Genomic DNA, 57,671 nt, shown 5'->3' on the forward strand with positions numbered 1-57,671 from the left:
AAATTGCCCAAAGCAATTATAACTTCTTAAGGTGGTTATTGCGGCGGGGCTCACCTCTTCCCATCCCGAACAGAGTAGTTAAGCCCGCCTGCGCAGATGGTACTGCAGTTATGTGGGAGAGTATGTCGTCGCCTTTCTTTATGAAACTCCAACTTGAAAAAGTTGGAGTTTTTTTGTTTATAGGTACGACGTGTTCGCACTAAAGAGCTCGGTTCGTCGCCTTTGCTTTGCCTATTCGGCTAAAGCCTCGAGTCTTTTTAAAAACCCTGTTTCTAACGAAACGGGTTTTTTTTTGTTACCAATATACCATCCCTAACGGGATTTGACTTATTGAATCGCTACGCTATTAGTTGATTGTATATCTTTTTGATTAACTCCGTTAGGAGTTGCATTTTGGTAAAACCTATAGAATAGAAATAAAAGAAGTCCCGTAGGGACGATATTGTAGTTAGGAATTAATGAGTTGTGTCTAATTACCACGCGAAGGGATTCGCGCGGTAGCAGGGGAAGGGATTAGCTTCGCAGAATTTCATTTCGCGCGGTAGCAGGGGTTATCAATGATTAAAAAACGATCGTGGCTTTTTTCGAAATACCGTATTTCAAAATTTCCATATTGTTCATTTGCTTTCTTAACATCCAAGGAAGTTGTTTTGGAATTATTTTTTGTCAGCAATACTGCTTTCACTTTTTCATTCTTTTTACTCAAATGAGATAAGGTATCTTCATTGATGTAGTTGTCTATTAATACAATACTGCTGTTTGCTGAGCGAATAATTTTGGAAGTCAATTCATAAGCATCAAAGACTTGTCCTTCAAAAAAAATACCTTGGGTAGGGATAAGTTGCGTATTGAGCTGAAAATCTATTTGGTATAATTTTTTTTGTATGTTTTCTATGCTGTCTTCCATTCGGTTCATGCGGTTGTTGATGGCATAGCCTTTCAGTAAATAATCTCGTAAAACGTTGGTTGCCCAAATTCTAAACTGTGTGCCTTGTTTAGATTTAACTCTATAGCCCACGGAGATAATTACATCCAGGTTGTAGTTTTCTATCAGCCTTTCCACTTTTCTATTCCCTTCCATTTGAACTGTCGTAAAATTTGCGACAGTTGATTCTTTCAGAAGTTCTTCTTCAGTAAAAATAGTAGTGATGTGCTTGCCAATTGTTTTTATATCTCGTCCAAAAAGAGATGCAATTTGTTGGCGATTCAGCCAAACCGTATCTTTATCCAATCGGACTTCGATATGTTCTGATAATTCATCGGGGCGGTATACAATTATCTCGTTTTTCATCATACACTTATTTAATTCATCTCAGTGGCATTATTTTTTCTAATATTTGAAGAGTTTTTGATTTGGTTTTGTAATTGAAAACCAAACTTTAAATAAAGGACTAAACCCCCAATTTATCATTACGGCTGTTGTTGTGGTTATTGGTTCAGTAACTCTTGAATTTGTTTAAATGTTTTTCCATTTTCATTTACCCATTCTGTAAACCCATTTGAATTTCTTCCCAAAACCATATTTGATGCTGAACTTGGGCTATTAAAAATGGCGTCTTCAGCAAATATATATTTATCGCCTACTTCTTCTAAAATTTTAGTTTCAATAAGTTTTCTTCGCAAGTTTGTATATGTTTCGGTTGTGGAATCTGAAAGTGTTTTTTTTGCTTCGCTACCTTTTAATACAATATAACCTTTATCTGATTCCAACATTGTAGCATTAAAAGTTTTTGTTTTAATGTAATACAAAGTTTCATTTTTCGACGTTTCAATTATATCTTGATGTTCTGATTGTTTAATTGTTGATGAAATTAAAAATCTGAAACCCATTACAGGTAGCATTAATTTCATCTGATCGAGAAAATATTCCATATCAGATATATCTGCTTCGTGTAAAGTAGGCAAACTTGGAGAAGTTCCGTTGTCAATTTCAGCGGTTTTTGCTTCTATTGCTAGTTGAATTAATCGGGATTCTAAATATTTAATTTGAGTCTTAGTTAACAGCTCATCTTTACTAATAAAAAATATTAATTCTTTAAAATCTTTATTGGAGTCAGTTAAATGTTGTTTTAATCTGTTTCTTATATTTTCTGCTTCACCAATATAAATTTTTTCTTGGAAAGCTTCATCTAAAGGGTCACCTTTCAAACAATAAATACCTGGATTATCAAATTCTGGTCTGTTAATGATTTTCTGAATAGAAGATCTTGGACAATATACTGCTTTACCGACCCAATTTCCAATTTCGCTAAATCTTGGACCGTATTCAGTACCATCAATCATATAAACCGTTAATTTTTTTCCCATCGATTTGATTTACTATTATTTATATCGTTTTTTTTTTATAATTATTATCAACGTACTCAATACTTGACTTTGTTTTACACTTATATATCGAATTATTTTTTGAAAATTATATGTTTATAACTAAATGTTAATTTGGATTTATAACAAAATTTGCAATCTTGCCAAACTGCTGTTAGCAACAGTGCTTTATTTAATTAATTTTATTTGTGAAAAAGTTTTGCAAAAATCCAATTATTAAACTTAAAATTATAACAAAAATAAAGGTGTTGTGTATGAAATAAACTATATTGGAAATTTTGCTTTTAGGAACAAAGTTACTTGTGTAAAATATATTTATTGAATATGGTAGAATGTTTTTGTAAGACCAAAATTTATGAGTTTTTACCTGTTCAATTTCTTTCTTTTTCAAAGATTGTAATTTTCTAACATTGATGAGCTCATTTTTTAAAAGATTTTCAATGTTTAATATATTTTCATCTCTTATTTTTAAGTCTGTAATGTATTCACCTTTTTTATTATAGAAAAAAAAAGTTTCAAAAAATCTTGGATGTTTGCCTTTTGTTTCAAAACTGTAATTTAAAACAGCAATATTTTCTTTTAAAATGAGCATTTGATTTAGTTTAAGGGAATTTACTTTAACCTTTATAAAATCTTTCTCATTATGTAAAATATTGTTAATTAATTTTTCTTTTTCCAATAAAGTTCGCCCATAAATTTCATCTATATTATCGTAACTACTTATTATTTCTGAATCTAATACATCTTTCTCTATTTTTATATTGTTGGGATTTGTATTTAATAAATAAACATAAACAAAAGGGAAAAAGACAAAGTGAAAAAAAATAAATATTGAAAATAGCTTTAATAAAATTGTATGTTTTGTACTTTTTGATTTGATAAAAAGACCAACAGATAAACTTATAAATATTATTAAAATCATTATGTCATAAGTATATTTCTCTAAAGTTTGTTCTGAAAACAAGTAATACGGTATACTTAATAATAATGAAATAGCAGTTGTTGAATAAATTTCAAATTTTAATTCTTTATTCATGTTTTTAAATTATAGTTTCTGAACATTGTTGCTAACGTTCCGCCGCTTCTCATCAGTTGCGAACTTCGGAACCGATTATTTTCTGTTAAAAATAAAATTTCTTTCGAAATGTAAACGTGTATTTACCAAAAAATTCGCAATCTCGCCAAACGGCTGTTAGTGGCAGGTTATTTTTTCTTGTTTTTGTGAAAAGTGCTAATTCTGCCATCTTTCTCAATATGGAAAGTATAATAATCTCCCTCAAAATAGAGACTTTGATCTCCATATTTACTATATCTTCCGTTTGGATTCTTTTCAAAAAAAGATTGAATATCATCATTAGCGGATTGTATGACATGTTTTATGACTGTAAAAACATCTTCTTCTTTCCATTGAAAGTTATCTTTATCTTCAAATTGTTTAGTAACTTTCATTTCTTCAACATGACGCATATAAATATGCAAGTAGCCTTCTACGTTAATATAAATAGCTTTTTTACCTGAAGAATTAAGCTTTTTGTCTTTAAAGTGTATTATCTTTTCAAATATTTCAGCAGCCTTTTCCAAGTTCTTTTCATTCAACTTTTTTGCACTGCTACCTGCTTCAATTAGATATTTGTCTAGCAATAAAAACGATTTCCTTTTCTTTTTACTAAGTAATATTGAAAGTTTTTCTTCTTCTTCAGGTGAAATCTCTTTTCTCATGTATTTTATGTAAAGATAATGCCACTCAATTTCTTCTTTAAGTTGATTCTCATTCTCAAAAACTTCTTGTTTTTCTTCCTCAGTTATGTTGTTAGGTTCGTAATAATATTTTGCAGCTAGATAAGATGCTTTTTCATATGGTGAAAATCCAATATTGTCTTTTACTAATCTTTTTTGAAAACCATATATCCAGTCAAAATCTTTTCCGTTTTCTTGTAATGTAATAGGAATATTAATAGTTTTTATAGTTCTTTTTTCCTTAGAATGGAACGTGTTTTTTTCTGAATGAATGAAGTATAGAATTTCCGTGATGTCTTCTGAGTTTATTCCTTCTGTTAAAATTTTAGCTGTCAATTCTTCGGATAAATCGCGGCCTAAATACCTCGCTTTTACGTAACCATTTCTAATGAAATCCTCTTTCAAATCAAGTATTTTGTCTAGTTCTTCACGCTCTTTCTGAGTATAAACAAAAACTACAGTAACGTGTTGTCCATAAAGTTTATATGAATCACTATTGTATCTGAAAGAGACAGTTGCAGTTTTATCTTGCTTTCCAACCAAGGCATAAATTTCTTCAAGAGTGTATTTCATAGATAGGTTTCGTTAACTTGCCACTAACTTGTTTATATACGCATGTTGCCCATACAAATGGTTACAATCGCTTGTAATTGTTTAATTAATAAAATCTGTAAAGAGAAAACGATTTGGGGTCGAGTGCAGTTACAGGGTTTTCCAAATGTAGGAAAATTTGTTTGTAATCCAAATATATGTTTTGAAAAATAAATGGGTTTGCTAGCCCCGATAGTAGCAAGCTACCTTGTAGCGCGGATAGCGGGACAAGTCGTGTTCAGGAACTGCAATAGCTGCTACCAAAAAGTAAAGCACAAAAAAAAGTGTCTAAAAAGTTATTTATAGCTGCTGAAACAAGTTCAGCATGACCAATAAAAACTTTTTAGACACCCAGTATTTATAGAACAGTTAAACGATTAGTCGTTCACAATTACCCATTGACCTGAAGTGACTAAGCTTTCTGCTTTTTTGTACTTCATGGTTTCGGTTTTACCCGTTGCGACTTCCTGAATCGTTACGGTATCGTTACGATTGATTTTTGGCATGTCTCTCACGATGGTTTCGGTTACTTGACGTTGTTGAGTTTCGCCTGCCTCATGGTTTAGGTTTTCGCTGTTCGGAATTTCGTCTTTGCTCAATTTATAGTTTTCTTTTTGACGAATTTCTTTAGCTTCTTCAATCTTTGGTGCTTGTTGCGCTGGCAAATCGCCTTTGAATAAAAACGAAATCACGTCTTTGTTCACATTGTCAAGCATGGCTCTGAACAAGTTGAAGGCTTCTAATTTGTAAATTAGCAATGGATCTTTTTGTTCGTGAACGGCTAATTGAACCGATTGTTTCAATTCGTCCATTTTGCGCAAGTGTTTTTTCCAAGCTTCATCCACAATAGACAAGGTGATGTTCTTTTCAAAATCAGCCACTAATTGCGCTCCTTGTGTCTCGTAGGCTTTCTTCAAGTCAGTTACTACGTTCAAGGTTTTGATTCCGTCTGTAAAAGGCACTACGATGCGCTCAAACTGATTGTTTTTGTCTTCATAAACTCCTTTGATAATAGGGAAGGCTTCTCTAGCACTTCGTTCTGTTTTCTCGGTATAGAATTCTAAAGTGGCTTTGTAAATTTTAGCTGTTAATTCAACATCTGATAATTTAGCAAACTCCGCTTCGGTTACTGGTGACGTAATCGAGAAATAACGAATTAATTCGAATTCAAAGTTTTTGAAATCATTAACCACTTTGTTTTCAGATACAATTAGTTCACAAGTGTCATATAGCATGTTGGCAATGTCTAATTTAAGACGTTCTCCAAACAAAGCATGGCGACGACGTTTGTACACGACTTCACGTTGTGCGTTCATGACATCATCATATTCCAATAAACGTTTACGCACTCCAAAGTTGTTTTCTTCTACTTTTTTCTGCGCACGTTCAATGGATTTGGTCATCATCGAATGTTGAATTACTTCTCCTTCTTGTAATCCCATTCTATCCATTACTTTGGCTACTCTTTCAGAACCAAATAAACGCATCAAGTTGTCTTCTAACGAAACGTAGAATTGAGAACTTCCTGGATCTCCTTGACGTCCTGCACGACCTCGTAACTGACGGTCTACACGACGTGAATCGTGACGCTCTGTACCTACGATGGCTAAACCTCCGGCAGCTTTTACTTCGGGAGATAATTTAATATCGGTTCCACGACCTGCCATATTGGTAGCAATAGTTACAACTCCTGGTTTTCCTGCTTCTTCAACGATTTGTGCTTCTTGTTTGTGCATTTTAGCATTCAACACATTGTGTGTGATGCCTCTCATTTTCAACATTCGGCTTAGCAATTCGGAGATTTCAACAGAGGTAGTTCCAATCAATACGGGTCTTCCTGCTTTAGATAATTCCGTTACATCTTCAATTACAGCGTTGAATTTTTCACGTGTGGTTTTGTAGATGAAATCATCTTTATCAATTCTCGCTATTCCTCTATTGGTTGGAATTTCAACAACGTCTAATTTGTAGATTTGCCAAAGTTCTCCCGCTTCAGTCACCGCAGTTCCTGTCATACCCCCCAGTTTGTTGTACATTCTGAAGTAGTTTTGTAAGGTAACAGTAGCAAAGGTTTGTGTAGCCGCTTCAATTTTTACATTTTCTTTGGCTTCAATGGCTTGGTGTAATCCGTCAGAATAACGACGTCCATCCATAATACGACCTGTTTGCTCATCTACAATCAGGATTTTGTTGTCCATGATTACATATTCTACGTCTTTTTCGAATAAAGTGTAGGCTTTTAAAAGCTGAGTTAAAGTATGGATACGCTCGCTTTTTACACCAAAATCTTGGAACAAACGTTCTTTAGCTTCCGCTTCTGCATCGGCTTCCAATTTTTGTTTTTCGATAGCAGCAATCTCCGTTCCAATGTCTGGAAGGACAAAAAAGTCTGAATCTGTATCTCCAGATAAGAATTGGATTCCGTTATCGGTCAATTCTACTTGGTTGTTTTTTTCTTCAATCACAAAATACAAGGCTTCGTCAACCAAATGCATTTCGCGTTTGTTGTCTTGCATGTATTGATTTTCGGTTTTTTGAAGCAATTGTTTTACGCCTTCTTCAGAAAGGAATTTAATCAAAGCTTTGTTTTTTGGTAAACTTCTGTAGGCTCTCAATAATTGGAATCCTCCGTCTTTAGTGTTTCCTTCTTTGATTAATTTTTTGGCTTCTGCCAAAAATCCATTCGCTAATTGACGTTGTAAACTAACTAAGTTCTCAATTTTTGGTTTTAACTCATTAAATTCATGACGGTCTCCTTGCGGAACTGGCCCAGAAATAATCAATGGTGTTCTAGCATCATCAATCAAAACAGAATCCACCTCATCGACAATCGCATAGTTGTGTTTGCGTTGTACTAAATCTTCTGGCGAATGTGCCATATTATCTCTTAGGTAGTCAAAACCAAATTCGTTATTGGTTCCGTACGTGATATCAGCATCGTAGGCTCTTTTTCTTTCTTCAGAACTAGGTTGGTAATTGTCAATACATTCAACAGTCATTCCGTGGAATTCAAACAAAGGCGCTTTCCAAGTACTATCACGTTTTGCCAAGTAATCATTTACGGTTACCAAGTGCACACCGTTTCCAGTTAATGCATTCAAGTAAATAGGAAGCGTGGCAACTAATGTTTTTCCTTCTCCTGTTTGCATTTCGGCAACTTTTCCTTCATGCAACACCATTCCACCAATCAACTGCACGTCGTAGTGAATCATGTCCCAAGTAATTTGTTTACCGGCAGCATTCCATGAATTAGCCCAAATGGCTTTTTCTCCTTCTATTGTTACGTAGGTTTTAGTAGCAGAGAATTCTCTGTCTTTTGGCGTAGCAGTAACTTCAATTTGGGTATTGTCTTTGAAACGTCTTGCGGTTTCTTTTACCACAGCAAAAGCTTCCGGTAAAATTTCCATCAATGTTTTTTCAGAAATATCATAGGCTTCTTTTTCTAAAGCATCAATAGCCACATAGATATCTTCTCTTTTGTCGATGTCTTCAATGGTTTCTACTTCTTGTTGAAGAGCCGCTATTTTAGCATCTTTTTCAGCGCGAGCTTGTTTGATTCTTTCTTTAAAATAAGCGGTACGAGCTCTTAGTTCGTCATTGGACAATGCCATCAAACTACTTTCAAATCCTTTGATTTTGGTTAGATAAGGTTGTAAAGCCTTAACGTCATTTTGTGATTTGTCACCAACAAAGATTTTAATAATGCTATTTATGAAACTCATAATATTGTTTGTATTTCTGTATGTTTTGTAAATGTCTAATTTAACCAAAAAAAAAGCCTCTTTTGAGACTTTTTCTTTGGTTTATTTTTTAATATTCATCCTCATTCCAAAGGTAATCTTCGTCTGTAGGATAATCTGGCCAAATTTCTTCCATTGATTCATATATCTCACCTTCGTCTTCAATAGATTGAAGGTTTTCTACTACTTCTAATGGAGCTCCTGCTCTAATAGCGTAGTCAATAAGTTCGTCTTTGTTAGCAGGCCACGGCGCATCACTTAAATAAGATGCTAATTCTAATGTCCAATACATCTTTTGTCGATTTAGTTTAGTGCAAAAATAAATTTTTTACTGAAAAAGGCAAGTAAAAAATGATTTATTTTTATTAAAAGTTAAGAACGTTTTTTTGTTTGTTTTTTAGTTGCTAGGCTACTTAAAAATGAGAAGTACGAATAGTCAACTATTTTCTAGGAATCCATTGTATTTCCTCAGCGTTTAAATCTTTAGACAACTTTCGTGCCAAGACAAAAAGATAGTCAGAAAGTCGGTTCAAATATTGAATTGCAATTTCAGAAACCGCTTCGTTATGACTTAAATGCACCGCAAGACGTTCTGCTCTGCGGCAAACACATCGCGCAATATGACAATATGACACGGTAGTATGTCCGCCGGGTAAAACAAAATGAGTCATAGCTGGAAGTGTTTCTTCCATACGATCAATTTCGTTTTCTAAAAATTCAATGTCTGATGCTATGATTCCTAATTTTTGTAAGCGTGGTTCTCCGTTTTTTAGTAATTCTTTTTCAGGTGGAGTGGCGAGCATAGCGCCCACGGTAAACAATCGGTCTTGTACTTCGATAAGAATTGTTTTGTAATGAGAATCGATATCTTGGTCTCTGATTAATCCGATATAAGAGTTTAATTCATCAACAGTTCCATAGCTTTCAATTCTATCGTGATCTTTTGGAACTTTTTTTCCTCCAAACAGTGCTGTAATTCCTCCGTCTCCCGTTTTTGTGTAAATTTTCATATCAAACGGTTTATTTAGAGGTATCGCTTTCAATCAATCCATCACGTAAACGAATAATACGATTGGCATAAGCCGCAATTTCTTCTTCGTGAGTGACTAATATAACGGTATTTCCACTAGCGTGAATATCTCCAAATAATTTCATGATTTCAACCGACGTTTTACTGTCTAAGTTTCCTGTTGGCTCATCGGCCAAAATGATAGACGGTTTGTTTACCAAGGCTCTTGCCACGGCTACACGTTGTCTTTGACCTCCCGAAAGCTGGTTGGGTTGGTGGTCCATTCTGTCGGCAAGATTCACTTGTTTCAAAACTTCAGTTGCTCTTTCGTTTCGTTCCGATTTAGAATATCCTGCATAAATCATCGGTAAAGCCACGTTGTCCAAAGCAGTTGTTCTTGGCAAAAGGTTGAACGTTTGAAAAACAAAACCGATTTCTTTGTTGCGAATTTCGGCTAATTCATCATCTTTCATCTGACTCACATCTTTTCCGTTCAAAATATAGGTACCAGAAGTAGGCGTATCCAAACATCCTAAAAGATTCATTAAAGTGGATTTCCCAGAACCAGAAGGCCCCATTAAAGCTACATATTCTCCTTTATTGATTTGTAAATCAATACCTTTTAAAACATAAACAATTTCGTTACCAAGAACGAAATCACGTTTGATGTTAGTTATTTTGATTAATGGATTTGCCATTGTTGTAGTTGGAATTAAAATTCGTTGAATTCGGATTTAAAAGTACAAAACACTTTTGAATAAATCCATAAGTAGTAGTAAAATGAATTTTGTTACAGCAAATTAGAATTATGCGCGAATGATAAAATGTTCTTCGACTTGTTCTCTTCTGAAAAAGACCAAACCAAAATGATAAGTATCAATGGTAACAGTTACTTTCGGATTTTGTTTTAGGGTTTGCCAAAGCATTTCTGAGGCAGCATTGGCATGAATGTCTTCTAAAATCCAAAAACTATCATTTTCAATAGTCAATACAAGTTGTTCAATGGTTTCGGGAGTTATTGCTGAATAATTATTGGAACTGAAATAAATGCAGTTGTAAATAGCATTGTCAATGTCAATAACAATGTCAATATCAATAGTGGATTTTGGATTTGCTAACGCGATAACTTCTTTTTCGAAAGTGGTTGGTCCAATAATCAAAATGGATTTAGGACTGAAATACTGAATAATCGTATATAATAATCGACTTTTTTTGGAGTTGGCTCCTTTGTATTGCGACAAAGTGGCTGCGGGTAATTTTATTTTTTTGTTATAAAAACATTGGGTAAGCAAAAGAAATATAAAAGGCGAGTGTACTCCGTGTTCGTTTTTGGAGTGCCAAAGGAATTGTAAATACGATTTTATACGGAATATCATTTTTTGTGATTACTACGATTCTATTTTAGCCGAAAGTTCAAACCAACGTTCTTCTTTTGTTTCTATTTTTTGGATAATTTCTTCTAAGTCTTTCGCTTTTTTCTCAATGTCTGCATCGGCTACTTTTCCATCAGAGAACAATTGTTCAATAGCGACTTTTTGACTTTCTAAATCTTTGATTTCTTTCTCGATTTTTTGATATTCTTTTTGCTCATTAAAGCTCAAATTTCCTGTTGGGTTATTCTGTTTCCAATCTTTTTTCTCGGCTTTGTTTTCTTCTTTTTGGGCTACATCGGCACTGTCTTCATAGGCCCTGAAATCAGAATAGTTGCCAGGGAAATCTTCAATTTCCCCATCGCCTCTAAACACAAATAAATGGTCTACAATTTTGTCCATAAAATAGCGGTCGTGAGAAACAACCATCAAACAGCCTGGGTAATCTAAAAGAAAACTTTCTAATACATTTAAAGTAACAATATCCAAATCGTTAGTTGGCTCATCCAAAATCAAAAAGTTCGGATTTTGAATCAAAACGGTACATAAATACAAACGTTTTAATTCGCCACCACTTAATTTTTCAACATAATCGTGCTGCTTTTTTCTATCAAAAAGGAAACGTTCCAATAATTGTCCTGCCGAAATGATTTTTCCTTTCGCTAACGGAATGTATTCACCATATTCTTTGATGATGTCAATTACTTTTTGACCTGGTTTTGGATTGATGCCGCTTTGAGTGTAATACCCAATTTTAATAGTATCACCTTTAATCACTTTTCCACTATCCAAAGGTAATGTTCCTGTCAAAACATTGAGGAAAGTTGATTTTCCTGTTCCGTTTTTACCTATAATCCCGATACGTTCGCCACGTTGAAAATCAAAACTAAAATTATCCAAGATTACGTGGTCTTTGAATTTTTTAGAGATTTTGTGTAGCTCGATAATCTTACTACCCATGCGCTCCATGTTGATTTCGAGTTCTACTTTGTTTTCTCGACGTCGGTTTTGGGCTTTTTCTTTGATCACGTAAAAATCATCTTGACGCGATTTGGATTTGGTTGTTCTTGCTTTGGGTTGGCGACGCATCCATTCCAATTCTTTTACAAATAGGTTTTGGGCTTTGTCCACGCTCGCATTTTCAGAAGCAATTCGTTCTTCTTTTTTCTCTAAATAATACGAGTAATTTCCTTTGTATTGGTATAGTTTTCCGTTGTCTAATTCGATGATTTCATTGCAAACACGCTCTAAAAAGAAACGGTCGTGTGTTACCATAAACAAGGTGATATTTTCTTTAGCAAAATAACTTTCAAGCCATTCAATCATTTCTAAGTCCAAATGATTGGTAGGTTCATCAAGAATCAATAAATCAGGACGATTAATTAAAATGATGGCTAACGACAGACGTTTTTTCTGACCTCCAGAAAGGTTTTTTACTTTCAGTTTAAAATCTTCTAGTTTTAATTTGAACAGAATTTGTTTGTATTGGGTTTCAAAATCCCAAGCATTGAACTGATCCATTTTGTCGAACGCTTTTTGGTAGGCTTCCTCGTCTTCTGGATGTTCTAAGGCTTTTTCATATTGTTCAATTACTTTCAGAATTTCATTATCCGAAGCAAAAATGCTTTCTTCAATGGTTAATTCATCTTGTAAATTATGGTCTTGTGATAAAAACGCCATTTTGATGTCTTTTCGAACCACCACTTGCCCAGAATCGGGTTCGTCTTCACCGTTGATTATTTTCATAATACAAGTTTTTCCAGAACCATTTTTGGCAATAAAGGCTATTTTTTGGTCTTTGTTAATACCAAATGAAATGTTTTCAAAAAGGGTGCGTTCTCCAAAAGATTTAGAGATATTTTCGACAGATAAATAATTCACAGATGTAATTTTTTTGCAAAAGTAATCTTTTGAAGCGAAACAATGATTTTCTAATTGTTTTTAGTGCTAATAAAAAAGGTTTTTAGGATGGTGTTTATTTGATTTAATCGTATCTAAAACTAAAAATATTTCCTAATTTTGCAATCAGAAAATCAAAATCACCTTTTACGTTAAGATTATGGCAAGATTTGAATTGAAACTTCCAAAAATGGGAGAAAGTGTAGCGGAGGCAACCATCACGAATTGGTTGAAACAAGTTGGCGACAAAATTGAAGCCGATGATGCTGTACTTGAAATTGCTACAGACAAAGTCGATAGCGAAGTACCAAGCGAAGTTTCGGGGGTTTTGGTAGAACAATTATTTGCTAAAGATGATTTGGTTCAAGTAGGACAAACGATTGCTATTATTGAAACAGAAGCTACTTCAGAAAACAGTGCAACTCCTGTTGAAAAAATAGAAGTGCCTGCAGCGGTGGCTGAAATTGAAAAGGAAGTAGAAGTGGCTCACGCCATTGTTGCTTCTGCGGTTGATTTTAAAGGGACTGAAAAGTTCTATTCTCCTTTAGTGAAAAATATTGCCAAAGAAGAAGGTCTTTCTATAGCTGAATTAGAGAATATTCAAGGTTCAGGAAAAGAAGGTCGTGTGACCAAAGAAGATATTTTAGCGTTTGTAGCTGGAAGAACAAAATCACCAACAGTTAATCAATCTGCTCCAACACCAACTGTAGTTCCAAGTACACAAGCGGTACCGGTATCTGTTAATGGCGAAGATGAAATTGTTGAAATGGACAGAATGCGTAAGTTGATTTCAGGATATATGACGGCTTCGTTGCAAACATCGGCACACGTTCAATCCTTTATTGAAGTAGACGTAACTCATATTGTAAAATGGAGAGATAAAGTAAAATCTACTTTTGAAAAAAGAGAAGGTGAGAAGTTGACTTTTACTCCAATATTTATGCAAGCGGTGGCGAAAGCCTTGAAAGATTTTCCGGGAATGAATATTTCAGTTGATGGAAATTACATCATTAAAAAGAAAAATATCAATTTAGGAATGGCTGCGGCTTTGCCTAATGGAAATTTAATAGTTCCCGTTATTAAGAATGCAGATCAATTGAATTTGGTAGGCATGGCTAAAGCGGTAAACGATTTAGGGAATCGTGCTAAAAACGGTAAACTAAAACCAGACGACACTCAAGGTGGTACATATACGGTGACGAATATCGGCTCTTTTGGTAGTATTTTTGGTACGCCAATTATCAATCAACCTGAGGTAGGGATTTTAGCTTTGGGAGCTATTCGAAAAGTGCCTGCAGTAATTGAAACTCCTGAAGGGGATTTTATTGGGATTCGCCAAAAAATGTTCTTGACTCATAGCTATGATCACCGTGTGGTGGATGGCGCTTTAGGAGGAATGTTTGTAAAACGTGTTGCTGACTATTTAGAAGCTTTTGATATAGATACGGATATATAATCAGGTTATCTTACTATAATATAAACCCTTTCGGAGCAGGTCTTTGGAAGGGTTTTCTTTTTTAAATTACATTCATTACAAATTGATATATTTGTAATCTTATAAAATTAATAAATGGAACTTAAACTCAATAGACCAATTTGCTTTTTCGACCTTGAAACTACAGGTATTGATATTGGAAAAGACCGAATTGTAGAAATTTCAATTTTCAAAGTATTTCCCAATGGGAATAAGGAAAGCAAAACCTGGTTAGTGAATCCTACGATTCCGATTCCGCCACAATCTACAGCTGTACATAAAATTGATGATGCAAAAGTAGCGAACGAGCCTACCTTTGCGCAATTGGCTAGCCAAATTCAAAATATGATTAAGGATAGCGATTTGGCAGGATACAATTCAGATCGTTTTGATATTCCGTTGTTGGCAGAAGAGATGCTCCGTGCAGGAGTAGATTTTGATATGAAAAACAGGGTTTCAGTTGATGTGCAAACGGTTTTTCACAAAATGGAAGAGCGTACCTTAAGTGCAGCATTGAAATTTTATTGTGGAAAAAGTCTTGAAAACGCCCATTCTGCTGAAGCAGATACCATGGCAACTTATGAGATTTTAAAAGCACAATTGGATCGTTATCCTGAATTGGAAAATGACATGAAAACGCTTTCTGAGTTTACAACTCGAAAAAAGATTGCTGATTTTGCAGGAATGATTGCTTTTGATCAAGACGGAGAAGAAGTTTTTACCTTTGGAAAACACAAGGGAGCTAAAGTTGAAAAGGTATTGGAAACAGAACCCGGTTATTTTAGTTGGATTCAAAATGCAGATTTTCCTTTGTATACCAAAAAAGTATTGACGGCTATTAAGTTGAGAAAATTGAATACTAAATAAAACGAGTTGATTTTTAGAAATTAAATCCAAATTATGAAAATTATTTGTATCGGTAGAAATTATACCAATCATATAGCGGAATTACAAAATGAACGTCCAACAGAGCCTGTTGTTTTTATGAAACCGGATTCGGCTATTGTATTGAAACAACATCCTTTTGTACTTCCAGAATTTTCAGATGATGTACATCACGAAATTGAATTGATTGTAAAAATCAATAAAGTAGGGAAGTATATCGAACCTAAATTTGCTCATAAATATTATGATGAGATTAGTGTTGGAATCGATTTTACCGCTCGGGACTTACAAGCTAAATTGAAAGATAAAGGCTTGCCTTGGGAGAAAGCAAAAGCATTTGATGGTTCGGCAGTAATTGGTGAATTTGTTTCTAAAGAACAATTTGCTTCTTTAGAAAATGTCAATTTTGAATTAATCAAAAATGGGGCAGTGGCACAAAAAGGAAATTCCAGTTTGATGTTGTGGAAAATCGACGAATTGGTGGCGTATGTGTCTCAATTTTTTACCTTAAAAATAGGCGATATTATTTTTACAGGAACTCCAGAAGGAGTCGCAGCAGTGCAACCTGACGATGTTTTGGAAGGGTATTTAGAAGGACAACAACTATTTAGAATACAAGTAAAATAATGGCTTTACACTATAACCTTTCAAAAGTATATGCGCTTTCCGAAAATGATACTGAATTTGTGAATCAGATATTGGTTCTGTTCGTCAATGAAGTTCCGAAAGATTTATCGGAAATTAAGGCAGGAATCAAATCGGAATCACACAAACAAGTGTATGCTTATGCGCACAAAATAAAACCAACACTCGATTTAATGGGCATGCACATAGCCTTTGAAGAGTTGGTGTTAATTGAAGCTTGGGCAAAAGCCGAAGGGAAAACAAAGAACATCAAAGAAACCTACAAAAGTGTAAAATCACAAGTTAAAGACGCTATTAAAGAGATTAAGAAAGACTTTAATTTGTAAATCAATTCAAATATGAAAGCAGCTATAGTTACTATTGGAGACGAAATTTTGATAGGTCAAATTGTCGATACTAATTCGGGTTTTATAGCGAAGTCTTTGGATAAAATTGGGATTGAAACTCACGAAATGCTTTCTATTTCAGATAATAAGCAACATATTTTAGATACGTTTGCTTCGCTTCAAAATAAAGTCGAAGTTGTAATTATTACAGGAGGTTTAGGGCCTACAAAAGACGATATTACCAAGCACACCCTTTGTGAGTATTTTGAAGATACTTTAATTCGAGATACAGCTGTAGAAAATCATGTGATTGATTTGATTGAGCGCGCCTTAGGTCGTGTAGCTTCTCAAATCAATAAAGACCAAGCTTTGGTTCCTTCAAAATGTACCGTGTTGCACAATCAGGTGGGTACAGCTCCAGGCATGTGGATTAAAAAGGACAATACGGTGTTTGTTTCGCTTCCGGGAGTTCCTTATGAAATGAAGTATTTGATAGAAAATCAAGTGATTCCTAAATTGGTTCAAGAGTACAAACGACCTTATATAGTACACAAAACGATTTTGACTTATGGTCAAGGAGAAAGTCATGTAGCAGAACGCATTGAGGCTTGGGAAAACCAATTGCCGGAATGTATTAAATTAGCCTATTTGCCAAGTCCAGGTCGTGTTCGTTTACGATTGACAGCTAGAGGAACGAATAAGCAACAATTAGAGGAGGCTATTGCAGAAAATGTACAATCATTAGATGTTATTATTCACGATATTATAGTTGGTTTTGAAGAAGAAGATACTTTAGAGGTAGTTCTTGGGAGACTACTAAAAGAGAAAAATAAAACTATTGCTACGGCAGAGAGTTGTACAGGAGGCAAAATAGCGCAATTACTTACCTCTGTGTCTGGTGCTTCGGGGTATTTTAAAGGAAGTATAGTTTCGTATGCAACCGAAGTTAAAATGAATGTTTTAGGAATTTCGGAAGCGCTAATTACTGAACATTCAGTGGTAAGTAAGGAAGTGGCTTCGGCGATGGCTTTGAGTGTGCAAAAAATAATGCAAACCGATTACGCCATTGCAACGACAGGAAATGCCGGACCAACAAAAGGCGACGCAGATGTAGAAGTAGGTTCGGTTTGTATTGCTTTGGCAACACCAAAAGGTGTAATTGTGGAAGAATTTAATTTTGGTCAACCCCGTGAAAAAGTGATAGATAGAGCAGTGATTAAGAGTTTAGAAATGCTACAAAAAGAAATTTTAAAAAATGTGCCTTAATTTTTTTGTTTGATCCGTTTATTTTTCTTTTCTTTGCACCCTGATTTTGAATAACGATAAAAGATAAAGAATAATGTCAAGAGTTTGTGACCTTACAGGTAAAAGAGCGATGGTAGGAAATAACGTTTCTCACGCTATGAACAAAACTAAGAGAAAATTTTCTGTGAACTTAGTTAAAAAGCGTTTTTATCTTCCAGAAGAAGATAGATGGATTACTCTTAGAGTAGCAGCATCTACGATAAAAACAATTAATAAAAATGGAATTGCTGCTGTTTTGAAAAAAGCACAGTCAGAAGGATTTATTAAATAATCTTTTCCTAAATAAATAGATAGCAAGATGGCAAAGAAAGGTAACAGAATCCAAGTGATTTTAGAATGTACTGAGCACAAAACAACAGGTGTTGCAGGTACTTCAAGATATATTACAACTAAGAACAAAAAAAATACTCCAGATAGATTAGAGATTAAAAAATTTAATCCAATCTTGAAAAGAGTAACAGTTCACAAAGAAATTAAATAATAATTAGAGATTAGATACCATCTCAGGTGATTTCATTTGTAGGTAGTATTAAATTTCAAATAACATTGAATCATGGCAAAGAAAACCGTAGCATCGTTACAAACAGCTTCAAAGAGATTATCAAAAGCCATCAAAATGGTTAAATCTCCAAAAACTGGTGCATATACATTCGTTGAATCTATTATGGCTCCTGAAGCAGTTGATGAATTCTTGAAAAAGAAATAATTTACTTTCACAGTATATAGAAAAGCTACTTTCATTCGGAAGTAGCTTTTTTATTTTCTATATTTACCCTTCGAAAATTAAATCCATTTTCGAATCCCAAATCATTCTTATTAAAATACTGAAATATGAGTTTTTTCAAAAGAATATTCTCTTCTGATAAGAAGGAGGAGAGTCTTAACGAACAAGAGAAGGAATCCTTAGACAAAGGCCTTGAAAAGTCTAAAACCACTTTTTTTTCAAAGTTATCCAAAGCGGTAGCAGGAAAATCAAAAGTAGATGATGAAGTTTTAGATAATTTAGAAGATATCCTTATTTCTTCGGATGTGGGTGTGAATACCACATTGAAAGTAATACAACGTATTGAAGCACGCGTTGCTGCAGATAAATATCTAGGCGTGGGTGAATTGAATCAGATTCTTCGCGAAGAAATCGCAGGCTTGCTATCTGAAACCAATTCAGGTGAGGCAACTGAATTTGTTACTCCAATACAAACCAAACCGTATGTGTTAATGGTAGTGGGTGTAAATGGAGTAGGTAAAACTACTACTATTGGAAAATTGGCTTACCAATTCAAAAAAGCAGGACATAAAGTAGTCTTAGGTGCGGCAGATACTTTTCGCGCAGCAGCGATTGACCAATTGCAAATTTGGGCAGATCGTGTAGGTGTGCCAATTGTGAGACAAAATATGGGAAGTGATCCGGCTTCGGTAGCTTTTGATACCTTGCAATCTGCTGTAGCTCAAGATGCTGATATTGTTATCATTGATACCGCAGGACGTTTGCATAACAAAGTAAATTTGATGAACGAATTGACTAAGGTAAAACGGGTGATGCAAAAAGTAGTGGGTGATGCTCCGCACGATGTTTTATTAGTGTTGGATGGCTCGACAGGTCAGAATGCTTTTGAGCAAGCTAAACAATTTACCGCTGCCACAGAAGTAACTTCGTTAGCGGTTACTAAACTAGACGGTACTGCCAAAGGTGGTGTGGTTATAGGGATCTCAGACCAATTTCAAATTCCGGTGAAATACATTGGAGTGGGGGAAGGTATAGAAGATTTGCAAGTGTTCAATAAATTCGAGTTTGTAGATAGTTTTTTTAAATAATAGATTATGAGTTCTTTCGTAAAGTTAAGTCCTATCACTTTTTATTTCATTAGTATTATTTGTTTTGTTTTGGCGAATGTAATTCGTGAGCAAAGCGTTCCTGTCTATTATTTGTCATTGGTATTAGGATTGGTTTTTTTCTTCTTAGGCTTATATAAAAGAGTTAATTCTAAAAAATAACAGCATGAAGCATCTATTTAAAGTTCTATTGATATCCTTCGTTTTTGTAAGCTGTAAGCAAAAAATACAGTCTGCTGATATCCCTAAAATTAATGGGTATTGGGAAATTGAAAAAGTAGTTTTTGATAAAGGCGAAGACAAACAGTACGGAGCGAATCAAAACTATGATTATTTCCAGATAGATAAAAATAATCAAGGTATCCGAAAAAAAGTAACTCCCCAACTGGATGGCACCTTTTTAGTTGATGACACTTTTGAAAAAGTAAGTGTTCGTTTTCAAGAGGATAAAACCTATTTGGATTATGCTACGCCGTATATGAAATATACCGAAGAGATTATCGCTTTGACAGCAGACGAATTAGTACTGCTAAATGCTCAAAAAAAAGAATACCATTACAAGAAAGCAACGGCTATAAATATTTTGGGTGATGGCAAAAAGACTAAGTAATCAAAGTACCGTTGGTGACGTCTTAAAGCAAATTATTCAAGTGAATAAATTGCAGCCTGGAATGGATCAGATTGATGTAAAAGAAGCTTGGCAAAATCTAATGGGAAATGGGGTGAATAGTTACACTAAAAATGTAGCTTTAAGAGGAAATACGTTGTATGTAGAATTAACTTCTTCGGTTTTACGAGAGGAATTAAGTCACGGCAAATCGAAGATTATAACCATGATTAACGAAGAGCTACAACGAGAGGTGATTAAAGATGTAGTTTTGAGATAGATTACTTAGAAAATTAGATTTCTAGATAGTTAGAAAGTTAGATAAAAAGAGAAACCCACTTCATTGAAGTGGGTTTCTCTTTTATAATAATCTAAGAATTCTAAAATAATCTAAGAAATCTAACTTTCTAAATTAAAATTGCTCTCTTCCTGCAAAATGAAACGCACCTTCAATAGCTGCATTCTCGTCGCTATCTGAACCGTGTACTGCATTTTCTCCCATAGAAGTAGCATATAATTTACGAATAGTTCCTTCAGCTGCTTCTGCAGGATTGGTAGCGCCAATTAAAGTTCTGAAATCGCTTACAGCATTATCTTTTTCTAAAATTGCGGCAACAATTGGCCCACTTGACATGAACTCTACTAATTCGCCATAAAAAGGGCGTTCGCTATGTACGGCATAAAAAGCTTGAGCATCAGCTACGGTTAATTGTGTTAATTTTAAAGAAACAATTTTGAATCCCGCATTCGTAATCATTGCTAATATGTTTCCAATATGACCATTTTTAACCGCATCGGGTTTAATCATGGTGAAAGTTCTGTTTGTTGCCATTTTTTTGTGTAATTATAAATTTGGATTTCAAAAATACTACTTTTTTTGTTATTTCTGTAACAAAATCAATCTAAAAATAGAAATTATTAAATTAAGGGTTGGGTGATTTATTAAATTTTAAACCGCTATTATCTCAAAATGTTGTTCTAAAGGTTCAAGTTTTTCTACCAAAGCAGGAATTAAAGTCTCTCCATTTTCTAAATAGAATTCAGAAAAATTACTTTGACGTTCTTGTAAGCCTTGGTTGGGGAATAATTCGTTTTGCAATTGAGTAATACGTTCTAAAACGTCGGATAACTTTCGTTTTTGGGCTTTGAGTAATCGTTTTTCTAGCTGTTCTACTCCCTTAATTTGTTTGATTTCTTGTGCTTTTAAAGCTCCCATAAAGGAATTATCGGTTTGCTTCGCAATAGTATACAATGCATCAAATTGCTTTTTCAATTGTTCTTTAAGATCAGATAAATCCAAATTAATTTCAGAAAGCTTCTTCGTTTTTTTGTTGACTAAATCCTCTTGTTTACTGAACAAATCAGTCCAAGATAATTGTAATGCAGCTACTTTTTTTAGTTGCTTTTCAGTTGCTATTACTGCTGAATTACGAACCAAAAGCATTGGAAAACTAACTTTTGCAGCATTGAAAAAAGATTGCAGTTCTAACCAATACGCAATTTCACCGCCACCACCAATATAGCAAAGATTAGGAAGTAGTACTTCTTGGTATAAAGGTCGTAAGATAACGTTAGGACTAAATTTTTCAGGATGGTTTTCTACTAAATGAAATAGTTCTTCTTTTGAAAAAGATAAATCAGTATGGTTTACTTTATAATTGCCATTTTCAAGAATGATTCGTTCACGCAAGTCATTTTCAATGTAAAATAAATTGATTTCACGAGGGTTAACTTGAATAGTAAATTCGTTTAGTTTTTCAATAGTTGCAGTAACTTCTTTGAACGATGTTTGGTTATCTAGTTCGTCTTTGATGTACGGAATTAAAGTGCGTTTTAAATCGGCAGCATCAGCGTCTAATATCACTAAACCGTACTCACTAAAAAGTTCGTTAGCTAAAAACCGAGTAGCTTCAGCCAAATTGGAATGCTCTAAATAGGATTTTTGGAATAACTCTTTGATTTTTTGTGCATGGATACTCGCACCTAACTCTTGAGAAAAAACTTCAAAAACAGCATCTAATCCTTCAGTTGATAGTCGGCCAACAGGACCTGAACTGATTTTGTTCCAACGAAATTTTTTGCCTTTGAAATTGAAATAATTAATTTCTTCAAAGTCGTGGTCTTCCGTAGCCATCCAATAAATGGGAACGAAATTTGAATTTGGATATTTCGCTTTTAGTTCCGTAGCCAAATTGATAGTCGAAATGATTTTGTATAAAAAATACAAGGGACCACTAAATAAATTCAATTGATGCCCTGTAGTGATAGTGTACGTATTGGATTGTCCTAAAGCGGTAATATTATTTTGGGTTGCTTTAGAAGTAGTTGTGTTTTTATATTGCTTTTGTAATTCGGTAACCAATATTTTTCGGTTTCCCTGATTGTAGTTATTTCCCTTTTCAAGGATTTGTGCTTCAAAATTGGCAGCTGTTGGAAACCTGTTGTATAGCCTACTTAGATTCGGTTTTTGATCTAAATAATCTTTTATTAACGTGGAGAAATAGCCTGAATTTTGATAGGATATACAGTCAGTTGGCATATTGGGTTTTGTTTGGAGTAAAAATACTAAAAAAATATTGGAACTAAATAGTTGCGGCTTTCGAAAAATAGTAGCATTTTTATACTCTATTGAAAACTAATAATTACCAAATTAAATGAATGCTACATCAAAACCAGAGAATTCCTTACAACATGTACTTTTTGGAAGCTTAATTGGAACTACGATTGAGTTTTTTGATTTTTATATTTATGCTAATGCTGCGGTATTAGTTTTTCCACAATTGTTTTTTCCAGGAACAGACAGTACTACTTCGGTTTTGCAATCCTTGGCTACATTTTCGATAGCCTTTTTTGCGCGACCAATTGGTTCGGCAGTTTTTGGGCATTATGGAGATAAAATTGGACGAAAAACAACCTTGGTGGTGGCTTTATTAACCATGGGAATTTCGACAGTGAGTATTGGTTTTTTGCCAAGTTATGCTAGTGTAGGCATTGTTGCTCCTATTTTATTAATGTTGTGTCGCTTTGGGCAAGGTGTTGGTCTAGGTGGAGAATGGGGAGGAGCTGTTTTATTAGCTATTGAAAATGCACCACCTCATAAACGCGCTTGGTACGGAATGTTTCCACAGTTAGGGGCACCAATAGGCTTACTACTTTCAGGAGGTACTTTTTTATTGTTGACCAATACAATGAGTTCTGAAGATTTCTTGGATTATGGTTGGAGAATTCCTTTTTTAGCTAGTTCATTATTAGTTTTGGTTGGATTTTACATCCGTCTGAAAATAACTGAAACAGTAGCATTTGAAAACGCAAAACAAGAGCAAGAAGAAGTTAAAATTCCATTTTTAGCACTTTTAAAATCCTACCGAAAAGAATTGTTTTTTGGGACTTTTGCAGCGGTGACTACGTTTGTGGTTTTCTATTTAATGACGGTTTTTATGTTGAATTGGAATACTAAAGAATTGCATTTTTCAAATAAAGAAGCACTTTTAATGCAATTGTTTTCGGTTCTGTTTTTTGCAGCATTTATTCCTATTTCAGCAGTAATTGCTGATAAAATAGGGCGTCGTAAGATGTTAATTTATGCTTCGGCAGCTATTGCTGTTTTTGGCTTGTTCTTTTCTTTGTTTTTAAATTCAGGAAGCACAATTTTAGTTGCTCTCTTTTTGTGTTTAGGCATGTCTTTGATGGGATTTACGTATGGACCCATTGGAACTTTTCTTTCGGAATTGTTCCCAACAACAGTTCGCTATTCAGGTGCTTCTTTAACATTTAACTTAGCTGGAATTATAGGTGCTGCTTTTGCTCCCATGATTGCCATTTGGATTGCGACAAATTATGGTTTGGACTTTGTGGGGTATTATCTTTCTGCCGCTGCCGTTATTTCTGTGATTTCATTGTTGGTCATTAGTAAAAAAGAGCATCAGTTTTAGTATAATCGTATTTTATTGAACGATATTTGTTCTCCAAAACAATCCCCTTGAAAACAAAACTATTTCTTGTTACGCCACCGTTTACACAACTGAATACGCCGTATCCAGCAACGGCTTATATCAAAGGTTTTTTGAATACCAAAAATATAGCATCGGTTCAAGCTGATTTAGGAATAGAAGTCATCTTAGCTTTGTTTTCGAAAAAAGGACTACAAGATTTGTTTCAGGTTTCCAATTCTAAATTTCAAAAACAAGAGCTTTCGGAAAACGCCAAACGTATTTTTGCCTTACAAGACGAATACGTAAAAACTATAGATTCGGTTGTTGCATTTCTACAGGGAAAGAACCCTACTTTGGCACTGCAAATTTGTCAAGAAGATTTTCTGCCAGAAGCGTCTCGTTTTGCGCAATTAGAAGAATTGGATTGGGCTTTTGGTACTATGGGAACCCAAGATAAGGCCAAGCATTTAGCTACCTTGTACCTTGAAGATATTTCCGATTTTATTGTAGAATGTGTGGATCCTAATTTTGGATTCAGTCGCTATGCTGAACGTTTGGGGCGATCTGCCAATTCGTTTGATGAATTGTACCAAGCTTTACAACAAGAGCCTACATATATTGATACTGTTTTGCTTTCGATTTTGGCAGCAAAAATAGAAACGATTCAACCTACCGCATTTTTAATTTCAGTTCCCTTTCCGGGTAATTTATATGCTGCTTTTCGCTCCGCGCAATGGATTAAAAAAAATTATCCTGAAATCAAAATTTTGATGGGTGGTGGATTTGCCAATACCGAATTACGCTCGTTATCTGACCCTCGGGTTTTTGATTTTTTCGATTTTATTTCTTTAGACGATGGCGAATTGCCGATTGAATTGATTATTGAGAATATAGAATCAGGACTAAATACCGAATTCAAACGCACTTTTTTGTTGGAAAACGGACAAGTGGTGTATAAAAATAATTCCTCTCGACCGGATTACAAACAATCCCAAGTGGGAACACCTGATTATTCTGATTTACTTTTGGATAAATACATTTCAGTAATTGAAATTGTGAATCCGATGCACCGAATGTGGAGCGATGGGCGTTGGAATAAACTCACCATGGCGCACGGCTGTTATTGGGGCAAATGTACTTTTTGTGATATTTCGTTAGACTATATTAAAATCTATGAACCCATTGCTGCAGGTGTTTTGTGCGACCGAATGGAAGAAATGATGGCTCAAACTGGTGAAACTGGTTTCCATTTTGTGGACGAAGCCGCTCCTCCTGCTTTGATGCGAGAATTAGCTTTAGAGATTCTTCGCAGAAAATTAGCGGTAACTTGGTGGACGAACATTCGTTTTGAAAAAAGCTTTACCAAAGACCTGTGTTTGTTACTAAAAGCGTCGGGTTGTATTGCTGTTTCGGGAGGTTTAGAAGTTGCTTCCGATCGATTATTACGTTTAATTGATAAAGGTGTAACGGTTGAGCAAGTTGCCAAAGTAACCCGCAATTTTACCGAAGCAGGAGTGATGGTTCACGCCTATTTAATGTATGGTTATCCAACACAGACCATTCAGGAAACCGTCGATAGTTTAGAAATGGTACGTCAATTGTTTGAAGTGGGCGTGTTGCAATCCGGATTTTGGCACCAATTTGCAATGACAGAACATAGTCCAGTGGGAATGTATCCTGAAAAATTTGGTGTAACCAAAGCAACCGATGCCGTAGGAACTTTTGCAAACAATGACCTTAATTATACCGATTCTACTGGAATAGATCACGAACAATTTAGTTTTGGTTTGAAGAAATCACTATTCAACTTCATGCACGGCATTTGTTTGGATTACGATTTACAAGATTGGTTTGATTTTAAAATCCCTAAGACTACTATACATCCTGATTTCATTTATGATGCATTGGACGAAAAATCCGATTTTAGTAGTAAACCCAATGCTAAAGTAGTTTGGTTGGGCGGAAAGCCCGTCGTTGAATCCTTTATCAAAACAAAAAAAGGCAACTCTTGGGAAATGATGAGCTTGACTTTTTACCACAAAAAAGAAACATTTACTATCCAAACCTCACAGAAAGAAGGAGAGTGGCTTGTACGAACGCTCCAAAATTGTTCGGTTGCTAATGCAAAAGTAGCGCAACTTCAAGAACTAAAAGTTGATTTTGAAAGTGAATTAGAAGACTTTGAATTGTTTTGGTATTCAAAACCAATTCTTACTTTAAAAGAGTTTGGCTTAGTAGTTTTGTAGTATTTCTACTTTTTTTACCAAAAGTATATCAATTTAGCAAAGATACATGTTGAAATCTAAATAAAATTTAGATAAATAGATACATTTACAACCAATAAAAAAATACACCTATGAGTATTGGTTATAAAATAAATGTAAACGACACTTTCCATTTTGATATGGACCAAGAAAGTGTTTCGCAACTCGATGCGGTAAGCGTGGGATTGAATCAATTTCACATTTTACAAGAAAATACCTCTTTCAAAGCAGCTATTACTGAGGCTGATTTTAATCAAAAAAAGTATACTGTTGTAGTCAACGGGAATAGTTATACTGTAGCTATTGCAAATCCTTTGGACATTTTGATTAAAGAAATGGGATTTGAAACAGGATTGGCTAAACAAGTCAATGCTATCAAAGCACCTATGCCAGGATTGATTTTAGAAATTAGTGTGGTGGTTGGACAAGAAGTGAAAGAAAATGACAATTTAATTATCCTTGGTGCTATGAAGATGGAAAATAGTTTCCTGTCACCACGTGATGGTGTAATTAAGTCTATTTCGGTAGCAGTTGGAGATGCCGTAGATAAAGGACAATTATTAATTGAATTCGAGTAAATTATGAAGAAGATAGTAGTTGCCAATAGAGGCGAAATAGCAATTCGAGTAATGAAAACAGCTCGAAAAATGGGTATAAAAACGGTTGCAGTTTATTCAACAATCGATAGAAATGCACCACATGTAAAATATGCTGATGAAGCGGTTTGTATTGGTGAAGCACCATCCAATCAATCGTATTTATTAGGAAATAAAATAATAGAAGTTGCTAAGGCATTGAATGCTGATGCAATTCATCCAGGATATGGTTTTTTGAGTGAAAATGCTGATTTTGCAGAAGAAGCTGAAAGAAATAATATCATTTTTATTGGACCAAAATCCAAAGCAATCCGAATTATGGGAAGTAAGTTAGCTGCTAAAGATGCGGTTAAAGATTACAATATTCCAATGGTTCCTGGTTACGATCAAGCGATTACAGATGTTGAAAAAGCAAAAGGAGTAGCTACTTCGATAGGATTCCCTATTTTAATTAAAGCCTCTGCTGGAGGTGGCGGAAAAGGAATGCGTGTGGTGGAAAAAGAAGCTGACTTTGAATCTCAAATGGACAGAGCGATTAGTGAAGCAATTTCGGCTTTTGGAGACGGTTCTGTTTTTATCGAAAAATATGTGGCTTCGCCGCGTCATATCGAAATTCAAGTAATGGCGGACAGTCACGGAAATATACTCTATCTTTTTGAAAGAGAATGTAGTGTTCAACGTCGCCATCAAAAAGTAATTGAAGAAGCTCCTTCATCAGTATTAACGCCTGAATTGCGCAAACAAATGGGAGAAGCGGCTGTTTTAGTAGCTAAATCATGCGATTATTTAGGAGCGGGAACAGTAGAATTTTTATTGGACGAAAACAATAATTTCTATTTCCTTGAAATGAATACGCGTTTGCAGGTTGAGCATCCAGTAACCGAGATTATTTCGGGAGTGGACTTGGTCGAAATGCAAATTCAAGTAGCTCGAGGGGAAGCATTGTCTATCAAGCAAGAAGACTTAAAAATCAAAGGGCATGCAGTAGAATTGCGTGTCTATGCCGAAGATCCATTGAATGATTTCTTACCAAGTGTAGGTCATTTGGATGTGTATCAATTGCCTACCGGCGAGGGAGTTCGTGTTGATAATGGATTTGAACAAGGAATGGATATTCCTATTTATTACGACCCCATGTTGTCCAAGTTAATTGCTTATGGGGCGACTCGTGAAGAAGCAATCCAAACGATGATTCAAGCTATTGATAATTATAAAGTAGAAGGAGTTTCAACTACTTTGCCTTTTGGAAAATTTGTTTTTGAACACGAAGCATTTCGTTCAGGAAACTTTGACACTCATTTTGTAAAGAAATATTATAGTGTTGAAAAACTGAAAGCTCAATCCGAAAAAGAAGCTCAAATCGCTGCTATGGTAGCATTACAACAATATTTTGAGGATCAAAAAATCGTACGCTTACCAATTCAATAAAGTATGGAATCTAAAATAAAAATCTTAAACGATAAAATTGCCGAAGCTCATTTGGGCGGAGGAAAGAATAGAATTGCAAAACAGCATTCAAATAAAAAATTAACGGCTAGAGAACGTATTGATTATTTGATGGACGAAGGTTCGTTTGAAGAAATCGGAATGTTGGTCACACACCGTACGACTGATTTTGGTATAGAAAAAGAAGTGTATTTAGGAGATGGTGTTATCACGGGGTATGGAAATATTAATGGACGTTTAGTCTATGTTTTTGCTCAGGATTTTACTGTTTTTGGAGGTTCATTGTCTGAAACACATGCTGAGAAAATTTGCAAAGTGATGGATATGGCACTAAAAGTAGGTGCGCCTATGATTGGATTGAATGATTCAGGTGGAGCTCGAATTCAGGAGGGTGTTCGATCGCTTGGAGGCTATGCTGATATTTTTTATAGAAATGTACAATCTTCAGGAGTAATTCCGCAAATATCAGCTATTATGGGGCCTTGTGCAGGAGGTGCAGTTTATTCGCCAGCGATGACTGATTTTACCATGATGGTAGAAGATACTAGTTATATGTTTGTAACTGGACCCAACGTAGTTAAAACCGTAACTAATGAAACCGTAACCTCGGAAGAATTGGGAGGGGCTAGTACTCATTCAACTAAATCAGGGGTGGCGCATTGTACTTCGGCTAATGATGTAGAGTGTTTAGAAGATGTTAAGCGTTTGTTGAGTTATTTGCCTCAAAGTAATAAAGAGACGCCAAAGAATTTAGCGTACGAACTCAAAGATGAATTGAGAGAAAAATTAGGTGCTATTATTCCAGACAATCCTAATAAACCATACGATATGCACGAAGTGATTTCAGGTATTATCGATGAAGACTCTTTTTTTGAAATTCATAAAAACTTTGCAGAGAATATTATTGTGGGATTTTCAAGGATTGGTGGACGCAGTGTAGGAATTATTGCGAATCAACCTATGATTTTGGCGGGTGTTTTGGATGTGAATTCTTCTATTAAAGCGGCTCGATTCACTCGTTTTTGCGATTGTTTTAATATTCCTTTATTAGTATTGGTTGATGTTCCGGGATTTTTACCAGGAACGGATCAAGAGTGGAATGGAATTATAGTACATGGTGCTAAATTATTGTATGCCTTAAGTGAAGCGACTGTGCCGAGGGTAACTGTAATCACTCGTAAAGCATATGGTGGTGCTTATGATGTGATGAACTCTAAGCATATTGGCGCCGATATGAACTTTGCTTGGCCAACAGCCGAAATTGCAGTAATGGGAGCTAAGGGAGCTAGTGAGATTATCTTTAAGAAAGAGATTAGCGAAGCTTTAGATCCCGCGGCTAAATTATTAGAAAAAGAAGCAGAGTATGCTGATTTGTTTGCTAACCCTTATACAGCTGCGCAAAGAGGATTTGTAGACGAAGTAATCTTACCGCAAGATACTCGCAAAAAATTGATAAAGGCGTTTAGTATGTTAGAGAATAAAGTGAGTGTAACACCAAAAAGAAAACATGGCAATATTCCTTTATAGGATTCAAGATTGTGAATATTTAAACCACCTTATAAGGTGGTTTTTTTATGTGTTAAAATCACTATGTTGTTTAAAAGTTAAAATTTAATTTTTAATTTAAACTATATAATAAATGGGGGTTTATGTTTTTATTGCATTCAAAAAAGACCAAAAAACATATTTTTAAGATATATTTTATTTAAATACCCTAAAATTAATAGGGGTGTTTGATTTTTTGTGTTATTAATATCATAATTTAAACTGGTTTTGAATTGTGTATTTCTATTTTTTGCGAATTTTATTTTCAATATGGTAAAAATGCTTTTTTTGTTGAATAAAATTTATCATTTTGTCATTTATGCTGATAAAAGTCGATAGTTTTGCTTCAGGAAAAAGAAATAATTTATTCTTTGTTGATAGAGTTAAATAGAACTATTTTACAAAGTTGTTTTTACTTCTAATTCTTAATAAATTAAATATTAAATTAAAATCGATTAAACATGAAAAAAGTAATTGCCATTTTAGCCTTAGTACTAACAAGTACATTTGCATTTGCACAAGACACGCCATTAGAAATTTCAGGATCTGCTGATGCATACTGGAAATATGATTTTGCAAAAACTGCTAATATCCCAACAAGTTTTGCTACAGATCAGAACTCACTTTCTTTAGGTATGATTGATATTGCATTAAAGAAAAAAACAGGAAAGACTTCTTTTGTAGGTGAAGTATCTTTTGGACCTAGAGGAGCAGGACAATCTATTCCTGACGTAAATGGTCAATCATTCCATATTCAAAATTTGTATGCTACATATGCTGCGTCAGATAAATTAAGTTTAACAGCAGGATATATGGGAACTTTTATTGGATATGAAGTGATCTCTCCTTTAGGAAATTATAACTATTCTACTTCTTATTTGTTCACTAACGGACCTTTTCAAAATGCTGGAATTAAAGCGAATTATGCGGTGTCAAGTAAAGTTGGTTTGATGGTTGGTTTGTTTAATGACCAATGGAATACCTACCAAGCAACACCTAAATTTGGTTTAAATGCTTTTGGAGCACAATTGTCAGTTACTCCAGCGGAAGGCTTTACGGCTTATTTCAACTTGTTGACTGGATCTGAAAGTGGTACTATTGTTGATTTGACTGCTGCTTACCAAATGTCGCCAAAATTCAAGTTAGGTTTAAATGCTGCTGATTTTTCTGGAACTGTAAGTGGTACTGGTTATACAGGTTTAGCATTGTATCCATCGTATGCGATTACTAGTTCATTTGGATTAGGTTTACGTGCGGAGTCATTTAAAGCAAAAAAATCAAGTGATTATAGTGGAGTTGGTAATGGTTCAGTTACTGCACTTACTTTATCAGCTAACTTGAAATCTGGTAGTTTGACTTTGATTCCAGAAATCAGATTGGATAGTGCGTCTCAACAAAAATTCTTCCAATCTAATGGAGCGGTTACCAAGTCAGCTTCTCAGTTTGCAGTAGCAATGGTATATGGTTTTTAAATAGAAAATAAAGTTGTGTGTTTATTGTTTCCTAGAAACAATGTGTTTTAAATAGTAAGAAACTGCTCAGATACTTTTAGTGTTTGGGCAGTTTTTTTGGTGTAAATTGTAAACGGATTTTACTGTTTTTTGTAAATAGAATAAATAGTATTGATGGTTTTTTCATCTAATACATCATCAACTTCAGTTTGGATATAATGTAATTTGAAGGCTTTAATTGCCGAAGAAAGATTACGGGTATCGTAACCAATTATTCGCAACCCTTGTTCAATGTTGAAATTTTCAGGAGCTTGTTCCATATTGGTATCAGGCCAAAGCCCAAATCCTAAATCAGCTAAGGTTTTCCAGGGAAAGAAAGCGCTAGGGTCTGATTTTCGTGTAGGTGCAATATCAGAATGAGCAATTATATTTTGAGCAGGAATGTTATAATCTTTTTTTAATCTTGATAATAAATCCAATAAACTGCTTATTTGAGCTTCTGAAAAAGGTTCGCTGCCGTTGTTATCTAATTCAATTCCAATAGAGGCAGAATTAATATCAGTATTTTTCCCCCAAACGGCATTTCCACCATGCCAAGCTCTTAAATAATCGTTTAGCATTTGAACTATTTTCCCATCATCACTAATTACATAATGGGAGCTAACTTGTGTTCTGGTTAACGTGAATGTTTTTAATGTTTGCTGAAGAGAATCTTGAGCGGTATGATGAATTATAATGAAATTGGGTTTGCGAAGGTTAAAGTTAACTGTGCTAATCCATTCGGGACTAGTGCCGTTTTGTAAAGGACTAGACTGAGTGTTCGCAAGTGTTTTTTGAAATTTCTTGAGTTGTTTTTTATACGATTTATCACTTAATCGATACGGATTAGAGCTGCAGGAATAAATTGTTGCAATTGCTGCAAGGTAAATCCAGTATTTTTTCATCTAGTCTTCGTTTGATAAATAGATTATTCCTCTTTTGCTTCTTCTTTTACTTCTTTGTCTTTCTTTCTTCTTTTGGATTGATTTGGATTTTTAGCCTCTTCTTGCATTGCTTTGTACTTTTCTTTTTGTTGTGTATTTAGCAATTGCATAATTTTAGCATCGTTTAATTCAGAAAGAGTTTTAATCTCTTTTAGTTTGTCATCTTGATTCGTTTCTTGCTTAATAATAGCAGCTTGAGATTTCAAACTTTCGGTTAAAATATTAGCGACTGCAATTTCTTGTAGTGCATCTAGTTTTAATTCGGGTTTAATTTTCTCCATTATTTTGCTCACAGTCACTTCAACGGGTATTTCTTTTGGTTTAGAAGGCTCGTGATTCATACCTCTCATACCTCCCATGCCTCCCATTTGGTTCATTCTTCCACCATAACCTCCGCCATATCCACCGTAGCCACCACCATAACCTCCATATTGAGCTAGGACTGAATTACATGAAAATAATACAAAAAGAATGACAAGTAAGTTGATTTTATTTTTCATAACAAATTAATTTAGAATCAAATATAATAAAAGATAATTATAATTTAAACCGGTTCTCCGTACAAATCGAATTCAGTTGCTTCAATAATTTTAATGGTGGCAAATTCGCCTGTTTTTAGATAATGCTTAGTAGCGTCAATCAATACTTCGTTATCTACGTCGGGACTATCAAACTCGGTTCTTCCCACAAAGTGGCCGCCTTCTTTTCTATCAATGATACATTTGAAAGTTTGTCCTACTTTTTCTTGGTTCAAATCCCAAGAAATTTGCGATTGCAATTCCATAATTTCGTTGGCACGTTCTTGTTTTATAGCATCTGGAACATCATCTTCTAGCAAATAAGCTGAGGTGTTTTCTTCATGCGAATAAGCAAAGCAACCCATTCTGTCAAACTTCATTTCTTGAACAAAATCTCTCAAAATTTCAAAGTCCTCTTGGGTTTCACCAGGATAACCTACAATTAAAGTCGTTCTAATAGCCATTCCAGGCACGGCGGCTCTAAAATCTTTCAATAATTGAGTGGTCTTAGCTTGTGTTGTTCCGCGTTTCATCGATTTTAAGATGGAATCTGAAATATGTTGCAAAGGGATGTCAATATAGTTACAAATCTTTGGCTCACGTTTCATGATTTCCAAAACGTCCATTGGGAAACCAGTAGGGAAGGCATAATGCAAACGAATCCACTCAATTCCTTCTACTTTTACTAAAGCTTCTAACAATTCGGCTAAATTCCTTTTTTTGTAAATATCAAGTCCGTAATAGGTTAAGTCCTGTGCAATCAAAATCAATTCTTTAACACCATCTCGAGCTAAACCTTCGGCTTCTTTAACCAATTTTTCAATAGGTTGCGAAACGTGTTTCCCTCTCATTAACGGAATAGCACAAAAACTACAGGGTCTATCGCAACCTTCAGCAATTTTTAAATAAGCGTAATTTTTTGGTGTTGTAGTTAAACGTTCGCCTAGTAATTCATGTTTATAATCAGCGCCTAAAGCTTTCAAAAGTTGAGGCAATTCAGTTGTTCCAAAAAACTGATCCACATTTGGAATTTCTTTTTCTAAATCGGGTCTATAACGTTCCGATAAACATCCGGTCACAAAAACTTTATCTACTAATCCACGCTCTTTTTTATCGGCATATTCTAAAATCATATTGACTGATTCTGCTTTCGCATTATCAATAAAACCACAGGTGTTGATTACAATTATATTGCCTTCCTCGGCTTCCGGTGCTTCGTGTTCAACCTCTTTGCCGCTAGCACGAAGTTGCCCCATTAAAACTTCACTATCGTAGATGTTTTTAGAACATCCAAGGGTGATTACATTGATTTTATTTTTCTTTAAAGATTTCGTTCTCATAGTAGTAGGCTTTCAATAGTTTGAAAGGTGGGCAAAATTACGTTTTTTATTTTTAGGAGCATAAATCTTTCGGCTTTTTATGGCGTTTACTCCTGCTGTACGCTGTATCTTTTTAGTTCGAACTAAGGCCCTCACTAAAAAGGATGCCGCTTCCATCAGGGCTAAAAAAAACATCTTGTTTTTCAGTACAAGATGTTTCTATATTTCAATTAGGAATTAAATTTTATAACTCAAACAAAAGTGTCAGCGTAACGGTGTTGTTTTTTGTATTGATAGCAGCTCCATCGGTCAGGCCTTGATCAAAAAATCCTTGCTTAGTATCTCTTTTGAAAGTAGCATAAGATAAATCCAGTTTAGTTCCTCCAAAATTATAGCCTATACCGGTAGAATAACCTGTTAAGTCTCCAATGGTTGTTTTGTTTTTATAAGGACTTTGTTCGTAACGGTAACCGCCTCTTAAACTCCAAGCTTCAATTTTGTATTCAGCTCCAATATGTAATTCATTCGTGCTGCTTAGTAAAGAATTGATGTTGCTATTTAAGCCTCTAAAATAAGTATCGTTCTCAGGTTTAAATTTAGTGTTGCTATAATCTTTTAATGCGTAATCAATACTTATCAATCCTTTTTTACCAAATACGTATGCCATACTTCCAGTCCATTTGCTTGGTGTTTGTAGTTTATATGGATCGTAATAATTAGTTACATTCGGATTTACTACATCAGGAGCTAATTCGCCCGAAGTGTTCGCACTCACTCCTATAAGTTTCTGAGTAAATTCATCACTTAGTCTATACCAAGTAGGCGATTCATAAGCTAATCCTAATCGTAATTCATTGGTTACTTTGGCAATGGCTCCTAATTGAAAAGAAAAGCCTGTCCCATAAGTGTACAATTCATTGTCAAATTGTAATCTTGAAATGGTATAACTTGGAGTCAATGAAGCATTATTGTCTTCGTAAAATCGAGATAATTGTCTGAAATCGGTAAAATGCGAATTCAGGTTAATTCCTATGTATAGTTTGTCTTTATACGAAGTAGCGGCATTGAAAGATAATTTACCATTATATCCTTTTGTAGTAATAGCGTTCTCGTGATAGTAATTTCCTCCTGATGGTACGTTTGAGCTGTAAATAGTATTAGTAGAATTTGTACTTGCAGGATTAATTACGTAGGCTTGATAGCCTAAAAAAGCTTGTTGCGCACCATGTCCTAATTCGTCATAATTTGAATTTTCTAAAACACTTAACGGAATCCCATTGGCATACGATAAAAAGTAAGAATCAATAGAATGTGTTGGATTGGTGCCTGCAGAAAAAATGGAATTATTTAAATTACTAGTGTTTTCAAAGTTGATAGCTATGGAGAATTTTTTCCAATTACTAGAACTGTATTGGTTTTGGAAAACAAAAACTCCCCCTGCTTGATTTAAATCGAATGAATTATCAGTTTGTTTTGTTTTTTCTCCAAAATAGTTGGAGTTATTGCTTATTGAATTATTACTTAAGCTAAGCCCAACTTGATTGTTAGAAAAAATAGCCGAACCCGCAGGATTTACATTGATGGCAGATAAATCACCTCCTAATGCTCCAAAAGCACCACTCATGGCTCTAAAACGAGCCGTTCCTGTAATATTGTCTTGTGCATATCGTAAAGCGTCTCTTATTTCTTGAGCTTGAAGTTGGCTAGCGCAAAATCCAACTAATATAAGGAATATGTATTTTTTCATGATAACGAGTTTTGAGATTATATTAATTTAATTCAGGAAGGGGGTAAAGCTTATCTTCCACCTCTTCTTCCGCCACCGCCACCTCCATAGGATCCACCTCCACCGTATGAACCTCCACCGCTTGAACGACTATAGTTGGAATCTGAAGATCGAGAAGGAGAATAGCTGTCGTTACTTCTGTTTGGGGTGTATGATCTTGCAGGAGTATAACTATCGTTGCTGCGATTTGGGTTATAACTTCTGGTTGGGTTATAATTTTGACTAGTATTGTCGGTGTTATAATTTCTTGTTCTTACACTATTATTGTACAAGAAATTCGATGTGCTATTTCTACTAAAAGTTGGAGTAGTACTCATTCGGTTGTAATTATTTCTATTACTATCAGAATAGCTATTTGTAGCTGAATAACGAGATGGATATTGTGTAGAAGTTCTTCCTATATAATTTCCTGAAGGATTCAGGTTATTATTGTAATAAGAGCCTCTTCGGCTAGAATTATAAGAATAATTTGCACCTCTATAGGAGTGTCCGTAACTATATCCGTATCCATAACTTGGGTAACCCCATCCGTATATTGGGTAATAATTATATCCATAATACCCTGGATATCCCCATCCATAATAGGAATTACCCCAATAGCTGTAAGGAGAGTTCCATCCGTAGTATGAATTCCCCCATCCGTAGTTGTAATGAGGATAACCAAATCCAAAAGACAATCCCCAATTACTTGGGTAATAATTGATTTTTATATCTTGTGAGTTGCTTCCCCAACTAGCGTAATTTGAGTTGTTTTGTTGGTCAGCAGGATTGTTGTAATTACTATAGCTAGACACATCTGTAAAAATAGCGGTACTATCATTAGCATCTTGTAATGAACTAAAGTAATTTTGGTAAGCTGTACCTGATTCACTTGGAGTTACTCTTCTCTGGATTTTAGAATCACTATTTCCGTAAATACCATCAGTATCGTAATACGAACTGTTTTGGTATGAACCGCAAGAAGCGATCGTGAAAATGCTTAAAAAACCAATTATGGAATTAAGAGAGGGCATTGGGAAAGAAATAAAATTAGTTTTCATATCTGTAGGTTTTTTTATTGTTGCACATTACAAAAATAGTTAGTTTTGCCAAACTATTTAGTTAATAAAGAAGAAAACAAAATTTGTGCCAAACTATATAATATGAGTAAGAACCTTACTACGCGATCAGAAGATTATTCAAAATGGTATAATGAGCTAGTTGTTAAAGCTGATTTAGCCGAAAATTCAGGGGTTAGAGGCTGTATGGTAATAAAACCCTACGGATATGCTATTTGGGAAAAAATGCAAGCAGAGTTAGATAGAATGTTTAAGGAAACGGGACATCAAAATGCTTACTTTCCCTTATTTGTTCCTAAAAGCATGTTTGAGGCTGAGGAGACAAATGCTGAAGGATTTGCTAAAGAGTGTGCTATTGTTACTCATTACAGATTAAAAACTGATGAAGATCGTCCAGGAAAATTAATGGTAGATCCTAATGCTAAATTGGAAGAAGAATTAATTGTTCGTCCAACAAGTGAGGCTATTATTTGGTCAACTTACAAAGGTTGGGTACAATCGTATCGTGATTTACCTTTGTTGATTAATCAATGGGCTAATGTGGTGCGTTGGGAAATGAGAACGCGTTTGTTTTTAAGAACTGCCGAATTTTTGTGGCAAGAAGGACATACGGCTCACGCGACACGTCAAGAGGCTATTGAAGAATCAGAAAAAATGATGAATGTGTATGCTGATTTCGTTCAAGATTTCATGGCTATTCCAGTTGTAAAAGGATTGAAAACGCCAACAGAGCGTTTTGCAGGTGCCGATGAAACGTATTGTATTGAAGCTTTAATGCAAGATGGTAAAGCCTTGCAAGCGGGTACTTCTCACTTTTTAGGACAAAATTTTGCCAAAGCATTTGATGTTAAGTTTGCTAATGCAGAAGGAAAACAAGAATATGTTTGGGGAACTTCTTGGGGAGTTTCTACTCGATTGATGGGAGCGTTGGTAATGACGCACTCTGATGATAATGGATTAGTATTGCCACCTAACTTAGCACCAATACAAGTGGTAATTGTTCCTATATATAAGTCAGATGAAGAGTTAGAGAAAATCACTGCAGTAGTAAATGATTTGATGGCGCAATTCAAAAAATTAAAAATCTCGGTTAAGTTTGACAATCGAACTACACAAAAACCAGGATTCAAATTTGCTGAATGGGAATTAAAAGGAGTGCCTGTTCGTATTGCAGTAGGTCCTAAAGATTTGGAAAACGGAACTTTTGAAGTCGCTAGAAGAGATACATTAAGTAAAGAAGTAGTGGCTAAAGACGGAATTGTTAATTACATTAATGATTTATTAGAAACTATTCAAAATGACTTGTTCCAACGCGCGATTGATTACAGACAAAATCATATTACTGAAGTGAATTCTTTTGAAGAGTTTAAGGATGTATTAGAAAATAAGGGTGGATTTATATCTGCACATTGGGATGGTACTGCTGCAACAGAAGAAAAAATCAAAGATTTAACCAAAGCAACTATTCGTTGTATCCCTTTAGATAGAGTAGAAGAGCAGGGAAAATGTGTTTTAACAGGTATGGAATCTGCTGGTAGAGTGTTGTTTGCAAAAGCCTATTAAAAAAAAGTATTTTTTTTCGCATCTACTCTTGTGCGTCTAAAAAATAGTTGTATTTTTGCATCCGCATTACAGAATTGAGGTCCGTTCGTCTATCGGTTAGGACGCCAGGTTTTCATCCTGGTAAGGGGGGTTCGATTCCCCCACGGACTACAAAAACTGTTTAATGCTAAAGCATTCCTGAGCTTAGAAGGAAATTGGTCCGTTCGTCTATCGGTTAGGACGCCAGGTTTTCATCCTGGTAAGGGGGGTTCGATTCCCCCACGGACTACAAATTAGTTTTGAAATGGTTTTATAAAACAAGTTTTGGTGTCTCCTCTATTTGTTTTGTTAGTTAAAACTGAAGTGATTGATTGAAAAATTAATTGTGGGAGGTTTTTCTGATTTTATTTCTAATATATTAATTAGTTATTTACATTTTAAAATATACAACAAATGGCAAATCATAAGTCAGCTTTAAAAAGAATTAGAAGTAACGAAAAGAAAAGAGTATTAAACAGATACCAACATAAAACTACTCGTAATGCAATTAAAGCGTTGCGTTTAGCTACTGATAAAGCAGATGCTTCATCTAAATTATCTGCTGTAATCTCTATGATTGACAAGTTAGCTAAGAAAAATATCATTCATGATAACAAAGCATCTAACTTGAAATCTAAGTTAACTAAACACGTTGCTAAATTGTAATTAAATACAATTGAAGATAGTAAAAGCCTCCTTTTTAGGAGGCTTTTTTTATGGATTAGTTTCTGGATTTTAAGTAATAAACAGAAACAATTTTTTATCTCAAAATAAAGTGTACCTTTGCACCCATTAAAAATCACAGATGGAATCTATTAGAAACATTGCAATTATTGCCCACGTTGACCACGGTAAAACGACTTTGGTTGATAAAATTATGTATCACTGTCAATTATTTCGTGACAACGAAAATACAGGTGACTTAATCCTTGATAACAACGACTTAGAACGTGAAAGAGGAATCACAATTACTTCAAAAAACGTTTCTGTTGTATATAAAGGAACAAAAATCAACATTATTGACACTCCTGGTCACGCCGATTTTGGTGGTGAGGTAGAGCGTGTATTAAATATGGCTGATGGAGTTTGTCTATTGGTAGATGCTTTTGAAGGACCAATGCCACAAACACGTTTCGTATTGCAAAAAGCAATTGATCTTGGATTAAAACCATGTGTGGTTATTAATAAAGTAGATAAAGAAAACTGTACTCCAGAAGAGGTTCACGAAAAAGTATTCGACTTAATGTTTGAATTAGGAGCTTCTGAAGAGCAATTGGATTTCCCAACTGTGTATGGTTCAGCTAAAAATAACTGGATGTCTGATGATTTTAAAAATCAAACAGAAAACATCGAACCATTATTAGATATGGTAATTGCTAATGTGCCTGCTCCTAAAGTTTCTGAAGGAACTCCACAAATGCTTATTACTTCATTAGATTTTTCTTCTTTCACAGGACGTATCGCAATCGGTCGTTTAGAAAGAGGTATATTAAATGAAGGTATGCCAATCTCTTTAGTAAAAAGAGACGGAACTATTTTAAAATCAAGAATTAAAGAATTACATACTTTTGAAGGACTAGGTCGTAAAAAAGTACAACAAGTAATTGCGGGAGATATTTGTGCTATTATTGGTGTTGAAGGTTTTGAAATTGGTGATACTATCGCTGATTTTGAAAATCCAGAAGCATTACAAACAATTGCCATTGATGAGCCAACAATGAGTATGTTGTTTACTATTAACGATTCACCTTTCTTTGGTAAAGAAGGTAAATTTGTTACTTCTCGTCATATCCGTGAAAGATTAACAAAAGAACTAGAGAAGAACTTAGCGATGAAGTTGGGTGAAACGGATTCGGCTGATAAGTTTATGGTTTTTGGTCGAGGTGTATTGCACTTGTCTGTTCTTATTGAAACCATGAGAAGAGAAGGGTATGAACTACAAATTGGTCAACCACAAGTTATCATTAAAGAAATTGATGGTAAAAAATGTGAGCCAATCGAAGAATTAACTATTGACTTACCTGAGAATCTTTCTGGACGTGCAGTAGAATTTGTTACTATTCGTAAAGGAGAAATGCTTTCAATGGAAGCTAAAGGCGATCGTATGATTATTAAATTCAATATTCCATCTCGTGGAATCATCGGATTGCGTAATCAATTGCTTACTGCTACTGCAGGTGAGGCGATTATGTCACACCGTTATATTGGATATGAGCCTTTTAAAGGTGAAATTCCTGGAAGAAACAATGGTTCGTTAATCTCTATGGAAAACGGAAAAGCGATTCCTTATTCTATTGATAAATTACAAGATCGTGGTAAATTCTTCGTTAATCCAAATGATGAAATTTACGAAGGACAAGTAATTGGAGAAAACTCTCGTAGCGATGATATGTGTATCAACGTAACGAAAGCAAAAAAACAATCGAATGTTCGTTCTTCTGGAAATGATGAAAAAGCAAGAATTATTCCACCAATTATTTTCTCATTAGAAGAAGCTTTGGAATACATTCAAAAAGATGAATACGTTGAGGTAACTCCAAAAAGTATTCGTTTGAGAAAAATTTATTTGACAGAAACAGATAGAAAAAGATTTAAAATCTAAAGATATTAGAATCTCATTTATAGAAAAACCACCAATGAAAATTGGTGGTTTTCTTTTTGAAATCAATACACGATTTAGTTATCGTTTCAAACTAAAATGTCCCTTGGCTTCTCGGTTATCTTCTAGTTTTACTGTGAACCAATAATCATCTGCTGGCATAGGTTCCCCATTTAGGGTTCCGTCCCAACCTTGATTAGAGGTATTTATTTCTTTGATTAGTTTGCCATAACGATCGTATATGTGAATTGTAGATTGTATCGCATAGGTTCCATTTGTACCCTTTAAATTCCAAAAATCATTATATCCATCTGCATTGGGGGTAAAAAATAAGGGTGCTTCTAAAATTACTAATTCAGAATTTATTTCTCCACATCCATCTTTGTTGTCAATAATTAATTGATGTAGACCTCCAGGTACCTTGTCAAATATTGGTTCATCTTGGAAGGTAGTCTCTGTTCCGTTTTCAAAAATAATTTTAAATCGATAGGAAGTGGGGTTGTCAAGAATAATAAAAACCTGATTTTCTTTTTGTAGGTCTTTTATTTTTAGCGAATTAATTCTAGCTAGTTTTGAAAGAATAACTGTAACATTTCGAGTTGCAGTACAATTAAAATTATTTTTAACCACAAGATTATAGTTTCCTTCTCGATTGACTCTAATAGTAGCAGAGGTTTCATTAGTATTCCATAAATAGGAATAATCATTTTCAATTGCTGGAGGAATAATTCCAGCATCTAAAATCACAGAATTATTTACTCCTTCGCAAAGTATTTTAGAGCTTTTTAATTGAATAGATGGACTTTGATCTACAATAATATCAAATTGGCCCGTCCCAAAGCACCCGTCTTCATTTTCGGCTCTAATATAAAGTGTCTTCGAATTTGAAATATATTTTATTGCTAAGGGATTAGTCCCCAATTCAGCATCATTTTTACTAGCAAAATATGTAAATATTACATTTTGTGGGAGATTCAATTCACTACGGATTTGAATTGTTTTTTTTTCCAAATCGAATTCAGCTTTACCATCAGAATTAGCACATTCGTGTATAGAAACAGGTAAAATAGATATATTTCTATTTGCTTGAAGAATTATAGTTTGAATACTATAACACGATCCAGACGGTAATACTATTTTGGCATACACTACTTCGTTTGGAATCGTATTGCGATAAATTAAGTTTAATGAATTTAGATTATTTGTATCTTCATTTGCTTCTAATATAGATTTGTAGTAATATATCTGAACCTCTTTTTGTCCAATACTTAGAGCGTTACTCGAGAGGGCTAAGTTAAAAGTTGCCAATCCATCGGTTGGATTAGAGTCTTGTGTGTCACATTGAATCAGTTTATACGGAGTAATCGTTGTTTTAGGAATTTCATATATGGTAATTGTTTTTTCAATAGGTTCTCTATTTTCTCCATTTACTGTTTTTATAAGAGATACTTTGTAATCTCCAGGAGTGAGATAAGTGTGAAATGCATTTCTATCGGTTGATGTAGTTCCATCTCCAAAATCCCAAAGTACGCTATCAGTTGTTTCTGATGAACTGATATAAAAATGTGTAGCTTGCCCTACACAATTGAATTCATAATTAAATGAATAAAGAAATAATGAAGTTATAAAAGGAGGTAATCCTAGATAGGTTTTACGTCCTTTTAAATCAACTTGATTTTGGATATAATTACAATCTGTTCCGTCTGATTCTGGATTGTTGATTACAGAAAGCTTGTCATAGCCATCTTGAGAAACAGAATAGCCTGATCGGTATATTTTTTCATCAATTGCGAGTTGTAAGGCACCTGCTACGTGGTATGAGTTTGTAATTTCAATTTTCGAACTAATAATGTTGTCACTTTTTAAATTGTATTGAAATACCGAACTACCTTGACTAATTCCTTCTGAATTAAATAGATTTGTGGTTACATATAATTTTTTTGATTTTGCAGAAAATTCTACCCCATATGGGTTTGCACCACTTAAAATAGCAATACCATTACTAATTGTACCCGTTGAAGTATTAAAATTAAATAGCCAAACAGCACCTGTATTTCTCCTCACTTCTCCTTTTGGACCTAACTCATTATTGGTTTTTAAAGAAGAATTTACGATAGCTAATTTTGTTCCGTTTGGGGAAGTTTTTAGGTAGCCAATAGCATTGGAATGATATCCACCAAGAGGTACATTCATTGGAGTGTTTGTTTTTACAGGTGTTTTATTTACCCCAGTAGTACTTACTTTAAATGCATAAAAATTATCTAAAAAATGGGTAATAACCCAAAACGAGATTCCGTCACCATGTTGTACTGCAGTTATTTTTTCAGAACATTTAAATTTTACTTCTTCGGTGTTTTGTGGATCATAAGTAATTAAATGAATATTTTTTTCAGTAGTAACAATATCTCCTAATCCATTATTCAATCTTAAATCGACTTGTGAATAATTTAAACCATTATTTGGAGGATCTTCATCATTTAGTAGGTCTTCATCAACATTTTCTGCTAGAGGTTGGTCTACTGTAAAGATATAATAGATGTAAGGATTTTTAGGTTTTGGTACAATAATAGCAGACTGTGTGCTTGATACATGCCCAAGTAAACCAGACCCATTAGGCATTACTTGATGTAATTTATTGTATACTTTTGACCCGTCAGTATAAAAAAGAATATTACCATCTTTATCAGAAATACTAGCACAACCTTCTCGTGTAATTAATTGACCATTTAATAGCGCAACTGGAGATCCAGAATTGAATGTTAAACCAGCCATATCACCAAAGTACCAATTAGCAGCTTCTTTCTGAGCAAAAGAAGTACTAGATATAAGAATTACAACTAAAAGTAAAAACTTTGGTTTCATGTATTTAAGCAAATTCAAATTTAGACAAATAGTTGTAGTATAACTAATTAATAGTATTATCGTTTCAAACTAAAATGTCCCTTTGCTTCTCGGTCATCTTCTAGTTTTACTGTGAACCAATAATCATCAGCTGGCATAGGTTCTCCATTTATCGTTCCGTCCCAACCTTGACTTGAAGGAAGAATTTGTTTTAATAATTTTCCATATCGATCAAAAATGTAAATAATTGATTTAGAATTAAAGATGTTATTTACTCCTTTGACATTCCAGAAATCATTAAATCCATCTCCATTAGGGGTGAAAAACTTTGGTACACCAATTACAGCTACGGTTTCTGTAATCGTTCCGCAACCATTGGTGTCAATAACATATAAATCATGAATACCAGCAGCCACATTTTCAAATAAGTTGGATGTTTGAAACGGACCAACTGGAGCGTCTAGACTGTATTCATAAATTCCTTTTCCCGAAGCATTTATTGTGACGGAATTATTATCTGTTAAATCAACAATAGTAACACTATTTATAGTAGCAATATCTGAAGCTGTAACCTGAATAGTTCTTGTTCTAGAACATCCTGATGGTGTTGATACGGTAATTAAATAAGTTCCATTTGAATTTACATTTAATGTTGAATTAGTTTCTGAATTTAATATTACTCCGTCTTTTTTCCATTCATAAGAATAATTCGTAGTAGGAGTACCATCGGTAATTCCAGCATTAAGCTCTACAAAGAAAGAAGGTAAGTTAGAGCATACTAACTTATTGTCGTGTCCATCTTCATTAGTATCAATATTTGGTTTTGGATTTACAATTAATTTAATATGCGGTCCTAAACCAAAGCACGAATTATCTAAAATACTTTCTACTCTTATCCATATCTCTTGTTCATTTGGATATCCGATATTTCTGTAATTTGTGGTATTGATGATTTCATTGGTTTCCGCTAATGCATCGGCCTCATTGCGGTAATATTTTATAGCATAATTAGTTAAAGGAGGAATTAGAAATTGCTGAACATCAGCTGTAGCACTACTAAAATCAAATTTAGAAATTCCGTCTGTATCGGTACTTATTGAACTGATTGCATCATCGCAGGTTTTAAATTCTCTTTTAAAAGTAGATGGAATTTGTGTGGATGAAACGGTTAAATTCATTTCTGAAGTACTAAAGCACCCATTTGCATTTTCAACTCTTACCCAAATTCTATTAGAATTACTAGTATAAGCAATTGGGTTAGCAATTAATGTAGCATTGTCTTTAGTTTGAGCTCCAATTGGAGAAGTATAATACGTAAATGTTTCATTTACCGCATTAGTAGAAATAAAATTATTTTTTTCTGTCAGGTTAAAGTTAGATATTCCATCTGCATTATCGTCACATTGTTTTAAATCTATGGTTGGTGATAATGATGGTAAAGGATATACAGTTAAAGTAGCTACATTCGATAGTAATCCACAACTATTACCAACTTTACTTAGTTGAACACGATAGTGATAACCATTCATTGAGTTACTTACTCGATTAATGTTTAATGTGTTGGACCGTACTCCAGAATAAGTAGTATTATCTGAAAGGTTATTCCAATTGATACCATCAGAAGATTGTTCCCATTGATATGTATTTCCTCCATTATCTACAATCGAAATAGAAGTGTTTTGCAATTCACAAGTAGGATTAATTTGAGGCTGTGTATTTATACTAATTGGAGCAGCTGTGATGTAATTCGTGTTAGGATTTAAGTAACCCGTACCGCTTGTTACAACTCCATTAGTATTAATGGTCGCAGGAGATGTGTTTCCTAAAACTCCATCACCATTAGGATCTAAAAAGCCTGCTTCGATTACATCAAAACAGCCATCATTGTCACTGTCTAATTCTCTGTAATTTTTAATCCCATCATTGTCTATATCTTGATTAATAGAATTGGTTCCTGATTCGTCTTTATCATAAATACCATCATTATCGCTATCCAAATCCAAATAATCAAAAACAGTATCATTATCTGTATCTAAAGGGGCTGTGCCTGAACCAAAAACATCATAAAGTCCATCTTTGTTAGTGTCTAAATTAGATGAGTTAACAGCTGTGTTGGGTTGTGATTCAATTATATCTGTAATACCATCATTGTCACTGTCTAAATCCAATTGGTCAGCAGTTCCATCTAAATCAGAATCTCTAGGGATACAAGTAGCTTTTATTGAGAAAGTAGCTTTGTTGTTATTCGTATCTGATAAGTTGGAATGGATAAAAGTAAGGGAAGAGGTTAAATACGATTGAAAACTAAACTTTCCTGTTCCAGCGGCAAGGGGTGTACTACTATTGAGTCTAAAACGTATTTCAAAAGAAGAATATTGAGTAACACCACTCTCATAAATCCCATCATAATTAGTATCGATCAATAACTGATTGTTTGGATTCAATACTGTTACCGTTTTGTTTATATCTGATTTGATAATAAATTCGCTGTCTGAGTTAATTAAGTCAGCACTATTAGCTGTATTTACATATTCTAAAGCTAAAGAAATAGGATTAGCAAAATTGATTTTATATTCTAAACTATTCCCTTTTCCTGCAGGAACTTCGCTTATAAAATCTCCATTTGGTCTACCAATAAAAGGGGTAATAACAGCGGAGTTGTTTAATGATGATGTTGCAATATTAGTTGAAAATGTATTTGAATAGGTTTGTTTTGTAATATTAGCTGCACTAAGGTCTATACCTAAATTTCCAAATGATTCTGTGCAATTTGAAATTCCATCATTATCATTATCTACATCAATGTTATCGGCAACTGAATCATTATCGAGGTCAGTTGGACAATTGCTGATTGGGATTTTGTCAGATACATTGTTGGTATTACAATTAGGAATACTCCTTTTAACTTGATAATAACCAGGGGTAGATGGAATATACGAGTTTGAGGTTTGGCCTAAAATATTAGTGTCGTTTTGTAACCATTGAAAAGTATAATCTGGATCAGGAGTAGTTGTTAAGGTGATATTAGGTAAACAACTTCCTGAAATTGTTGTAGTATTTTGAATAGTAAGTTCTGGTTTGATATCAAAACCAGAATAATAGCCACCATAAGTTGCAGCGCTTCTTGTTCCATAATATGAAACATACACTTGTTTTGTTGATTTAATAGCAATATCATCATAAAGACCATTAACGGTATAACAAACAAAATCAGGATTTCCTGTAATAGTGATAGGATTTACACCAATTGGTAAATTATTTATTAATACAGATGCTCCATTTTCAGTAACTACATTGACAACGCCATCATAATTTACATTTCCAATCCTATTGATTTGCGGTATATTGTCAACAATTTTTGGTGTAGAGCAATTCAAAGGTGGAACAAAAAATAAATTTTGATTTGCATTTGAAGCTGTCCCTCCAATACTTTGATAGGCAAAGACTTTTTTAGTAGTGTTTACATATAAATTATTGTTTACAAATGCATTACCATCAAAAATATAATTTTGACCTGCTTGAATTATTGTGATAGGAGTAGTGCTTCCGTTGGCATAAATTTCGGTATTATCTTCATCGGCAATTATTAAAACACGTTCTAATACAGTAGTCCCTTGTCCTCTAATGAATATGTATTCTTTACCAATCTTATCCGACCCGACAATTTGATCAAAACCGACATCTCTTCCAGCTCCAGAAGCTGTCGAGGGATCGTTAGTACCACCAAAAGAACCGCTGTTTACAACAACATCCTTATTAGATTCTATTAAAGCGCCTATAATATTACCTCCTATATTTCCATTTATACCTAGAATATAACTTTCGTTTTTGTTTAAATTTATTGTGAAAGGACCATTAAAAGTGGTTCCATTGGCTAATAACGTTCCATTAGGTATATTAGAAATAGTAATGCTAGTATTATTTTCTGTAGCTAAAACCGAAAAAAAGTTTAATAACCCAACTATATTTGAAGAGTTTAACATGGCACCGGCTCTAAATCTTTTACCAAAGGCACTAACACCCTTAGTAACTAATCCTCCAGCTTGATTTCCACTACCAGCATTAGTTCTAATACTCGAGTAGATTAACCCTTCACTTTCAATAATAAAACCTTTGTTAATTACTAAACCAGTACTAGAACTGGGTACAAATAATTGTGTGTTTTCGCCAGATCCAATTGAATAAATGTATGGAGTACTTTTACTTACAGTACCTGTTATTGTTGTACCTCCAATCTGAATTATTTTAAAATTAATATTTGAAATACTTGGAGTAGAAATGTAAATATAATGATCCTGAGGAGTTACCCCAGCATTACTATTTGTTGTTAATGGTGGTATATAATGTGTTTTACTAAATTGAGCAAGACAATTTAGCGATAACAATAATATGAAAAGTAGTGGTATTTTTTTCATTTGCTAAAAATAGCAAAAATACTTTTATCTTTTTAAGCTAAAATGTCCATTAACAACTTGATTGTCATTTAATATTAATCGAAACCAATAATCAGTAGCTGGAAGAGGGTAGCCATTAAAAGTTCCATTCCAACCTACAGAATTGGCATCCATTTGCTTGAGGAGTTTACCATATCGATCAAAAATATAAATTGTAGCAAGGGGGTATGAATCTAAACCATCTACTTTCCATACATCATTGGCACCATCTCCGTTTGGTGTGAAAAAGTTGGGGTAGTCTAAAATGGTAAATGGGTAAGTGGCATAGTCACAATTCGATCGGTTTCTTATGTAAGCGATATAATTTCCTCTGCTTATATCCAAAAAAAGAGGGCTGGATTGGTAATTGATTCCGTCTATTGAAAATTCAAATGTGGTATTTGTTGAAGGAGTAATTAGTTCAATAGAATTTTTTCCTCCTGCAAATTCGTTAATGACAGGTGAGGGTAGATTTCCTAGGACAGGATTGCTCGTGAGTGTTTTTAGTGTAATTTGAGCCGTTTCTGTGCAACTAAATTTTGAATTAACCCCTTTGGCATATACTGTTTGGTCACCTGAATTGGTTTTTTCGAATGCGGTTGGAGTTGTGATTTCAATGGTTTGATTACTGTCTTCGTAGTAATTGGAAATAGTAGTATCAGGGTTATTATTAGTAATTATTGTATTCAATGAAGTCAAGTCAAAGAATGCCGACCCAGTACCATTATCATCGCATTTAGCAAGAGCTACGTCTTTTAAACCCATTCCTGTTGTATATTCAATTTTGATTTCACCAATAAAATTACATCCACTTGAATCGGTAGCTTCAACTTTATAAGTGCCTGCTTGGGTTGTCATGAGTGAAGGATTTGTTTCTCCAGTTAAAGGAGTAGTCAAGCCGTCTTTGTACCATTTAAAAGTATATCCAGTACTTGACATATTGGTTTTAATTTCAAAAGTTTCTCCATTACAAATAGCCGTATTATCAGCGATTAATCGGTCTTTTCCTAAATCTATTTTAGAAGTAAAACTACCTGCTTCAACAAACACAGCCGAGTTATTGTCATTATCTCGATCATTTGCTATCACTAATTTAATGTGGTAAGTATGACCAATGATTAAAATTGTTTTAGCAGTTAATTTGGAAGTTTGACCAGCATAATTTAAAGGACTTAAACTTGGGTTAGTAGTATTGAATAATCCAAAAAAAGATTCATTTTTCGCATCACATTTTGTGTTAGTAAAAGTGTCCGAATAATTTATTGCAGGATGAATGTTATTGGAAGAAACGGCTGTTCCGTCAGGTAGGACAGCTAAATTATTATAAGAGCCTGAAGTTGTTAAGTCTTTAATTAGCAAAGCAAGCCCATCTGAATATTTACAGGGATTATCTTTTATGTATTCATTGGACGCAAAAATATAATTAAAGCTTAAATAATTGGTTTGAGCAATAAAGTCGAATTCTAGTGAACTTGCATTTCTTGAATTGATGTCTAAAACGGAATTAATGTCCGAGTCTCCCAACCAATTAGTGCCTCCTCCAAGGTTAGTGTAAGGTCCTTCAGAATTTTTACTAGACCAAGTGCTTAAAACAATTCCTGAAGGTAAAGAAAAAGTACTGCCATTAGAGTCAAAAGTGCCATAGCTGTTTTTCGAGTTACTATTCGGTTCTCCCTTTGCAATTTCACCTGATACTCCAATACAAGAACTATTATTGGTTAACTTTTGTACTAAGGAATTAGCCGTTTGGTTATCATTTACAATTATTGATTGTGCCGAAACCCAGGTTGGGAAGCAGCAAAATACTATAATAATAAATACGATTTTTATCCTACTCATAACAAAACAAAGATACTATAAATCTCTTTTTGGATGTACTAACGGAAAAGGAAACCAAAAATTATTTTTCAGCAAAAATTTCAGTAAATTTGTTATAAATATACTCCCAATGAGCGAAGAACCTTTGATGATTTTTAAAAAGCCGTCTTATCCAATTAATGAGGCACTATTAGATTATCTCGAACGATTTGATCGAATTTCTAAATTCCCTATATCCTATGATGATTTATTGCGTTTTTCAGGCTCTATTAATGTCTATGACAAAGAGGATAGGGACACATTGTGGATTCGAGTATATTACAATGAATTTGAGCGAGAAGAAATTGATTTAACGCTCAAAAAAATCTATTCTTTGTTGCACTCTGATGGAAATCTAGAGATTATTAAATTTTTAAATGTTGATTCCATTGACTATTGTACGTTTGGGAATTCAAAGCCTTTCCGAATTAAAGTAAGAAACGTACTTAATGATAACTATACCCATTTTTATGTAAAAAAAGCGGATGCTTCTCGCGTTTACGGTTTGGAATTAGAGCACATTTTATCGCCTGATAAAATCAACTTTTTGGTTCATCAAGATACTTTAATCGAAGAGCATATTATGGGAATTGCGGGGGATGTATTTATCAATAATCACTTGAAGAATTGTACCGAAACGGAAAAATCTCAAATAGCTAAAGAGTTTGTGAAGTTCAACGAACGTTCTATGATTCGTTTACTTGGTGATATGCGTGCTTATAATTATGTGGTGATTCCAATTCATGATTTTGACCAAGTAGTCTATAGAATTCGCGCCATTGACTTTGACCAACAATGTTATGAAGGAAATTTTAAAGTGTACCGTCCTCAGTTTTTTAAAGAGAATTATCCTATGGTGAAATTGGTAAAAGACAAATTACAAGAAAGTTCTATCAACCAATATAAAAATGAAGAGCGTTCTGTTTTGGCTAAAAGAATTCACTCGGCCGAAAATAGAATCAAGCGTCTGTTGAAAATTATGGGAGATGATAAGCTGTCGACCCCAGAGCATTTAGAGCAATTAAAAATGGAATTGTATAGGTACACCAATGATTTGAATTTCAAAAAAGCCAAATCGATGGGTAATATTATGCATGCGTCATTTCAGTACATTACCCGAAACTTCAAAAATGTCAATCCGTTTAAATCATATTGATCTAAAAAAAATCCCCGATGAATACTCATCGGGGATTTTTTTTAATTTTTCTCTTCTTTATTGAAATAGACCAAGTAATAATACATTTGCTTTTCTTCGTCCCAGCCTTTTTCTACAAATTTCTCAGCACTTTCAGGATTAATGAAATCCATTTTGATTTGGATGTGTGTATCTAAATTGATCACGTTTTTGATGGACTTTCTCGCATCAGAAACCGCTGCATTGGCAATAGGGAAGGTGGTAATATCTTCAATACTGTATTTATCTCCCTTATCTACTTTATAGTTTTTGAATTCAGGAATCAAATCGGGATTATCTAAAACTTCGTTTAAGAAATTAGTTTCTTCAAATTGATCGTTTTTGGCAAAATAATTCACAGAACGATTCATGAACATGACTTCTTCTTTTTTGTCTTCGGCAGGAAAAACAACATCTTTAGCAAAGCCTTGACAGAATTTCAAATACTTTTTAGTGATGTAATTTTCATCTTCGAAAGCATCTACAGATAAGAAATGTTCTAGCCAATAACGTGCATCATAACGGTTACTATCTACGGTTAGGATTTTATATCCTTCTTCTTTCTTGTAATTGAAAATCAAGCATCCTTTGTCTAATTTATTCAGACTTACCCCGTGTTGTAAAATCATTTCAAGGTGGGTGTCTTTTTCTTCAAATTGCAAGAAATCCGCTTGAATTTCACTTTTGAATATCCCAATTGCATCGACTACATTATTGTCAATAGCGAGGTTGGTTAAATAGGTAACATACACTTCACCATTCTTGATGTGAGGATGATTGGATTGCTCAAATAAATGCTTAGTAATTTGTTTTGAAACCTCATGAACATTCGACGGATTCTCGAAAATTTGAGAGGCAAATTTGTACATTTCATTGTAATCCAAATCCACTTCGTGCGCAAACTGAAAGTAATTTTCTTCTTTTTCTCTAAAAGGTTTAAAGAAAAATTCCTTTATCAACGGAACAATTTCATCATTGAGATTAAAGAGTTGTTCCGATAAAAAAATAGCTTCGTTGCGGCTCTTGTTTCCTACGCGGTGTATAGAAAGAGAATCAATGTGGGTGTTGAATAAGTTAATCATAGCTTTAGCCCCTCCCGTCCTCCCCGAAGGGTAGGTGTCAAGAACTGGACAGTATTTTTAAGTTAATTTTTATTTAGAAAGAGCAAAAAGTATCAGTCTTTATTTTAATTTGATATAAACTCCCTCTCCTTTGGAGAGGGTTGGGGAGAGGCCTAATTCCAATTTTCTTCGTATCCGAAGTCTTCAAAGCTGTCGTCGCCTTCAAACATATCTAAGTCATCTTCATCTAAATCATCTTCAAATTCACCGTAGATGTCATCGTGCATATCGGCTTCAAAATTTTTCTCAATAGCTTCGTCAGGCATTTCTCCGTGAGAAAATATTGTTTCAGGATAAATAGCACCCGATTTTGGTTCTTCAACTGCAGCTAATTCTACTAAGAAAGTCCACATATTGATAAAATCATACACATAGATAATTTTAGTATTCTCTTTATCTAACAGATCCGATAATTTGTAATCACTCATTACAGTTTGCTCTCCTGGAACATCACCAGCGTCAAACATTGGAATTTCGTCTTCTTGATTCCAAGTATCGTCACAAGTGTAAAAAGAAGCTACTTCCATTCCGTCAAATCCAAATGAATTGAAGATAGCATTGTGTAAATCTTCTAAAGTATCTTCAGCTAGTATTGCAATATCTCTGAAAATATCTTCTTCTGCGTCTAGAATTACTCTGAATTTATAAACCATAATCGTTGTTTTTATAGAAAGTTCAAAGGTAAATTATTAATTACTAATTACGAATTGTGATTTACGTTTTGTTGAAAAGATTTTAAATAGTTGAATGGGAGTATTTTATTCTAATTTCTTAATCACTTTGGCAGGATTGCCTAATGCCATAGAATAATCGGGAATGTCTTTTGTCACAACAGCACCTGCTCCGATAACGCAGCCATTGCCAATTGTTACCCCAGGACAAATAATGGCACTACCGCCAATCCAACAATCGTCTCCAATCGAGATAGGTTTTGAAATTTTATGAGTGCGACGCATTTGCGCTTCAAGCGGATGAGAGGCGGTGTACAATTGGACTCCGGGACCTAAAAGCACATTAGAACCTATAGTTACTTTGTTTTCGTCGAGAACGACACAGTTCACATTGAAAAACACATTGTCTCCACACAAGATATTGTATCCATAATCACAGAAAAATGGAGGTTCAATGTATAGGTTAGAACCTGCATTGGGTAGTAATTCTTCCAAAATCAATCGCGCATTCCTTGTCATTCGGTATTCCGTAACATTCAGTCGATGTAATAAGTTTTTGGCTTTCCGGCGGTCTTTTTTAAGATCTAAATCACCTAATGGATAAGGTTTTCCGTCCATTATTTTTTCTTTTTCTGGTTTCATGAAAAGTAAATTCTAGTGCTGTAAATATAAACAATCTACAATTCATCTTCGTTTTTTGACAATTCGGTTTTTCTTATTTTTATGCTATACTTCTTTAGTGCAACTTTGCTTCATCAAAAAACAAAAGTATGATCCGAATAGTTATTTTATTAACCTTAAGTTTGGTTGCCTTATTGCAACAACTTTTATTTTAATACAAAAGAGATGATTGATAAATTAATAAAGGAATTTCCTAGAGCACTTGTGATTTCGCTAAGTATATTTTTTGCTCTGCTACTTATTAAGTATTTAGTTGGAGTAACTATTTCCTTAAATGATTCATTTTGGGTGAATTTTGGATATACCATGCTGTATGGTTTTAGTTTATATTATGCTAATGCTGCGGTATTTATTTTGTTGGACACTATTTATGCAAACAATCGCTTTACAGTCAATCGATTAATTGTAGGGTTTATAAGTACTTTTTGTATCACACTTTTTGTGGTTTTTCTGTTGCGTATTTTTGAAGAGGTTATTGTTGAAAAGCAATCATTTACAACTTATATTGAAAATGAAAAAGCAAGTTCGTACCTTATTCCAGTGGTGATTTTTTTGATTGTTTCATTATGTATACATGCTTTCTATTTTTACAAAGCTTTACAAGAAACCAAAGTCAAAGAACAAAAAATAATAGCCACTACTGCCAATGCGCAATTTGAAAGTTTGAAAAATCAAATTGATCCTCATTTTCTGTTTAACAGCTTGAATGTCTTGAGTTCATTGATTGAAGAAAATCCCGAAAACGCACAAAAGTTTACGACTTCGTTATCTAAAATTTACCGCTATGTTTTAGAACAAAAGGATAAAGAATTAGTGGCTGTTGAAGAAGAATTGGCTTTCGCCAAAATTTACATGCAATTATTAGCCATGCGTTTTGAGAATAGTATTTCGTACGCATTGCCTGAAAATACTAATGCGGATGCTAAAGTAGTACCACTTTCACTTCAATTATTATTAGAAAATTGCATCAAGCACAATATTGTGAGTAGTTCAAAACCGTTGCATATTAAAATTAGTGTTGAAGACAATCAATTGGTCATCGAAAATAATTGGCAAAAGAAAGAAGTGCTTACTGACGGGAAAGGAGTTGGTTTGCAAAATATTGTCAATCGCTATGCGTTATTGACCGAGCGAAAAGTTAAAATTGTCCAAGACGAAAAATCGTTCAAAGTGTATTTACCTATCTTAACCAAACAAATTTCAAAAATGAAATCAACTAACTTTACAAAAGAAGATATGGCGTATGCTCGAGCTAAAAAACGTGTAGAACAACTCAAAGGATTTTATGGGAATTTAACTTCCTATTGTATTATAGTGCCTTCACTGGCATTAGCAAATTATTTCACCTATTGGGGATTTCAATGGTTTTGGTTCCCCATGTTGGGTTGGGGATTGGGATTGTCTTTTCACGCATTTGGAGTGTTTGGTTACGGAAAATCGTGGGAAGAACGAAAAATACAAGAAATAATAAACAAAGAAAAGAAGCATAACTGGGAATAATAATCTTAAATACTATGGAAATTATAAATAAAGACCAAATTCAATACGAAGAAGCGGTAAAAAAAGTTAAAAAATTAAAAGGATTTTATACACACGCCATTGTGTATGTGGTTATTAATAGTATGATTGTTATTATTAATATCCAAAATCTTAGCCCAGGAGAAAGTTATTTTCAATTCAAAAATTTCTTTACTGCATTTGGATGGGGAATAGGTTTATTAGCTCACGGAATGGCTACTTTTGTTCCGTATTTTATTCTTGGGAAAGATTGGGAAGAACGTAAAATAAAAGAGTTGATGGAAAAAGAGCAAAATGTAAATAAGTGGGAGTAACTCACTATCGAATATTGAATAACGAATGTTGAATTTTGAAATGGATTTACAATGAACATCATCATCATCGAAGACGAAAAACCAGCGGCACGTTTGTTACAGCGAAAAATAGAAAAACTAGGCTATTCAATTGCTACATTATTGCATTCGGTAGAGGAATCCTTAGTTTGGTTCCAAAGCAATCCGCAACCCGATTTGATTTTTTTGGATATCCAATTGTCAGACGGTTTGTCGTTTGAAATTTTTGAACAAATCGATATCAAAAGTGCCGTGATTTTTACAACTGCTTATGATGAATATGCCTTGCGCGCCTTCAAATTGAATAGTATCGATTATTTATTAAAACCCATCGACGAGGAGGAATTGGCTACTGCAATTGCAAAATTCAAAAATCAATTTCAAATAAATGGCATTTCAAGTTTAGATTTTGAAGCCATTAAGAGAATGCTTGTCAATCCAGTTGAAAGAGAATATAGAAAACGTTTTTCCGTAAAAATAGGGCAACAACTCAAAGTGATTGATGTTGCTGAAATCGAGTGTTTGTATAGCGAAAACAAAGGAACTTATATTCATACGCTAGACAATCGTGATTATTTGATTGACAGTAGTTTAGAAATTGTGGAAGCCGAATTGAATCCTAAAGAATTTTATCGCATTAGTAGAAAATTTATTATCCCAATGCAGTCAGTCAAAGAAATTCAAGTTTATTCTAATTCGAGGTTAAAAATTAGTTTGCCAACTTATAAGGGCGAAGAAGTAATTGTGGCTCGGGAACGCGTTGCGGACTTTAAAGATTGGCTGGGTTAATTATTTGAAATAGATTTTTCGAATCCCAATCAAAATAAAAATCAAAACAGAATACGCTATAAAAAACGGAATGACCCATTCGATTTGGCCCAATGGTAAAAGCACGGCGATAATCAGTAATTGGAAACCCAATCCATATAAAGACACTAAAGTCATAAACCAATTCGGAAAGGTTTTGACTTTGTAAGCATCATTATCCAAAGCGTGAATAATTTTATCAAATCCACCGTACACGATAGTATAAATTCGGAACAAGATATCAACTGATTTTTGTGATTCTCCAGGCAAAGCTCTCGGAGATTTATATTCAAAAACTTTACTGGTAGTATCTCCACCCACCGATTTGTTTCGAAGAATTACATAATAGTAATTGTATAAAGTACCTTGTAATTGGATACAAAAAAAAGCAATTAATGTCAGCCCAAAAGAAGTTTTTGACACATAACAAATCGTCATCAAAAACAGAAAATTCAATATAATATCAAATACACTGTCTAAATACCTACCAGTATAAGAAGGGGTATTTTTTAAGCGAGCCAATTCGCCATCAGCCGCATCAATTCCCGATTTTAAAACGATAAAAAAACCTGCCCATAAATAGTATTCATTAAGAATACAATAAATTGCTATTAGTCCAGCAATTCCAAACAAAAGTGTAACGTGGATAGGAGTAAAGCGGGTATTCTTTAGCGCATTAGCAAGTAATTTTCCAAAGGGTCTTCCATAATCCGATAAATCAATAAATTTATCTTGGGCAGCTAGTTTTGACATTAATTATGGTTAAGACGATATTGTGACATTATAGTCGGTGTAATTAGTTAGAATGTTTTTTGCTGTTTTCTAATATTAAATAGAGTTGTAAGCCAAATAGTAGGGTAGCCATTGCGATATGAATGGTCTGAGAGCCAAATGGGAAGTTAAAATAATACATTGCAATACCTGATAGGATTTCGATGCAAAGCAATCCTATTATCCAATTCATTTTGTCAAATCCTAAAGTAAGTTTTCTATTTCGCCAAAACAAAAACGCATTGGCACAAACCACTAAAATTGAAAAACTTCGGTGAGTATAAAAACCGCCCTTGGGATTTTGTATCCAAACTTCTTTGGGTAAACCTAATTCTGTAATGGCATCAACTGATTCTCGAACTTGTGTTCCAAAAATGATTTGAACAACAGTTAATCCTAATGCTGCATATAAAACCCATTTGAATTCGTTATCAAAGGTTTTTATTTTTTTGTTTTCTTGAACGGAATAAATGACATACAATTGAACCGCTACAATTAGCAATGCAGCCAACATGTGAGTGGTGATTTTATACGGATTCAAAACAGAATCTACGACTGTTTTTCCTAACCAAGCTTGAAAGCCCATTAAAAAACAAATGAGTAAACAATAGAAAATCAATTTTTTGTTTTCTTTCCAGAAACCG

The 57,671-nt window shown here is 34.1% G+C and carries 50 protein-coding genes, 2 tRNA genes and 1 rRNA gene (1 of these 53 running past the window's edge); 28 read left to right on the forward strand and 25 right to left on the reverse strand.

Annotation, left to right across the window (positions count from 1 at the left end):
• Positions 1-27: 27 nt before the first annotated feature.
• Positions 28-137, forward strand: a 5S ribosomal RNA gene (gene rrf / locus RMR09_RS03805).
• 392 nt (positions 138-529) lie between these two features.
• On the opposite strand, the gene RMR09_RS03810 is transcribed toward rrf, so the two are convergent.
• From RMR09_RS03810 to RMR09_RS03855, 10 genes are all read right to left on the reverse strand, one after another.
• Positions 530-1,291 (reverse strand): RhuM family protein, encoded by a 762-nt coding sequence (locus tag RMR09_RS03810; RefSeq protein WP_310594488.1) that lies wholly within the window; start codon positions 1,289-1,291, stop codon positions 530-532.
• Between the two features lie 137 nt (positions 1,292-1,428).
• On the reverse strand, positions 1,429-2,307 hold the full coding sequence (locus RMR09_RS03815) for a GIY-YIG nuclease family protein (protein ID WP_310594489.1): 879 nt from the start codon (positions 2,305-2,307) through the stop codon (positions 1,429-1,431).
• A 190-nt stretch (positions 2,308-2,497) separates the two neighbouring features.
• On the reverse strand, positions 2,498-3,361 hold the full coding sequence (locus RMR09_RS03820) for a hypothetical protein (protein WP_310594490.1): 864 nt from the start codon (positions 3,359-3,361) through the stop codon (positions 2,498-2,500).
• A gap of 167 nt (positions 3,362-3,528) precedes the next feature.
• Positions 3,529-4,635 carry a hypothetical protein gene (locus RMR09_RS03825; protein ID WP_310594491.1) on the reverse strand — a complete coding sequence of 369 codons (1,107 nt, stop codon included), beginning with the start codon at positions 4,633-4,635 and terminating at the stop codon, positions 3,529-3,531.
• Positions 4,636-5,030: 395 nt separating this feature from the next.
• Positions 5,031-8,375, reverse strand: a complete 3,345-nt coding sequence (gene secA / locus RMR09_RS03830) for a preprotein translocase subunit SecA (protein ID WP_310594492.1) — start codon at positions 8,373-8,375, stop codon at positions 5,031-5,033.
• 88 nt (positions 8,376-8,463) lie between these two features.
• The gene (locus RMR09_RS03835; RefSeq protein ID WP_007138072.1) at positions 8,464-8,685 is read right to left on the reverse strand and encodes a DUF2795 domain-containing protein; all 222 of its coding nucleotides are present in this window, start codon (positions 8,683-8,685) and stop codon (positions 8,464-8,466) included.
• A gap of 148 nt (positions 8,686-8,833) precedes the next feature.
• Entirely contained in the window at positions 8,834-9,403 is a 570-nt protein-coding gene (locus tag RMR09_RS03840) for a cob(I)yrinic acid a,c-diamide adenosyltransferase (RefSeq protein ID WP_310594493.1), read from the reverse strand.
• A gap of 10 nt (positions 9,404-9,413) precedes the next feature.
• Positions 9,414-10,100: an ABC transporter ATP-binding protein gene (locus RMR09_RS03845; protein WP_310594494.1), complete on the reverse strand. Its 687-nt coding sequence runs from the start codon at positions 10,098-10,100 to the stop codon at positions 9,414-9,416.
• A gap of 108 nt (positions 10,101-10,208) precedes the next feature.
• Entirely contained in the window at positions 10,209-10,778 is a 570-nt protein-coding gene (locus RMR09_RS03850; protein ID WP_310594495.1) for a hypothetical protein, read from the reverse strand.
• A 12-nt stretch (positions 10,779-10,790) separates the two neighbouring features.
• On the reverse strand, positions 10,791-12,653 hold the full coding sequence (locus RMR09_RS03855; protein ID WP_310594496.1) for an ABC-F family ATP-binding cassette domain-containing protein: 1,863 nt from the start codon (positions 12,651-12,653) through the stop codon (positions 10,791-10,793).
• Positions 12,654-12,831: 178 nt separating this feature from the next.
• On the opposite strand from RMR09_RS03855, the gene RMR09_RS03860 reads away from it, so the two are divergent.
• From RMR09_RS03860 to RMR09_RS03915, 12 genes are all read left to right on the forward strand, one after another.
• Positions 12,832-14,127: a dihydrolipoamide acetyltransferase family protein gene (locus RMR09_RS03860; RefSeq protein WP_310594497.1), complete on the forward strand. Its 1,296-nt coding sequence runs from the start codon at positions 12,832-12,834 to the stop codon at positions 14,125-14,127.
• A gap of 114 nt (positions 14,128-14,241) precedes the next feature.
• Positions 14,242-15,012 (forward strand): 3'-5' exonuclease, encoded by a 771-nt coding sequence (locus RMR09_RS03865; protein ID WP_310594498.1) that lies wholly within the window; start codon positions 14,242-14,244, stop codon positions 15,010-15,012.
• Between the two features lie 33 nt (positions 15,013-15,045).
• Positions 15,046-15,657, forward strand: a complete 612-nt coding sequence (locus RMR09_RS03870) for a fumarylacetoacetate hydrolase family protein (protein ID WP_310594499.1) — start codon at positions 15,046-15,048, stop codon at positions 15,655-15,657.
• Positions 15,657-16,001: a histidine kinase gene (locus RMR09_RS03875; RefSeq protein WP_310594500.1), complete on the forward strand. Its 345-nt coding sequence runs from the start codon at positions 15,657-15,659 to the stop codon at positions 15,999-16,001. Before RMR09_RS03870 ends, RMR09_RS03875 begins: the two co-directional genes overlap by 1 nt.
• 12 nt (positions 16,002-16,013) lie before the next feature.
• Positions 16,014-17,267: a CinA family nicotinamide mononucleotide deamidase-related protein gene (locus RMR09_RS03880; protein WP_310594501.1), complete on the forward strand. Its 1,254-nt coding sequence runs from the start codon at positions 16,014-16,016 to the stop codon at positions 17,265-17,267.
• 73 nt (positions 17,268-17,340) lie between these two features.
• Complete coding sequence (gene rpmB, locus RMR09_RS03885) at positions 17,341-17,577, forward strand: 50S ribosomal protein L28 (protein WP_024980263.1); 237 nt, start codon at positions 17,341-17,343, stop codon at positions 17,575-17,577.
• A 27-nt stretch (positions 17,578-17,604) separates the two neighbouring features.
• A complete protein-coding gene (gene rpmG, locus RMR09_RS03890; RefSeq protein ID WP_007805817.1) occupies positions 17,605-17,787 on the forward strand; it encodes a 50S ribosomal protein L33 in 183 nt (60 codons plus the stop codon).
• A 72-nt stretch (positions 17,788-17,859) separates the two neighbouring features.
• Positions 17,860-18,012, forward strand: coding sequence for a DUF4295 domain-containing protein (locus RMR09_RS03895; RefSeq protein WP_066310049.1), 153 nt, complete (start codon positions 17,860-17,862; stop codon positions 18,010-18,012).
• Between the two features lie 125 nt (positions 18,013-18,137).
• Positions 18,138-19,118 carry a signal recognition particle-docking protein FtsY gene (gene ftsY, locus RMR09_RS03900; RefSeq protein ID WP_310594502.1) on the forward strand — a complete coding sequence of 327 codons (981 nt, stop codon included), beginning with the start codon at positions 18,138-18,140 and terminating at the stop codon, positions 19,116-19,118.
• Between the two features lie 6 nt (positions 19,119-19,124).
• Positions 19,125-19,298, forward strand: coding sequence for a hypothetical protein (locus tag RMR09_RS03905; RefSeq protein ID WP_310594503.1), 174 nt, complete (start codon positions 19,125-19,127; stop codon positions 19,296-19,298).
• Positions 19,299-19,302: 4 nt separating this feature from the next.
• Complete coding sequence (locus RMR09_RS03910) at positions 19,303-19,746, forward strand: lipocalin family protein (RefSeq protein ID WP_310594504.1); 444 nt, start codon at positions 19,303-19,305, stop codon at positions 19,744-19,746.
• Positions 19,727-20,023 (forward strand): DUF721 domain-containing protein, encoded by a 297-nt coding sequence (locus tag RMR09_RS03915; RefSeq protein WP_310594505.1) that lies wholly within the window; start codon positions 19,727-19,729, stop codon positions 20,021-20,023. Before RMR09_RS03910 ends, RMR09_RS03915 begins: the two co-directional genes overlap by 20 nt.
• Before the next feature lie 132 nt (positions 20,024-20,155).
• On the opposite strand, the gene RMR09_RS03920 is transcribed toward RMR09_RS03915, so the two are convergent.
• Positions 20,156-20,575 carry a nucleoside-diphosphate kinase gene (locus tag RMR09_RS03920; protein ID WP_310594506.1) on the reverse strand — a complete coding sequence of 140 codons (420 nt, stop codon included), beginning with the start codon at positions 20,573-20,575 and terminating at the stop codon, positions 20,156-20,158.
• A gap of 117 nt (positions 20,576-20,692) precedes the next feature.
• On the reverse strand, positions 20,693-22,282 hold the full coding sequence (gene bshC / locus RMR09_RS03925) for a bacillithiol biosynthesis cysteine-adding enzyme BshC (RefSeq protein ID WP_310594507.1): 1,590 nt from the start codon (positions 22,280-22,282) through the stop codon (positions 20,693-20,695).
• 115 nt (positions 22,283-22,397) lie between these two features.
• Between bshC and RMR09_RS03930 the strand changes: the two genes are divergently transcribed.
• The 6 genes from RMR09_RS03930 to RMR09_RS03955 all read left to right on the forward strand — a co-directional run bounded on the left by RMR09_RS03930 (position 22,398) and on the right by RMR09_RS03955 (position 30,998).
• Positions 22,398-23,675: an MFS transporter gene (locus tag RMR09_RS03930; protein ID WP_310594508.1), complete on the forward strand. Its 1,278-nt coding sequence runs from the start codon at positions 22,398-22,400 to the stop codon at positions 23,673-23,675.
• A 47-nt stretch (positions 23,676-23,722) separates the two neighbouring features.
• Positions 23,723-25,921: a B12-binding domain-containing radical SAM protein gene (locus RMR09_RS03935; protein ID WP_310594509.1), complete on the forward strand. Its 2,199-nt coding sequence runs from the start codon at positions 23,723-23,725 to the stop codon at positions 25,919-25,921.
• A 110-nt stretch (positions 25,922-26,031) separates the two neighbouring features.
• Positions 26,032-26,517, forward strand: coding sequence for an acetyl-CoA carboxylase biotin carboxyl carrier protein subunit (locus tag RMR09_RS03940; protein WP_310594510.1), 486 nt, complete (start codon positions 26,032-26,034; stop codon positions 26,515-26,517).
• 3 nt (positions 26,518-26,520) lie between these two features.
• Complete coding sequence (gene accC, locus RMR09_RS03945; RefSeq protein WP_310594511.1) at positions 26,521-27,963, forward strand: acetyl-CoA carboxylase biotin carboxylase subunit; 1,443 nt, start codon at positions 26,521-26,523, stop codon at positions 27,961-27,963.
• 3 nt (positions 27,964-27,966) lie between these two features.
• Entirely contained in the window at positions 27,967-29,508 is a 1,542-nt protein-coding gene (locus RMR09_RS03950; RefSeq protein WP_310594512.1) for an acyl-CoA carboxylase subunit beta, read from the forward strand.
• Positions 29,509-29,987: 479 nt separating this feature from the next.
• On the forward strand, positions 29,988-30,998 hold the full coding sequence (locus RMR09_RS03955) for an outer membrane beta-barrel protein (protein WP_310594513.1): 1,011 nt from the start codon (positions 29,988-29,990) through the stop codon (positions 30,996-30,998).
• A 119-nt stretch (positions 30,999-31,117) separates the two neighbouring features.
• Here RMR09_RS03955 and RMR09_RS03960 read toward each other — a convergent pair whose 3' ends face one another.
• The 5 genes from RMR09_RS03960 to RMR09_RS03980 form a co-directional block, all read right to left on the reverse strand.
• Positions 31,118-31,921, reverse strand: coding sequence for an N-acetylmuramoyl-L-alanine amidase (locus tag RMR09_RS03960; protein WP_310594514.1), 804 nt, complete (start codon positions 31,919-31,921; stop codon positions 31,118-31,120).
• A 23-nt stretch (positions 31,922-31,944) separates the two neighbouring features.
• Positions 31,945-32,460 (reverse strand): hypothetical protein, encoded by a 516-nt coding sequence (locus RMR09_RS03965; RefSeq protein WP_310594515.1) that lies wholly within the window; start codon positions 32,458-32,460, stop codon positions 31,945-31,947.
• A 44-nt stretch (positions 32,461-32,504) separates the two neighbouring features.
• Positions 32,505-33,818 carry a 30S ribosomal protein S12 methylthiotransferase RimO gene (rimO, locus tag RMR09_RS03970; protein ID WP_310594516.1) on the reverse strand — a complete coding sequence of 438 codons (1,314 nt, stop codon included), beginning with the start codon at positions 33,816-33,818 and terminating at the stop codon, positions 32,505-32,507.
• A 223-nt stretch (positions 33,819-34,041) separates the two neighbouring features.
• Entirely contained in the window at positions 34,042-35,544 is a 1,503-nt protein-coding gene (locus RMR09_RS03975; protein WP_310594517.1) for an outer membrane protein transport protein, read from the reverse strand.
• A 50-nt stretch (positions 35,545-35,594) separates the two neighbouring features.
• Positions 35,595-36,623, reverse strand: a complete 1,029-nt coding sequence (locus RMR09_RS03980) for a hypothetical protein (protein ID WP_310594518.1) — start codon at positions 36,621-36,623, stop codon at positions 35,595-35,597.
• Between the two features lie 102 nt (positions 36,624-36,725).
• Between RMR09_RS03980 and proS the strand changes: the two genes are divergently transcribed.
• The 5 genes from proS to typA all read left to right on the forward strand — a co-directional run bounded on the left by proS (position 36,726) and on the right by typA (position 40,824).
• Complete coding sequence (gene proS, locus RMR09_RS03985; RefSeq protein ID WP_310594519.1) at positions 36,726-38,204, forward strand: proline--tRNA ligase; 1,479 nt, start codon at positions 36,726-36,728, stop codon at positions 38,202-38,204.
• Between the two features lie 78 nt (positions 38,205-38,282).
• A tRNA-Glu gene (locus RMR09_RS03990) sits at positions 38,283-38,354 on the forward strand.
• Positions 38,355-38,400: 46 nt separating this feature from the next.
• A tRNA-Glu gene (locus RMR09_RS03995) sits at positions 38,401-38,472 on the forward strand.
• 164 nt (positions 38,473-38,636) lie between these two features.
• A complete protein-coding gene (gene rpsT / locus RMR09_RS04000; protein WP_229316328.1) occupies positions 38,637-38,888 on the forward strand; it encodes a 30S ribosomal protein S20 in 252 nt (83 codons plus the stop codon).
• Between the two features lie 139 nt (positions 38,889-39,027).
• Positions 39,028-40,824, forward strand: a complete 1,797-nt coding sequence (typA, locus tag RMR09_RS04005; RefSeq protein WP_310594520.1) for a translational GTPase TypA — start codon at positions 39,028-39,030, stop codon at positions 40,822-40,824.
• 78 nt (positions 40,825-40,902) lie between these two features.
• On the opposite strand, the gene RMR09_RS04010 is transcribed toward typA, so the two are convergent.
• The 3 genes from RMR09_RS04010 to RMR09_RS04020 are packed head-to-tail and all read right to left on the reverse strand — an operon-like array spanning position 40,903 to position 49,934.
• Positions 40,903-43,683, reverse strand: coding sequence for a T9SS type B sorting domain-containing protein (locus RMR09_RS04010; RefSeq protein ID WP_310594521.1), 2,781 nt, complete (start codon positions 43,681-43,683; stop codon positions 40,903-40,905).
• A gap of 56 nt (positions 43,684-43,739) precedes the next feature.
• Positions 43,740-48,077, reverse strand: coding sequence for a T9SS type B sorting domain-containing protein (locus RMR09_RS04015; RefSeq protein WP_310594522.1), 4,338 nt, complete (start codon positions 48,075-48,077; stop codon positions 43,740-43,742).
• 24 nt (positions 48,078-48,101) lie between these two features.
• Positions 48,102-49,934 carry a T9SS type B sorting domain-containing protein gene (locus RMR09_RS04020; RefSeq protein ID WP_310594523.1) on the reverse strand — a complete coding sequence of 611 codons (1,833 nt, stop codon included), beginning with the start codon at positions 49,932-49,934 and terminating at the stop codon, positions 48,102-48,104.
• A 109-nt stretch (positions 49,935-50,043) separates the two neighbouring features.
• On the opposite strand from RMR09_RS04020, the gene RMR09_RS04025 reads away from it, so the two are divergent.
• Positions 50,044-51,108, forward strand: a complete 1,065-nt coding sequence (locus tag RMR09_RS04025; RefSeq protein ID WP_310594524.1) for a hypothetical protein — start codon at positions 50,044-50,046, stop codon at positions 51,106-51,108.
• Between the two features lie 41 nt (positions 51,109-51,149).
• On the opposite strand, the gene RMR09_RS04030 is transcribed toward RMR09_RS04025, so the two are convergent.
• The 3 genes from RMR09_RS04030 to RMR09_RS04040 all read right to left on the reverse strand — a co-directional run bounded on the left by RMR09_RS04030 (position 51,150) and on the right by RMR09_RS04040 (position 53,560).
• A complete protein-coding gene (locus tag RMR09_RS04030; RefSeq protein ID WP_310594525.1) occupies positions 51,150-52,208 on the reverse strand; it encodes a nucleoid-associated protein in 1,059 nt (352 codons plus the stop codon).
• Between the two features lie 152 nt (positions 52,209-52,360).
• Entirely contained in the window at positions 52,361-52,900 is a 540-nt protein-coding gene (locus RMR09_RS04035) for an IS1096 element passenger TnpR family protein (RefSeq protein ID WP_310594526.1), read from the reverse strand.
• A 105-nt stretch (positions 52,901-53,005) separates the two neighbouring features.
• Positions 53,006-53,560 (reverse strand): sugar O-acetyltransferase, encoded by a 555-nt coding sequence (locus RMR09_RS04040; RefSeq protein ID WP_310594527.1) that lies wholly within the window; start codon positions 53,558-53,560, stop codon positions 53,006-53,008.
• Positions 53,561-53,764: 204 nt separating this feature from the next.
• Here RMR09_RS04040 and RMR09_RS04045 point away from each other — a divergent pair, with 204 nt between their 5' ends.
• Genes RMR09_RS04045 through RMR09_RS04055 form a run of 3 tightly spaced genes read left to right on the forward strand, consistent with a single transcriptional unit; the run spans position 53,765 to position 56,238 of the window.
• Positions 53,765-55,099 carry a 2TM domain-containing protein gene (locus RMR09_RS04045; RefSeq protein ID WP_310594528.1) on the forward strand — a complete coding sequence of 445 codons (1,335 nt, stop codon included), beginning with the start codon at positions 53,765-53,767 and terminating at the stop codon, positions 55,097-55,099.
• Positions 55,100-55,113: 14 nt separating this feature from the next.
• Positions 55,114-55,431, forward strand: a complete 318-nt coding sequence (locus tag RMR09_RS04050; RefSeq protein WP_310594529.1) for a 2TM domain-containing protein — start codon at positions 55,114-55,116, stop codon at positions 55,429-55,431.
• A gap of 51 nt (positions 55,432-55,482) precedes the next feature.
• Positions 55,483-56,238: a LytTR family DNA-binding domain-containing protein gene (locus tag RMR09_RS04055; RefSeq protein ID WP_310594530.1), complete on the forward strand. Its 756-nt coding sequence runs from the start codon at positions 55,483-55,485 to the stop codon at positions 56,236-56,238.
• Here the strand turns inward: RMR09_RS04055 and RMR09_RS04060 are convergent, their stop codons facing one another.
• Together RMR09_RS04060 and RMR09_RS04065 are read right to left on the reverse strand one after the other, a co-directional pair.
• Positions 56,239-57,009: a CDP-alcohol phosphatidyltransferase family protein gene (locus tag RMR09_RS04060; RefSeq protein ID WP_310594531.1), complete on the reverse strand. Its 771-nt coding sequence runs from the start codon at positions 57,007-57,009 to the stop codon at positions 56,239-56,241.
• Between the two features lie 43 nt (positions 57,010-57,052).
• Positions 57,053-57,671, reverse strand: the 3' portion of a protein-coding gene (locus RMR09_RS04065) for a COX15/CtaA family protein (protein ID WP_310594532.1). It continues 398 nt past the right edge of the window; the window shows 619 of its 1,017 coding nt (coding positions 399-1,017); its start codon lies off the right edge, out of view — the gene reads right to left on this strand; it ends in the stop codon at positions 57,053-57,055.

It is taken from the genome of Flavobacterium sp. (assembly GCF_031537875.1).
In the GTDB taxonomy this organism is placed as follows: domain Bacteria; phylum Bacteroidota; class Bacteroidia; order Flavobacteriales; family Flavobacteriaceae; genus Flavobacterium.

Bases quoted from the DNA above. Each gene is read 5' to 3' on its own strand.
- RMR09_RS03980 (WP_310594518.1), bottom strand. From the start codon at position 36,623: ATGAAAACTAATTTTATTTCTTTCCCAATGCCCTCTCTTAATTCCATA.
- RMR09_RS03950 (WP_310594512.1), top strand. From the start codon at position 27,967: ATGGAATCTAAAATAAAAATCTTAAACGATAAAATTGCCGAAGCTCAT.
- RMR09_RS03880 (WP_310594501.1), top strand. From the start codon at position 16,014: ATGAAAGCAGCTATAGTTACTATTGGAGACGAAATTTTGATAGGTCAA.
- RMR09_RS04015 (WP_310594522.1), bottom strand. From the start codon at position 48,077: ATGAAAAAAATACCACTACTTTTCATATTATTGTTATCGCTAAATTGT.
- RMR09_RS04020 (WP_310594523.1), bottom strand. From the start codon at position 49,934: ATGAGTAGGATAAAAATCGTATTTATTATTATAGTATTTTGCTGCTTC.
- RMR09_RS03920 (WP_310594506.1), bottom strand. From the start codon at position 20,575: ATGGCAACAAACAGAACTTTCACCATGATTAAACCCGATGCGGTTAAA.
- RMR09_RS03825 (WP_310594491.1), bottom strand. From the start codon at position 4,635: ATGAAATACACTCTTGAAGAAATTTATGCCTTGGTTGGAAAGCAAGAT.
- RMR09_RS03905 (WP_310594503.1), top strand. From the start codon at position 19,125: ATGAGTTCTTTCGTAAAGTTAAGTCCTATCACTTTTTATTTCATTAGT.
- RMR09_RS03845 (WP_310594494.1), bottom strand. From the start codon at position 10,100: ATGGCAAATCCATTAATCAAAATAACTAACATCAAACGTGATTTCGTT.
- RMR09_RS03840 (WP_310594493.1), bottom strand. From the start codon at position 9,403: ATGAAAATTTACACAAAAACGGGAGACGGAGGAATTACAGCACTGTTT.
- RMR09_RS03955 (WP_310594513.1), top strand. From the start codon at position 29,988: ATGAAAAAAGTAATTGCCATTTTAGCCTTAGTACTAACAAGTACATTT.
- RMR09_RS03940 (WP_310594510.1), top strand. From the start codon at position 26,032: ATGAGTATTGGTTATAAAATAAATGTAAACGACACTTTCCATTTTGAT.
- RMR09_RS03820 (WP_310594490.1), bottom strand. From the start codon at position 3,361: ATGAATAAAGAATTAAAATTTGAAATTTATTCAACAACTGCTATTTCA.
- RMR09_RS03860 (WP_310594497.1), top strand. From the start codon at position 12,832: ATGGCAAGATTTGAATTGAAACTTCCAAAAATGGGAGAAAGTGTAGCG.
- RMR09_RS03965 (WP_310594515.1), bottom strand. From the start codon at position 32,460: ATGAAAAATAAAATCAACTTACTTGTCATTCTTTTTGTATTATTTTCA.
- accC (WP_310594511.1), top strand. From the start codon at position 26,521: ATGAAGAAGATAGTAGTTGCCAATAGAGGCGAAATAGCAATTCGAGTA.
- rpmB (WP_024980263.1), top strand. From the start codon at position 17,341: ATGTCAAGAGTTTGTGACCTTACAGGTAAAAGAGCGATGGTAGGAAAT.
- RMR09_RS03835 (WP_007138072.1), bottom strand. From the start codon at position 8,685: ATGTATTGGACATTAGAATTAGCATCTTATTTAAGTGATGCGCCGTGG.
- RMR09_RS04010 (WP_310594521.1), bottom strand. From the start codon at position 43,683: ATGAAACCAAAGTTTTTACTTTTAGTTGTAATTCTTATATCTAGTACT.
- RMR09_RS04025 (WP_310594524.1), top strand. From the start codon at position 50,044: ATGAGCGAAGAACCTTTGATGATTTTTAAAAAGCCGTCTTATCCAATT.
- RMR09_RS03875 (WP_310594500.1), top strand. From the start codon at position 15,657: ATGGCTTTACACTATAACCTTTCAAAAGTATATGCGCTTTCCGAAAAT.
- RMR09_RS04055 (WP_310594530.1), top strand. From the start codon at position 55,483: ATGAACATCATCATCATCGAAGACGAAAAACCAGCGGCACGTTTGTTA.
- RMR09_RS03895 (WP_066310049.1), top strand. From the start codon at position 17,860: ATGGCAAAGAAAACCGTAGCATCGTTACAAACAGCTTCAAAGAGATTA.
- RMR09_RS03910 (WP_310594504.1), top strand. From the start codon at position 19,303: ATGAAGCATCTATTTAAAGTTCTATTGATATCCTTCGTTTTTGTAAGC.
- rpmG (WP_007805817.1), top strand. From the start codon at position 17,605: ATGGCAAAGAAAGGTAACAGAATCCAAGTGATTTTAGAATGTACTGAG.
- typA (WP_310594520.1), top strand. From the start codon at position 39,028: ATGGAATCTATTAGAAACATTGCAATTATTGCCCACGTTGACCACGGT.
- RMR09_RS03930 (WP_310594508.1), top strand. From the start codon at position 22,398: ATGAATGCTACATCAAAACCAGAGAATTCCTTACAACATGTACTTTTT.
- RMR09_RS04045 (WP_310594528.1), top strand. From the start codon at position 53,765: ATGATTGATAAATTAATAAAGGAATTTCCTAGAGCACTTGTGATTTCG.
- proS (WP_310594519.1), top strand. From the start codon at position 36,726: ATGAGTAAGAACCTTACTACGCGATCAGAAGATTATTCAAAATGGTAT.
- secA (WP_310594492.1), bottom strand. From the start codon at position 8,375: ATGAGTTTCATAAATAGCATTATTAAAATCTTTGTTGGTGACAAATCA.
- RMR09_RS04035 (WP_310594526.1), bottom strand. From the start codon at position 52,900: ATGGTTTATAAATTCAGAGTAATTCTAGACGCAGAAGAAGATATTTTC.
- RMR09_RS04050 (WP_310594529.1), top strand. From the start codon at position 55,114: ATGGAAATTATAAATAAAGACCAAATTCAATACGAAGAAGCGGTAAAA.
- RMR09_RS03870 (WP_310594499.1), top strand. From the start codon at position 15,046: ATGAAAATTATTTGTATCGGTAGAAATTATACCAATCATATAGCGGAA.
- RMR09_RS03915 (WP_310594505.1), top strand. From the start codon at position 19,727: ATGGCAAAAAGACTAAGTAATCAAAGTACCGTTGGTGACGTCTTAAAG.
- RMR09_RS03960 (WP_310594514.1), bottom strand. From the start codon at position 31,921: ATGAAAAAATACTGGATTTACCTTGCAGCAATTGCAACAATTTATTCC.
- RMR09_RS04040 (WP_310594527.1), bottom strand. From the start codon at position 53,560: ATGAAACCAGAAAAAGAAAAAATAATGGACGGAAAACCTTATCCATTA.
- RMR09_RS03810 (WP_310594488.1), bottom strand. From the start codon at position 1,291: ATGAAAAACGAGATAATTGTATACCGCCCCGATGAATTATCAGAACAT.
- rimO (WP_310594516.1), bottom strand. From the start codon at position 33,818: ATGAGAACGAAATCTTTAAAGAAAAATAAAATCAATGTAATCACCCTT.
- RMR09_RS04030 (WP_310594525.1), bottom strand. From the start codon at position 52,208: ATGATTAACTTATTCAACACCCACATTGATTCTCTTTCTATACACCGC.
- RMR09_RS04060 (WP_310594531.1), bottom strand. From the start codon at position 57,009: ATGTCAAAACTAGCTGCCCAAGATAAATTTATTGATTTATCGGATTAT.
- ftsY (WP_310594502.1), top strand. From the start codon at position 18,138: ATGAGTTTTTTCAAAAGAATATTCTCTTCTGATAAGAAGGAGGAGAGT.
- RMR09_RS03850 (WP_310594495.1), bottom strand. From the start codon at position 10,778: ATGATATTCCGTATAAAATCGTATTTACAATTCCTTTGGCACTCCAAA.
- RMR09_RS03865 (WP_310594498.1), top strand. From the start codon at position 14,242: ATGGAACTTAAACTCAATAGACCAATTTGCTTTTTCGACCTTGAAACT.
- rpsT (WP_229316328.1), top strand. From the start codon at position 38,637: ATGGCAAATCATAAGTCAGCTTTAAAAAGAATTAGAAGTAACGAAAAG.
- RMR09_RS03975 (WP_310594517.1), bottom strand. From the start codon at position 35,544: ATGAAAAAATACATATTCCTTATATTAGTTGGATTTTGCGCTAGCCAA.
- RMR09_RS03815 (WP_310594489.1), bottom strand. From the start codon at position 2,307: ATGGGAAAAAAATTAACGGTTTATATGATTGATGGTACTGAATACGGT.
- bshC (WP_310594507.1), bottom strand. From the start codon at position 22,282: ATGCCAACTGACTGTATATCCTATCAAAATTCAGGCTATTTCTCCACG.